Raw genomic sequence first — 54,039 nt, forward strand, 5'->3', positions numbered from 1 at the left:
TTCCATTGACCGAAGGTCTAGTCCTTGGGCCGTTTCGTTCCAAGTCAGCGCCGGGCTATACCCGCGGGCGTCGGCATCCTATGATCGGCTTCTTGGCCGGGCGCTGCCTGCCTGGCCGCGGAACAAGCGAGTGTCCACGTTGCAAAAGCTCTCCAAGTTTCGGGCCCTGGGCCCACGTCGCCTGCTGGCCGCCTGCCTGGTGGCGGCGACCCTGTCCGGCTGCGCCGGCACGCCACCGGCCGCGCTCAAGGGCCTGCCGCAGCGGGTCGAGATCAGCAGCGTGCCGTTCTATCGCGGCAACGCCAACCACAGCGGCTCGATGGCCCTGGCCGCGGTGCTGTCGCAACAGGGCGCGCCGATCACCCCGGGCCTGCTCGACAAGGCGCTGGGCCTGCCCAAGGCCGCCGAATCGCTGGACACCGGCATTCCCCGGGTAGCCCGCGAGTACGGGCGGGTGGTCTACCCGCTGGACAAGCACCTGGACGCGCTGCTCGCGCAAGTGGCCGCCGGCTATCCGGTGCTGCTGCGTTATCAGGAAGGTTCGGCCTGGTGGAGCGAGCCGCGTTACGCGGTGCTGATCGGCTACGACCGCTACAAGCAGCGGGTGCTGCTGCGCTCAGGGATGCATCGACGCCAGTTGATGGCCTTCGATGATTTCGAGTCGGCGTGGGCCAAGGAGGGCAATTGGGCGGTGCTGCTGCAGTCGCCACGGCAACTGCCGGCCCAGGTGGATCGCCAGCGCTGGTTGCAGGCGGCGGACGAGCTGGCCCGTGCGGGGCAGGAGATCGCGGCGAAGCAGGCGGTCACCAGCCTCGGGCATTGAGGCCGAAATGATCGCGGGGCAAGCCCGCTCCCACAATCAGCGTGGGAGCGAGCTTGCCCCGCGATGGCGTCACATCAGAAGCCCAGACGATCGCGCAGGCTGTAATACCAGGCACCAATGGCGCTGAACGGCACGCGCAGCATCTGCCCACCCGGGAACGGGTAGTGCGGCAGGCCGGCGAACGCATCGAAACGCTCGGCCTGGCCGCGCAGGGCCTCGGCCAGCACCTTGCCCGCCAGGTGGGTGTAGGTCACGCCGTGACCCGAGCAGCCCTGGGAGTAATAGATGTTGTCACCGATACGACCGACCTGCGGCAGACGCGACAGGGTCAGCAGGAAGTTGCCGGTCCAGGCGTAGTCGATCTTGACGTTCTTCAGCTGCGGGAAGGCCTTGAGCATCTTCGGACGGATGATCGCCTCGATGTTCGCCGGGTCGCGCGCGCCGTACACCACGCCACCGCCGAAGATCAGGCGCTTGTCGCTGGTCAGGCGGTAGTAGTCGAGCAGGTAGTTGCAGTCCTCGACGCAGTAGTCCTGCGGCAGCAGGGTGCGCGCCAGTTCCTCGCCCAGCGGCTCGGTGGTGATCACCTGGGTGCCGCATGGCATCGACTTGGCCGCCAGTTCCGGCACCAGGTTGCCCAGGTAGGCGTTGCCGGCGACGATGATGAACTTGGCGCGGACCTTGCCCTGTGGCGTGTGCACGACAGGGTTGGCGCCGCGCTCGATGCGCACGGCCGGGGTCTGCTCATAGATGATGCCGCCCAGCGACTCGACCGCGGCGGCTTCGCCCAGGGCCAGGTTCAGCGGGTGGATGTGGCCGCCGCTCATGTCGAGCATGCCGCCCAGGTAATTGTCGCAGGCCACCACTTCACGGATGCGCTTCTGGTCCATCAGCTCCAGCTGGGTGTGGCCGAAGCGTTCCCACAGGCGCTTTTGCGATTCCAGGTGGCCCATCTGCTTGCTGGTCAGCGCGGCGAACACGCCGCCGTCCTTCAGGTCGCACTGGATGTCGTACTTGGCCACGCGCTCACGGATGATGCGCCCGCCTTCGAAGGCCATCTGGCCCAGCAGTTGAGCCTGCTTGGGGCCGACGGTGCGTTCGATGACGTCGATGTCGCGGCTGTAGCTGTTGACGATCTGGCCGCCGTTGCGGCCCGAAGCACCGAAGCCGACCTTGGCGGCCTCGACGATGCTCACCTTGAAGCCGTTCTCCAGCAGGAACAGGGCGCTGGACAGGCCGGTGTAGCCGGCGCCGATGATGCACACATCGGTTTCCACCTCACCCTGCAGCGCCGGACGTGGCGGCACCGGGTTGGCCGAGGCGGCGTAGTAGGACTGGGGGTAGGGGGTGTTAGCCATGCTCGAGGAACCTCGTGTTTTATATTTTTAACGAATGTACCGATGCTATCAATAATAATAAACACCCGCTAGTCGTCCGGTGAAAATCCTTTACGCCCCCCTGAAACCTGGCCTTTCTATAAATAGTTTAAGTTTCAGTAGCTTAGCGTGAAAAAAAGTGTTGACAGGGTATCTGGATCGCGTAGAATGCGCCCCACACGACAGGCACATAGCTCAGTTGGTTAGAGCACCACCTTGACATGGTGGGGGTCGTTGGTTCGAGTCCAATTGTGCCTACCAAATCAGAAGAGGGCGATCCGCAAGGATCGCCCTTTTTGCTTTCCGCTGTTCGGTGTCCGCCGACACACGCTGCAACCTTCCACCTTCGCCTCATCCCTGCGGCTGTGCTATCCGCTCATGCTAGAATCCGCCCCTTCGAATCTGGAGGTACAGGCGTGCGCAAACTGGCGGTGGTAATGGCGGTGTTGGCCCTGGCGGGCTGTAACAACGAGGTCGAAGGCGTGCACAAGCAGGTGGCCGAACACCTGAACAACCCCAAGACGGCCAAGTTCGCCAACGTGCGCTTCGACACCCAGGGCTCCATCTGCGGCCAGGTGCGCGGCAAGGACGACGCCGGGCAGTACGAGGCCTATCGCAGCTACGTGGCGATCAAGCATGACGGCCAGTACGAAATCCTCATCGACGAAACCGGCAACAACCTGCGCATCCGCGAAGTCTGCGGTGGTGCCGACCTGCAGCGCCGCGCCGAGGCGCTGGCCGAGCAGCCGGCGCCGGAGGGTTGGGACGTCGAGGTGATCCAGGGGCCGAACATGGGCGCCCTGACCGACATGACCGCCCGCCTGATCGAGAAGGGCATTCCGTCCTGGGTCGAGTACCGCGACGGCAAACCGGTGGTGCTGATGGGCCCGTTCCCGGCCAAGGCCGAGGCCGATGCGCGCAAGGCCGAAGTGATGGCCAAGCTGGGCACCGACTCGATCGTCATCCAGCACGGCGTCAAGCGCTGATCGCGACGGCCACATAAATCCCTGTAGGAGCGGGCTTGTCCCGCGATGGCGTCAGAACAGGCTGCGGTGCTTCCCGGTCAGCCCGTGCAGCAGCAGCTATGCTGTCTACTGCGGGGGTTGAGTGGGGGAGGCGGCTCATGGCGACGCTGGAGCGGGCCATTGCGATGGCCATCAAGGCGCATGAAGGGCAGTTCGACAAAGGCGGTGCGGCGTACATCCTCCACCCGTTGCGGGTGATGGAGCGGGTGATTACCCCGGAGCAGCGCATCGTCGCGGTACTGCACGACGTGCTGGAAGACACCCCGCTCACCCTGTCCGACCTCGCCCGCGAAGGTTTCCCGCTGAAGATCCTCGCCGCGCTGCTGGCGCTGAGCCGTCGTGAAGGCGAGAGCTACGAGGCCTTCGTCATCCGCCTGGGCGTCGACCCCCTGGCGCGCCAGGTCAAGCTCGCTGACCTGGCCGACAACAGCGATCTCTCACGCATCCCTTGCCCGGGCCCTGCCGACCTGGCCCGGCTGTGCCGTTACCAGCAGGCCAGCGCCTACCTGCAGGCGCTGGTCTGACCCTGCTCAGCCGCAGGCCTTGAGGTTGACCGGCCCGACGAACTCGTTGCCGCGCCCCATCACGCACGCCACCTGCTGGTTGCGCTGCAGCTCCCAGGCCTGCGGCGGGTAGGTCTTGTTCCAGGCCTCGAACAGCTGGCGGTCCTGCCTGGACAGCCTCAGGTCATACTGCTTGCTCATATAGAAGTAGGTGCGCGCGATCATCCCGCGGATCGACGGGCGCGGCATGACCTTCTTGGCCTTGAAGTCGACCTGGGTCAGGCAGCTGCCGTACTGGCCGTGCTGCTCGGGCAGCCAGCCGAAGCTGAAGTTGCTGCGGTCGCCGTTGACCTCGCCGATGCTCGGCACCAGGTTGTGCAGGTCGGCCTCGGCGCGCTGGTAGACCTTGTCGTGGCGCGTGCAGTTCTTGCGCCCGCCGTCTTGCCAGCACTGGCGCTGGTGGCCGATCTGCCAGGCCGGGACGATGTGCTCCCATTCGATGCGCGAGGCGCGGTTGAGGTTCTTGCGCGGCGCGTAGCCGCAGGAGGCCAGGTCGACCTTGTTGCCCTTGTACTTGCAGCCGCAATAAAACTCCGTGGACTGCGGCGCGTACAGCTTCCAGGCGACCTTCTTGGCCTCCTGGAAGGTGCGCGGTGCGTCGGCGTGGGCGAGGGGGGCAAGCAGCAGCAGGCAGGCGGCGAAAAGCGAAACTCTCATGCGCGGTCAGTCTTCCTTCGGCACGGTCCAGAAAATCTGCACGCCGCCATCGTCGCGGTGGGCGAGGGTGACGTTGTCGTTCTCGGCGATTTCCTCGAGCAGGGTTGCCCAGTCGTCGGGCGACTCGTGCTCCAGGCGGAAGATCAAGGCGGCGCGGCTGCGCTGGGCGGTGGGGCTGTTGATGATCTTCTGGATGCGCTGACCCAGTAGTTCATAAGGGCTTGGCGACGCGGAGGCGGGTTTGGCCACGGGGCTTTTCCTTGTTTTGCTGTATGCGCATACAGTATTTCACTGTAAGCCGTTTCGCAACAGCAGGTAGGATGAAAGCCGTATAAGACCGTGGTAGAGGGATTGGTTCCATCGAAAGCATCGCGGGGCAAGCCCGCTCCCACAAAGGTCATGTGTGCCTCGTGGGAGCGGGCTTGCCCCGCGATAGGGCCGGTATGTTCAACACCCCAACCCGAGGTGCATGCCGATCAATATTCCCAGAAGATCCGCTGCAGCTCCTTGCTGTCCTGGGTCTTGGTCATCGCGACCATGGCCAGGATCCGCGCCTTCTGCGGATTCAGGTCGTGGGCCACGACCCAGTCGTTCTTGTCGTCAGGCTGTTCGGCGTTGCGCAGCACGAAGCCGCCCTGGTTGACGTGGGACGAACGGATGATCTGCACGCCGTCCTTGCGCAGCTCCTGCAGCGCCGGCACCACCCGCGACGATACCGAGCCGTTGCCGGTGCCGGCGTGGATGATCGCCTTGGCGCCACCCTGGGCCAGCGCCTTGTAGGCGGTGTCGGTCACGTTGCCGTAGCCGTAGGCGATGTCCACGGCCGGCAGCTTGCTGATGGTCTTGATGTCGAACTCGGAGTTGACGGTGTGACGCTTGGCCGGCAGGCGGAAGAAGTACGACTTGCCTTCCACGACCATACCCAGCGGGCCCCACTGGCTCTTGAAGGCTTCGGTCTTGATGTTGACCGCCTTGCTCACGTCGCGACCGGACTGGATCTCGTCGTTCATGGTCACCAGCACGCCCTTGCCGCGGGCGTCCTTGCTGCTGGCCACGGCCACGGCGTTGTACAGGTTGAGCATGCCGTCGGCGGACATCGCGGTGCCCGGACGCATCGAACCGACCACGATGATCGGCTTGTCGGTCTTCTCCACCAGGTTGAGGAAGTAGGCGGTTTCTTCCAGGGTGTCGGTGCCGTGGGTGATGACGATGCCATCGACGTCCTTGCTGTCGGCCAGTTCGGCGACGCGCTTGCCCAGCTTGAGCAGGTCGTCGTTGCCGATGCTTTCCGAGGCGACCTGCATCACCTGCTCGCCGCGCACGTTGGCCAGGTCCTTCAGCTCCGGCACGCCGGCGATCAGCTTGTCGATGCCTACCTTGGCCGCCTGGTAGGTGGCGCTGTTGGCGGCACTGGCGCCGGCGCCGGCGATGGTGCCGCCGGTGGCGAGGATCACCACGTTGGCGAGTTTCTGTTGTTGCGCGGCTTCCTTGGCGGAAACGGTGGTTGGCAGTACCAGCAGCAGCGCCAGGGCGCTCGGTGCGAAGGTCTTGATAGCGGTTTTCATCATTTCTGCTTCTCTCTTCCTGGAGGAGATGTGCGTTATGTCGCACTGGGGTAAAGGCAGATTTCGTACCAGCAACTACCGTTCGTCGTATTTCATCTTGAAACCCCTGTTTTGACTGGGGGTACTCGAAGCGACCAGAAGGTCAGAGGTGGGTGCGCGTGTTCGGCTGACCGAATTTTTGCTGGAAAGGTGTTCGGTTTTTCGGACGAATTGCGGATAATCCGACGCGCGTAGTCCTAGCTCCCTACGCAATGGATTTGACAAAACCGGCGGCTGTTTCCATAGTTGGTTACCGCAAACGTTTGCGATCCGATAAAAACCACAAGATTCGGAGTCATTTCCATGAAACTGCCGTTCCCCGGCCGTCCGCTGGCCCTCGCCGTTTTCTCGTCGCTGCTGTTCTCCCTGTCCACCGCCCACGCCGAGGAAGCGCCCAAGGTCGCCCTGGTGATGAAGTCCCTCGCCAACGAGTTCTTCCGCACGATGGAAGACGGCGCCAAGGCCTACCAGAAAGACCACCCCGACGATTTCACCCTGGTGGCCAACGGCATCAAGGACGAGACCGACACCGGCAACCAGATCCGCATCGTCGAGCAGATGATCGCCACCGGCGCCAAGGCCCTGGTCATCGCCCCGGCTGACTCCAAGGCGCTGGTGCCGGTGATCAAGAAGGCCATGGACGCCGGCATCACCGTGATCAACATCGATAACCGCCTCGACCCCGCCGTGCTCAAGAGCAAGGGCATCAGCGTGCCGTTCGTGGGCCCGGACAACCGCAAGGGCGCGCGCCTGGTCGGCGACTACCTGGCCCAGCAGAAGCTCAAGGCTGGTGATCAGGTCGGCATCATCGAAGGCGTGCCGACCACCACCAACGCCCAGCAGCGCACCGCTGGCTTCAAGGACGCCATGGAAGCCGCGCAGATGAAGATCGTTTCGGTGCAGTCGGGTAACTGGGAGATCGACAAGGGCAACGCCGTGGCCGCCTCGATGCTCAACGAATACCCCGACCTGAAGGCGCTGCTGGCCGGCAACGACAGCATGGCCCTGGGCGCCGTCTCGGCCGTGCGCGCCGCCGGCAAGACCGGCCAGGTGCAGGTGGTCGGCTACGACAACATCAATGCCATCAAGCCGATGCTCAAGGATGGCCGCGTGCTCGCCACCCTCGACCAGGCAGCCAGCCAGCAGGCGGTGTTCGGTATCCAGGCGGCTCTGAAGATGCTCAAGGGCGAGAAGCCAGGCGTGGATGCCGACAATGTCATCCAGACGCCGGTCGAGCTGATTACCCAGTGAAGTGATATCGCGGGGGCGTGGGAGCGGGCTTGCCCCGCGATGGTGTCGGAAGATGCAACAAGGGTATCTGCCCTGACGCTATCGCGGGGCAAGCCCGCTCCCACGAAAGCCCGCCTTATAAACGCGTCATGCTTCGTCCTAGGAGAGAATGGCCATGTCAGTACCGGCCAATGAAACCGTGCTAGCCGTCAGCGGCCTGGGCAAGACCTACGCCCAGCCCGTGCTCGGCGACGTCACCCTCGAGCTGCGCGGCGGCGAGGTGCTGGCCCTGACCGGCGAGAACGGCGCGGGCAAGTCGACCCTGTCCAAGCTGATCAGCGGCCTGGAGATCCCCACCACCGGGCAGATGCGCTATCGCGGCCAACCCTACAGCCCCGGCAACCGCGCCGAGGCCGAGCGCCTCGGCGTGCGCATGGTGATGCAGGAGCTCAACCTGCTGCCCACCCTGACCGTGGCCGAGAACCTGTTCCTCGACAACCTGCCCAGCCGCCTCGGCTGGGTCAACCAGAAGCGCCTGCGCCAGCTGGCCAGCGCGGCCATGGCCCAGGTCGGCCTGGACGCCATCGACCCGGACACTCCCGTGGGTGAGCTGGGCATCGGCCACCAGCAGATGGTCGAGATCGCCCGCAACCTGATCGGCGACTGCCATGTGCTGATCTTCGACGAACCCACGGCCATGCTCACCGCCCGCGAGGTGGAGCTGCTGTTCACCCAGATCGAGCGCCTGCGCCAGCGCGGCGTGGCCATCGTCTACATTTCCCACCGCCTCGAAGAGCTGCAGCGCGTGGCCCAGCGCATTGCCGTGCTGCGCGACGGCAAGCTGGTGTGCGCCGAGCCGATCCAGCGCTACAACAGCGAGCAACTGGTCAACCTGATGGTTGGTCGCGAGCTGGGCGAGCACATCGACCTCGGCCAGCGCAGCATCGGCGCGCCGCTGCTCAGGGTCGACAAGCTCAGCCGTGGCGACAAGGTGCGCGAAGTGTCATTCGAGGTCAGGGCAGGGGAGATCTTCGGCATCTCCGGCCTGATCGGCGCCGGGCGTACCGAACTGCTGCGCCTGATCTACGGTGCCGACCGCGCCGACAGCGGCCAGGTCGCCCTTGGCCAGCCGCCGCTGCCGGTGACCATCGATTCGCCCAAGGCCGCGGTCAAGGCCGGCATCGCCCTGATCACCGAGGACCGCAAGGGCGAAGGCCTGCTGCTGAGCCAGTCGATCAGTGCCAACATCGCCCTGGGCAATCTCGGTGCAGTGTCCCGCGCCGGCGTGCTCGACCGCGACGCCGAACGTGAACTGGCCGAGCGCCAGATCGGCGCCATGCGCATCCGCAGCGCCAGCCCCGCCCAGGCCGTGGGCGAGCTGTCCGGCGGCAACCAGCAGAAGGTGGTGATCGGCCGCTGGCTGGAGCGCGACTGCCAGGTGCTGCTGTTCGACGAGCCCACCCGTGGCATCGACGTCGGCGCCAAGTTCGACATCTATGGCCTGCTCGCCGAACTCGCCCGCCAGGGCAAGGCCATCGTCGTGGTGTCCAGCGACCTGCGCGAGCTGATGCTGATCTGCGACCGCATCGCCGTGCTCAGCGCCGGGCGCCTGATCGACACCTTCGACCGCGATCATTGGACCCAGGACCAACTGCTTGCCGCCGCCTTCGCCGGCTACCAGAAACGTGATGCCCTGCTGCACGACGCAGCCCCCAGGATGGACGCATGAAAACCACAACAAACACCTCGGGCGCCGCGCCCGTGCGCCGCAGCGGCACCTATTTCGGCCTGGGCACCTACCTGGGCCTGGCCGGCGCCTTGCTGGCGATGATCGTGCTGTTCTCGATGCTGAGCAGCCACTTCCTGTCCTATGCCACCTTCAGCACCCTGGCCAACCAGATCCCCGACCTGATGGTGCTGGCGGTGGGCATGACCTTCATCCTGATCATCGGCGGCATCGACCTGTCGGTGGGCTCGGTGCTGGCCCTGGCCGCTTCGACGGTTAGCGTGGCGATTCTCGGCTGGGGCTGGAGCGTCCTGCCCGCCGCGCTGCTGGGCATGGCCGTGGCGGCACTGGCCGGCACCGTCACCGGCAGCATCACCGTGGCCTGGCGCATCCCTTCGTTCATCGTCTCGCTGGGCGTGCTGGAAATGGCCAGGGGCCTGGCCTACCAGTTCACCGACTCGCGCACCGCCTACATCGGCGACGCCTTCGCCTGGTTCTCCAACCCCGTGGCCTTCGGCATCTCGCCGGCGTTCATCATCGCCTTGCTGGTGATCGTCGCTGCCCAGCTGGTGCTGACCCGCACCGTGTTCGGCCGCTACCTGATCGGCATCGGCACCAACGAAGAGGCCGTGCGCCTGGCCGGCATCGACCCGCGCCCCTACAAGATCCTGGTGTTCGCCCTGATGGGCGTGCTCGCCGGCCTCGCCGCGCTGTTCCAGATTTCGCGCCTGGAGGCCGCCGACCCCAACGCCGGCTCCGGCCTCGAGCTGCAGGTGATCGCCGCCGTGGTGATCGGCGGCACCAGCCTGATGGGCGGGCGCGGCTCGGTCATAAGCACCTTCTTCGGCGTGCTGATCATTTCGGTATTGGCCGCCGGCCTGGCCCAGATCGGCGCCTCCGAGCCGACCAAACGCATCATCACCGGGGCGGTCATCGTCATCGCCGTGGTACTCGACACTTACCGCAGCCGGCGCGCGAACCGGCGGAACTGAAACCATGGCAACCATCAAAGATGTCGCGGCACTGGCGGGGATTTCCTACACCACCGTGTCCCATGTACTGAACAAGACCCGCCCGGTCAGCGAGCACGTGCGCCTGAAGGTCGAGGCGGCGATTGCCGAGCTCGACTACGTGCCCAGCGCCGTGGCGCGCTCGCTCAAGGCGCGCAGCACCGCCACCATCGGCCTGCTGGTGCCCAACAGCGTCAACCCGTACTTCGCCGAGCTGGCCCGGGGCATCGAGGACGCCTGCGAGCGCAACGGCTACTGCGTGATCCTGTGCAATTCCGACGACAACCCGCAGAAGCAGCGCAGCTACCTGCGCGTGCTCCTGGAAAAACGCATCGATGGGCTGATCGTCGCCTCGGTGGGCGAGGACCAGGACCTGCTCGACAGCCTCAGCGGCGTGCGCACGCCGATGGTCATCGTCGACCGCGCCCTGGACGGCGTCGAGGCCGACCTGGTGCGCATCGACCACGAGCAGGGCGCCTACCTGGCCACCCGTCACCTGCTGGAGCTGGGCCACCGCGAGATCGCCACCATCGGCGGTCCGGTGGACACCGGTGTCAGCCAGCTGCGCCTGGCCGGTTTCCGCCGGGCGATGGCCGAGGCCGGCGTGCGCATCGCCCCCGGCCATGTACTGCACAGCGACTTCACCAGCCCCGGCGGGCATGCCGCCGCGGCGCGCCTGCTCGACGGCGAGCGGCCCACGGCGATCTTCGCCGGCAACGACATGATTGGTTTTGGCGTGTTGCGCGCCGCCGCCGAGCGCAACATCGACGTGCCCGGCGAGCTGTCGGTGATCGGTTTCGACGATATCGAGCTGAGCCGCTACGTGTACCCGGCGCTGACCACGGTCGGCCAGTCGATCCGCGAACTGGGCGAGAGTGCCGCCGGCCTGTTGCTGTCGCGCATCGTCACGCCGCGGCGCGACGGCGCCGCCGAGCAGCGCATCGTCGCCCCGCGCATCGTCTTGCGTGAATCCACCGGGCCGCGCCCGGACCTGTTCAACGATTACCGTTAAGGAATACCCATGGATGCCAAGGTGGTGGTGGTCGGCAGCCTCAACATGGACCTGGTGGCCCGCGCCCAGCGCCTGCCCCGGGGCGGCGAGACGCTGACCGGCGACAGTTTCTTCACCGCGCCCGGCGGCAAGGGCGCCAACCAGGCCGTGGCCGTGGCCCGGCTGGGCGCCAGCGTGGCGATGGTCGGCAACGTCGGTGACGATGCCTATGGCCAGCAGCTGCGTCAGGCGCTGAAGCGCGAGGGCGTCGATTGCCAGGGTGTGAGCCTGTGCGAGGGCGTGTCCAGCGGCGTGGCGCTGATCGTGGTGGATGCCGCCAGCCAGAACGCCATCGTCGTCATTCCCGGTGGCAACGGCCTGCTCGGGCCCGAGTCGGTGAGCCGCTTCGACCACCTGCTGCAGGAGGCCGAGGTGATCATCTGCCAGCTTGAGGTGCCCACGGCCACGGTGGCCTGGACCCTGGCCCGTGGCCGCGAGCTGGGCAAGACCGTGATCCTCAACCCGGCGCCGGCCAGCGGACCGTTGCCGGCGGAGTGGTACGCCTATATCGACTACCTGATCCCCAACGAGAGCGAGGCCGAGGCCCTGGCCGGGGTGCAGGTCGACGACCAGGACAGCGCCCGTCGGGCGGCCGAACGCCTGCGTCAGCTCGGCGCGGGCAAGGTGATCGTCACCCTGGGCGGTGATGGCGCGTTGCTGGTCGATGCCGCCGGTAGCCGGCATTTCCCGGCGCCCCAAGTGCAAGCGGTGGACACCACGGCGGCCGGCGACACCTTCGTCGGTGGCTTCGCCGCCGGCCTGGCACGCGGCCTGCCCGAGGACGAGGCGATCGGCTTCGGCCAGCGCGCCGCCGCGTTGTCGGTGACCCGAGTCGGCGCGCAGCCGTCGATCCCTTACCTGAAGGAGCTGGCGCCATGAAGAAGACGCCGCTGTTGAACATCGCCCTGTCGCGGACCATCGCCGGGCTGGGTCATGGCGACATCCTGGTGATCGGTGATGCCGGCCTGCCGGTGCCGCCGGGCGTGGAGCTGATCGACCTGGCGCTGACGCCGGGCATCCCGGATTTCGCCAGCGTGCTGCGCGTGGTGCTGAGCGAGATGCAGGTCGAGCGCCATGTGCTGGCCGAGGAGGTGTTCCAGGCTTTGCCGCCAGGGTTGGCCGAGGTCGAGCGGCTGCATGCCGGCGGCGAACTGGGCCAGCGCCAGGTGCTGAGCCATGTCGATTTCAAGACCCTGTGTCGCCAGGCCCGGGCCGTGGTGCGTACGGGGGAGTGCAAGCCCTACAGCAATATTGCCCTGGTGGCTGGCGTTACCTTTTAGACCGAATGCGAGGGCTTTGCCCTCGATCGCGGGTCAAGCCCGCTCCCACGCCAGAACACTTATGCGGTGCTGGCGTGGGAGCAGGCTTGCCCCGCGATAGGCCGCAGAGCGGTCACCCTTGAATCCATCCCCTAGCAACAAGGAGTGCTGAATGTCCCTCAAATCCCTGCTCCAAGGAGCCGTCCTCATGTCCGCGCTAGCCGCCACCGCCGTCATGGCCGCGCCCCGCGACCTGATCATCGACACCGACCCCGGCGCCGACGACGTGGTAGCCCTGCTGCTGGCCATGGCCTCGCCCGAGGAACTTAAAATCCGCGCCATCACCACCGTGGCCGGCAACGTGCGCCTGGAAAAGACCTCGCGCAACGCCCGCCTGGCCCGTGAATGGGCAGGCCGCGAAGAAATCCCGGTATATGCCGGGGCAGGGCGGCCGATGGTGCGCACGCCGATCTACGCCGCCAACGTCCACGGCGAGGAAGGCCTGACCGGCGTCAAGGTCCACGAGCCGAAAAAGCCCCTGGCCAACGGCAATGCCGTGCAGTACCTGATCGACACCCTGGGCGCCGCCGAGCCCCACAGCATCACCGTGGCCATGCTCGGCCCACAGACCAACCTGGCCCTGGCGCTGATCCAGAAGCCCGAGATCGTCAACGGCATCAAGGAAGTGGTGGTGATGGGCGGCGCCCACTTCAACGGCGGCAACATCACCCCGGCCGCTGAGTTCAACCTGTTCGCCGACCCGCACGCCGCCGAAGTGGTGCTGGCCAGCGGCGTCAAGCTGACCTACCTGCCGCTGGACGTCACCCACAAGGTGCTCACCAGCGACGCCCGCCTCAAGCAACTGGCGGCGGTGAACAACAATGCCAGCAAGCTGGTGGTGGACATCCTCAACGCCTACATCAAGTTCGACATGGACAACTACGGCATGCCCGGCGGCCCGGTGCACGACGCCAGCGTCATCGCCTACCTGCTCAAGCCCGAGCTGTTCAAGGGCCGCCAGGTACACATGGTGGTCGACAGCCGTGAAGGCCCGACCTTCGGCCAGACCATCGCCGACTGGTACGGCGTGCTCAAGCAGCCGGCCAACGTGATGTGGATCGAGGAGGGCGATGCCCAGGGCTTCTTCGACCTGCTCAGCGCCCGCCTGGCGCGATTGAAATAGCCTCGTGCGGCGCGTGGCGCTCGAGCACCTGCTCGATGAAGCTGCGCGCCGCGTCACCACCGCGGTCGCGCACCAGCAGGTCGACGGCGATCAGCATCAGTTCTTCGGGCGTGCTCGGACTGTAGGCGCTCTGGCCCTCGTCCCACTTGACCTTGATATCGGCGTCGATGCTGTGGCTGCTCATGGGGCGGTTCTCGCTGGGGCCTGGGTGAAAGGTCGAATACCGCGTCCTGGCGTTCGAAGGGGAGGCATTTTGCACTCCGCTTCTTGCAGTAAATCATGCCTTTGCGTGACGGGACCTGCGACTTAAGCATAAGGGGCGCGGTTGGCCGAACCGACGGTTCGGTGCAAAATCCGGTCACGATTGCCTTTCGCGTCAAGTGGCCGAGTCAGGCAGAATCGTGCGGTTGTGCAACAAATGCCTGGAGGAATTGTCGCATCAGGCAGTTCCCGGATTTATTTAGGAGGATTCATGTTCCGTACCCGCGCTTCCCTGGCGACCTTGCTGGTGGCTTCCGTTCTGGCAGGTTGCAGCACCGGTGGCTCCTCGGGCGGCAGCAGTGCCCAGGCCACCCCGGCCGGCAATGACGGCCGCTGCGAAGCCAGTGGCGCCGACTTCACCATCGGCAAGCTGGCCTCGCCAGAGCTGCTGGAGCAGGCGCGCAAGGCCAGTGGCTCGCAGATGGCGCGCATCCTCAAGCCTCACGACATGATCACCCTGGAATACCGTTCCGAGCGGCTGAACCTGAATGTCGACGACAAGGGTGTGGTTACCCGCGTCAACTGCGGCTGACCTCCCGGCGCTGTCCGCTCTAATTGGCTCACCAGAACGTTTCGGCTTAACGGGGCAGCGTGGGAGCGGGCTTGCCCCGCGATCACCGGCGAGCCGGTGCCATACACCGGATCGCGGGGCAAGCCCGCTCCCACGCTGGTGATGTTACGAAGCAGCTCCTGGCATACGTGCTCGCAGGGTGACTTCCTGCGTCATCCTGATAGCCCAAGGCGCACTGCAGCGCAGCCAATAAAAAACCCGCCACAAGTGGCGGGTTTTTTTGCAGCTATCCGAAAATTACTCCGGACGAACCTGCGCAGCCTGCATGCCCTTCTGGCCTTTTTCGGCTACGAAGGAAACAGTTTGGCCTTCTTTCAGGCTTTTGAAACCGTCGGTTTCGATAGCCTTGAAGTGTACGAACAGGTCGTCGCCGCCGCCTTGAGGAGTGATGAAGCCGAAGCCTTTCTCATCGTTGAACCACTTGACGGTGCCGGTTTGGCGATTGGACATGGGGTGAATCTCCAGAAACATGATTTTTTATCGGGGTGCAATGTCGCCGTGGCTTCAGTAGCACCGACGACACTATAGTCCATTTCTGCGTATCTAGCGCCTTTTACCTTCGCAGGATGTTGATCCAGCGCAAAAGATGCGTGCAATGGCCAGTCAACCCTGCCTATTTTGCGGTGCAGGTGGCCCGTACTGCCTGCTGGGCCTTCTGCATCAGATTGGCGTCAACGCCATCCTCCGCGGTGGTGAGGTCATTGATTTCCTTGTCGGTGAATTTCTCCTTGATCACTTTGGCGCCACATTCGCAGTGCTTCTTCGCCGTCGCCGCGTCCACGCCCTGGCCGCTTGCCACCTGTTGGCACTGAGCCATGTAGGGCGCCTCCTTGCCGGCGGGGAAATTGCCTGCGTTGGCAGCCAGCGGCAGCAGCAGGGCGCTTGCAGCGCAGGCAGCCAGAAGGGACTGAAGTCGCATAACCGAACACTCCTTGGGTAAAGGTCTCATCAAGAGTAGGTTGCTTCAGAAGGTCTGATAGGAAATTTTCCGCACAAGTTCACCCCGGCGGCGTAATTTCCAAATATTTCTGCGACCCGGTGCAACCCGCGTGCTAGCATGCTCGGCTTGCGGCTCGCCACTGGCGGCCTGCAACTTTTACCTTCCAGTCACTCTGGTTCGACCCTGGCAGGCCGAAAGGTCTCTGCCACTGTGAGGCAGGCTTTCCCACGGGAAAGGCAGGGCGGATCTTGTACTGGCTCATCCCAACCCACGTGACCTTTGGTAGGGGTCACCACTAGGAGAGGAGGCGCCATGCCCGTTATTACTCTTCCCGATGGCAGTCAACGCACGTTCGACCAGCCGGTATCCGTAGCCGAAGTCGCCGCATCCATTGGTGCGGGCCTGGCCAAGGCCACCCTGGCCGGCAAGGTCGACGGCAAGCTCGTCGATGCCTGCGACAAGATCGACCACGACGCCACCCTGCAGATCATCACCCCTAAAGATGAAGAGGGACTGGAGATCATCCGTCACTCGTGCGCCCACCTGATCGGCCACGCGGTGAAGCAGCTGTACCCGACCGCTCGCATGGTGATCGGCCCGGTGATCGACGAAGGCTTCTATTACGACATCGCCTACGAGCGTCCCTTCACCCCGGACGACCTCGCCGCCATCGAAAAGCGCATGCAGCAGCTGATCGACACGGACTACGACGTCGTCAAGAAGATGACCCCGCGCGCCGAAGTCATCGACGTGTTCACCCAGCGTGGCGAAGACTACAAGCTGCGCCTGGTCGAGGACATGCCGGATGAACAGGCCATGGGCCTGTACTACCACGAAGAATACGTCGACATGTGCCGCGGTCCGCACGTGCCGAACACCCGCTTCCTCAAAGCGTTCAAGCTGACCAAGCTGAGCGGCGCCTACTGGCGCGGCGATGCCAAGAACGAGCAGCTGCAACGCGTGTACGGCACCGCCTGGGCCGACAAGAAGCAGCTGGCCGCCTACATCCAGCGCATCGAAGAAGCCGAGAAGCGCGACCACCGCAAGATCGGCAAGCAGCTCGACCTGTTCCACCTGCAGGAAGAAGCGCCGGGCATGGTGTTCTGGCACGCCAACGGCTGGACCGTGTACCAGGTGCTCGAGCAATACATGCGTCAGGTCCAGCGTGAAAACGGCTACCAGGAGATCAAGACCCCGCAGGTCGTCGATCGCATCCTCTGGGAGCGTTCCGGCCACTGGTCCAACTACGCCGAGAACATGTTCACCACTTCGTCGGAAAACCGCGACTACGCGGTAAAACCGATGAACTGCCCGTGCCACGTGCAGGTGTTCAACCAGGGCCTCAAATCCTACCGCGACCTGCCACTGCGCCTGGCCGAGTTCGGTGCCTGCCACCGTAACGAGCCGTCCGGCGCCCTGCACGGCATCATGCGCGTGCGTGGCTTTGTACAAGACGACGCGCACATCTTCTGCACCGAAGATCAGGTGAAGAAAGAAGCCGCCGACTTCATCAAGCTCACCCTGGACGTGTACAAGGACTTCGGTTTCACCGACGTCGCCATGAAGCTCTCGACCCGTCCCGCCAAGCGCGTGGGCTCCGAAGAGCTGTGGGACCGCGCCGAAGGCGCGCTGGCCGACGCCCTCAACGAGTCGGGCCTGGAGTGGGAATACCAGCCGGGCGAGGGCGCGTTCTACGGTCCGAAGATCGAGTTCACCCTGCGCGACTGCCTCGGCCGTAACTGGCAGTGCGGCACCCTGCAGTACGACCCGAACCTGCCCGAGCGCCTGGACGCCAGCTACATCGCCGAAGACAACAGCCGCGTGCGCCCGGTGATGCTGCACCGCGCCATCCTCGGCTCGTTCGAGCGCTTCATCGGCATGCTCATCGAGCACTACGCCGGCGTGTTCCCGGCCTGGCTCGCGCCGACCCAAGCCGTGATCATGAACATCACCGACAAGCAGGCCGACTTTGCCCTCGAGGTGGAAAAAGCCCTGAACGGTAGCGGATTCCGTGCCAAGTCGGACTTGAGAAATGAGAAGATCGGCTTTAAAATCCGCGAGCATACGTTGCTGCGGGTCCCTTATCTTTTGGTTATAGGGGATCGCGAAGTCGAAACGCAAACCGTCGCTGTGCGCACCCGCGAAGGCGCTGACCTGGGCTCGATGCCCGTCGCGCAGTTCGCTGAGCTGCTGTCGCAAGCGGTTTCCCGGCGTGGTCGCCAAGAATCGGAGTAATGACTATTAAGCGTGAAATGAGAAACGATAAACGAACTGCACCGAAAGCCCCGATCAACGAGAATATCTCGGCACGCGAGGTTCGGTTAATTGGTGCTGACGGCGAGCAGATTGGCATCGTCTCGATTGATGAAGCGCTGCGTATCGCTGATGAAGCGAAGCTGGATCTGGTGGAAATCTCTGCAGACGCGGTACCGCCCGTCTGCAAGGTGATGGACTACGGCAAGCACCTCTTCGAGAAGAAGAAGCAGGCCAACGAAGCCAAGAAGAACCAGAAGCAGATCCAGATCAAAGAAATCAAGTTTCGTCCAGGGACGGAAGAAGGGGATTACCAGGTAAAACTACGCAACCTGGTACGTTTCCTTAGCGATGGGGACAAGGCCAAGATCTCTCTGAGATTCCGCGGCCGTGAGATGGCCCACCAGGAGCTGGGCATGGAGCTGTTGAAGCGGGTCGAAACCGACCTCGCCGAATACGGCACCGTTGAGCAGCATCCGAAGATGGAAGGACGCCAGCTTATGATGGTCATCGCCCCCAAAAAGAAGAAGTAATCTCCCGGGCACGGCAGGCCTGATGATTATTGTGTAATTTTTATTCGAATGCGGAGTTCCAACATGCCAAAGATGAAAACCAAGAGCGGTGCTGCGAAGCGCTTCCTGAAGACGGCTTCCGGCTTCAAGCACAAGCACGCTTTCAAGAGCCACATCCTGACCAAAATGTCGACCAAGCGTAAGCGTCAACTGCGCGGTGCCAGCCTGCTGCACCCGTCTGACGTGGCAAAAGTCGAGCGCATGCTGCGCGTTCGTTAATTCTGGTTAAGATAGAGGAAGTTACTCATGGCTCGTGTTAAGCGCGGCGTTATCGCTCGTAAGCGTCACAAAAAAATTCTGAAACTGGCTAAAGGTTACTACGGTGCACGTTCGCGCGTATTCCGTGTAGCCAAGCAAGCGGTCATCAAGGCAGGCCAATACGCCTACCGCGACCGTCGCCAGAAGAAGCGTCAGTTCCGCGCACTGTGGATCGCTCGTATCAACGCCGGTGCCCGCACCAACGGTCTGTCGTACAGCCGTCTGATTGCTGGCCTGAAAAAGGCGTCGATCGAAATCGACCGTAAGGTTCTGGCCGATCTGGCAGTGAACGAAAAAGCGGCGTTTGCTGCGATTGTCGAGAAGGCTAAAGCCGTACTGGCTTAAGTACCCACGACAATCATCCGGCGGCGCCTGCGCCGTCGGGTGTAAAACGTCATCGGATAGGGGAAGAGCCTTCAAAAGCTCTTCCCCTATTTTCGTATCTGGAGTCTGTACATGGAAAACCTGGACGCGCTGGTCGCCCAAGCCCTCGAGGCCGTGGAACGCGCTGAAGACATCACTACCCTGGAACAGATCCGGGTTCAATTCCTCGGCAAGAAAGGCGAGCTGACCCAGGTGATGAAGACCCTGGGCAACCTGCCAGCCGAAGAGCGCCCCAAGGTTGGCGCGCTGATCAACGACGCCAAGGAACGCGTCACTGACGTGCTCAACGCACGCAAGGCCGGTTTTGAAGAGGCTGAGCTCAACGCTCGCCTGGCCGCCGAATGCATCGACGTGACCCTGCCAGGCCGTGGCCAGACCACCGGCGGGCTGCACCCGATCACCCGTACCCTCGAGCGCATCGAGCAGTTCTTCACCCACATCGGCTACGGCATCGCCGAAGGCCCCGAGGTCGAAGACGACTACCACAACTTCGAAGCGCTCAACATCCCCGGCCACCACCCGGCGCGGGCGATGCACGACACCTTCTATTTCAACGCCAACATGCTGCTGCGCACCCACACCTCGCCGGTACAGGTCCGCACCATGGAAAGCACCCAGCCGCCGATCCGCATCGTCTGCCCAGGCCGTGTGTACCGTTGCGACTCGGATATCACCCACTCGCCGATGTTCCACCAGGTCGAAGGCCTGCTGATCGACCGTGGCATCAACTTCGCCGACCTCAAGGGCACCATCGAAGAGTTCCTGCGGGTGTTCTTCGAGAAAGAACTGGCCGTGCGCTTCCGCCCGTCGTTCTTCCCCTTCACCGAGCCGTCCGCCGAAGTCGACATCCAGTGCGTGATGTGTTCCGGCAACGGCTGCCGCGTGTGCAAGCAGACCGGCTGGCTGGAAGTGATGGGCTGCGGCATGGTCCACCCGAACGTGCTGCGCATGTCCGGCATCGACCCGGAAGAGTTCCAGGGCTTCGCCTTCGGCATGGGCGCCGAGCGCCTGGCCATGCTGCGCTATGGCGTCAACGATTTGCGTCTGTTCTTCGACAACGACCTGCGGTTCTTGGCTCAATTCCGCTAGGCCCAATCGACGCAACTTTCAGGAGAACAGCATGAAATTCAGTGAACAGTGGCTGCGCGGTTGGGTAAACCCGCAAGTCTCCCGTGACGAACTGGTCGCCCGCCTGTCCATGGCCGGCCTCGAAGTCGACAGCGTGACCCCCGCTGCCGGCCAGTTCAGCGGCATCGTGGTGGGCGAGATCCTCACCACCGAACAACACCCGGACGCCGACAAACTGCGCGTGTGCCAGGTGAGCAACGGCGCAGAGACCTTCCAGGTGGTCTGCGGCGCCCCGAATGCCCGCCCAGGCATCAAGATCCCGTTCGCCATGATCGGCGCCGAACTGCCGGGCGACTTCAAGATCAAGAAGGCCAAGCTGCGCGGCGTCGAGTCGTTCGGCATGCTTTGCTCGGCTTCCGAGCTGCAGATCAGCGAAGAGAACGACGGCCTGCTGGAACTGGCGGCTGACGCCCCGGTTGGCGAAGACATTCGCAAGTACCTGAACCTCGACGACGCCAGCATCGAGATCGGCCTGACCCCGAACCGCGGCGACTGCCTGTCCCTGGCCGGCCTGGCCCGTGACGTCAGCGCCCTGTACGACGTGCCGGTCTCCCGCCCGGTGGTGCCGGCCGTACCGGCCGCCCACGACGAAGTGCGCCCGGTCGAAGTCAGCGCCCCGGCCGCTTGCCCACGCTACCTGGGCCGCGTCATCCGCAACGTCGACCTGAGCAAGCCGACCCCGCTGTGGATGGTCGAGCGCCTGCGCCGCAGCGACGTGCGCAGCATCGACGCCGCCGTCGACATCACCAACTACGTGATGCTCGAACTCGGCCAGCCGATGCACGCCTTCGACCTCGCCGAAATCAACGGCGGCATCCGCGTACGCATGGCCGAGGAGGGCGAGAAGCTCGTCCTGCTGGATGGCCAGGAAGTCGCCCTGCGCGCCGACACCCTGGTGATCGCCGACCACACCCGCGCCCTGGCCATTGCCGGCGTGATGGGTGGCGAGCACAGCGGCGTCAACACCGAGAAGACCCGCGACCTGTTCCTCGAGAGCGCCTTCTTCGAGCCGATCTCCGTCGCCGGCAAGGCCCGTTCCTACGGCCTGCACACCGACGCCTCGCACCGCTACGAGCGCGGCGTGGATTCGCAACTGGCCCGTGAAGCCATGGAGCGCGCCACCGCCCTGATCCTCGAGATCGTCGGCGGCGAAGCAGGCCCCGTAGTCGAGACCGTGAGCGAGCAGCACCTGCCGAACATCGCGCCGATCACCCTGCGCGCCGAACGCATCACTCAGATGCTCGGCATGCAGATGGACGCCGCCCAGGTCGAGCAGCTGCTCAACGCCCTGGAGCTGAAAACCAGCGCAAACGGGGCAGGGGAGTGGACGGTCACCGTTCCAAGCCACCGCTTCGACGTCAGCCTGGAAGTCGACCTGATCGAAGAGCTGGCCCGCCTGTACGGCTACAACAACCTGCCGGTGCGCTACCCGCAGGCCCGCCTGGCCCCGCAAGCCCGCCCGGAAACCCGCGGCGAGCTGCCGAACCTGCGCCGCCTGCTGGTTGCCCGTGGCTACCAGGAAGCCATCACCTACAGCTTCATCGACCCGAAACTGTTCGAGCTGTTCACCCCAGGCGTCGAGCCGCTGCTGCTGGCCAACCCCATCTCCAGCGACATGGCCGCCATGCGCGCCTCGCTGTGGCCGGGCCTGGTCAAGGCGATGCAGCACAACCTCAACCGCCAGCAAGACCGCGTGCGCCTGTTCGAAAGCGGCCTGCGCTTCGTCGGCCAGCTCGGTGACCTCAAGCAGCAGCCAATGATCGCCGGCGTCGTCACCGGCAGCCGCCAGCCAGAAGGCTGGGCGAACGGTCGCGACGGCATCGACTTCTTCGACGTCAAGGCCGATGTGGAAGCCCTGCTGGGATACTCGGGCGCCCTGAGCGACTTCAGCTTCGTCGCCGGCAAGCACCCAGCCCTGCACCCAGGCCAGACCGCCCGCATCGAGCGCGACGGCAAGGAAGTCGGCTACCTCGGCGCCATCCACCCGGAGCTGGCCAAGACCCTCGGCCTCGACCGTCCGGTGTTCGTCTTCGAGCTGGTGCTCGGCGATGTAGTCGAAGGTCGCCTGCCGAAGTTCAGCGAGCTGTCCAAGTTCCCGGAAACCCGTCGTGACCTGGCCTTGATCGCAGGTCGTGATGTCGCTTCTAGCTCGGTGCTTGAAGTAATTCGTGACAATGCAGGCGAATGGCTCACAGACCTCAGGCTGTTTGACGTCTACCAGGGTAAAGGCATTGATCCTGATAGAAAAAGCCTGGCCGTCGGCTTGACCTGGCAACATCCATCGCGCACTCTTAACGACGATGAGGTGAATGAAACCCTGCAAACCATCCTCACCTCGCTTGAACAAAGGTTGAACACCACGTTAAGGAAATAACGGCATGGGTGCTCTGACGAAAGCTGAGATGGCCGAAAGGCTGTACGAGGAGCTGGGGCTTAACAAGCGTGAGGCCAAGGAGCTGGTCGAGCTGTTTTTCGAAGAAATTCGGCACGCGCTTGAAGACAACGAGCAGGTCAAGTTGTCCGGTTTCGGCAACTTCGACCTTCGCGACAAACGCCAGCGGCCGGGCCGCAACCCTAAAACAGGGGAAGAGATCCCGATCACCGCGCGCCGCGTCGTCACCTTTCGTCCAGGGCAGAAGCTGAAAGCCCGGGTAGAGGCCTATGCTGGAACCAAGCCATAACGACGAGCTGCCCCCCATCCCGGGCAAACGCTACTTCACCATCGGTGAAGTCAGCGAGCTCTGTGCGGTAAAACCGCACGTGCTGCGCTACTGGGAGCAGGAATTTCCGCAGCTCAACCCGGTGAAGCGCCGTGGCAACCGGCGGTATTATCAGCGCCAGGATGTGCTGATGATCCGCCAGATCCGCGCTTTGCTGTATGACCAGGGCTTTACCATTGGCGGGGCGCGGTTACGGCTCTCCAGTGATGAGGTCAAGGATGAGTCCAGCCAGTACAAGCAGCTGATTCGGCAGATGATTGCGGAGTTGGAGGATGTGTTGGTGGTGTTGAAGAAGTGATCTGGTTGGCGACGAGTGGAAATTTTTGAAAAAAAGCTTCCATTATTCAAAAGGTTAGGTTAAATTCTTCAACGTTCTCAGCGGTATCGAGAATGATGTCGGGGCGTAGCGCAGCCCGGTAGCGCACTTGCATGGGGTGCAAGGGGTCGAGTGTTCGAATCACTCCGTCCCGACCAAAATACTCCAAAGAATCCAGTCACTTAGCGGTGACTGGATTTTTTTATGTCTTCGAATTTTGCCGCTGATAGAAATTTACACCACTTTTTGCGCTACCGAGATTTGATTAGATTTCGCGGGCGGCTTAGCACATCGAAATCCATGACTAAGGGTTGTTCAGAGCCGTTTACGTCTGTGGATTGATGGGCAGATGCTCGTACCCAACTGAGTTGCAAATGGTAAATCTCGGATGGCCGCTTTCGACCCAAAGCTGCCAGTGGCGCTGATAATTGCGGACGAAAAGCTCCTATGCCTGAGCGGCCTGCGCCGTTTTTAAGCGGCATAGTAGCTCTACATCCTCACGATTCCAGTTCCTGGCGTGCGCAAGGCCATGAGCCATTTGGAGACCGCATTGCGTTCGACCGCCCGGATCGGATAGCCCCGGGCTTCGATCGTAGTTTTTGCCCCGGGGCTGAGCGTCGAGGAGGTGACGATCACTCCGTATTCGGCTTTTTCCCATTGAACATCGGAAAGCAGGCCCTTGATCACGACCTTCTCGACCTTCGCCTTCTGGCGCTTGCACTGTACTAGGCAGAGCGGGTTCGCGCCGGGCTCCGAGTCTGGTTTCCATACACGTACATCCACACCGTCATCACCCGAGCCAGGCCCGAGGTCGACTCTGAAGCCTTGTCGCTGAAAAAACTCAGCAGTCAGTTCTTCAAACCGACGCCAGTGCATATCGCCAATCCGGTCCTTGTTGACAGACAAGTAGTCGATAAACCGCTGATCAATGAAGGCCCCGCCCTTGCTGCTATGCTCGGCTTTGCCGAAAAGCTGATCTAGCGAGACTCGGTCATTCCAGATTGCAGGTTGCTGGTTCGAGAGGAGACTCATCCGCATGGCCAAGTCGAATACGTGGATTTGCTCCAACGCCATGTCCCAACCGGCATGACCGAATTCCCTCTTGCAACGCGCGAGATATGGAGAGGGATTAAGCCCTCTGCCTGACTTCGAAGCCGCCTCGATCATCGAGGGCATCATTTGATTCCAGGTTCTCACGACGGCGAAGTGCAAATCCTCTTGCCCGCTGCGCCGATACTTATGAAAGAGCTTTGCTCCGGTGTGATCCCCGTCGTACTCCTCCTCGGTGTACCCGACTCGAAACAGCAGGCGATAAGCAATGGCCTCCAAATCAGTGGAGTGCAGCCGAGTTCCGTTCTGCTCAGATTCTCGCGCGCGATCTGCGTATCCTTCTTCACCACTAAGATGGTCGTAGAGCTCCTCCAAGGTTAAGGCCAATCCAACTTTGTAGCCTGTGAGGTCTGCAAGGTATTCGTTAAGGTCGCCAGCTCTGAAGCTCATGTGCATAAAAGGGGGCCTTGGCGTGGAAGTAATATGCGAGCAGTGTTGATTTACTCAACACATCCCAAGAAAGGGGCCTTGGGGCATCGGGATGAAGAGCACACCTGTACACGCTGGGCCCAAATATCACGAATCTACGACCAGAGCTTGATCTTCGTACCTACATCTACAAGAAGCTGGGCGATCACAGGGAGCTCTTGACATCCTAGAAAAAAGCAGCTCTCAAGAGCTGCTTTTTCTTCCCTATTCGCCCTTTTTGTGCTTATGGGGTTTCAGGTCCGGGTGCTCCTTCTGCTTTTCAGGAGTGACTCGCTGCCTTTTGTCCGGAGTGCCATCTTCGTTGGTGCGTTTAGGACCGGGCTTGATGCTCATGCAAAATTTCCTTTTCTGCTTGGGTTGTTGAGTACTGTTATGTTGTTAGTCCAATCTCTTGCAGCTGTCAAAGCAGGCCGGCGCATAAAAGCTTGGCAGCCTAATGATTGTATCCCGCATTCAACACTAGAGGCCTGAGTATGAGCCTACGGCCAAAGGCTTGCACCAACGCAGTGCGATACGAGGGCCGACTTTCCACCGACGGCATTGGCAGGTCTACCAAACTCAGCCATTAGCGAGAAAAGCTAAACGCCGTACCGTTTGTTTCCCCCAGATGTGATGCAATAGCGACCGCCTCTTGGGCCGATGCAGATACGACCCGAAGAGCAGGGGCATGATGAACCATATTCTGACGTTGTGCTGCGAGCTGGTTGTGGAGTGAGTCGCTCTCTTTTGGGCTGTAAGCTAATAAAGCAATTTGCGCCACTACAGAGATTTTTATAGGAGATCCACCGCTGCGGCTGTCCATCAAGGCTGATGCGGGCCCATTCATTCTGCTGCTCATAGACCTGCACCTTCTCGCCGCGTTTGAGTTGGGAAATCACTTTTCCGCCTGGCTGAGCGCGCAGGTTCAGCTTGTCCGCGTTGACGAAGTGCTCTGTTGTGGATTTTTGTGTTGTCTGTGGCGCCAGTGATGAGACCGTTGTCAAGGACCTCACTGGCGCCTGGCTAAGAGGCGCCTCTATTCTAGGCGAGTCCTTTTTGCCGACTGCCCAGATCACTACAAAGAATACAAGCAGTAATAGCCAAGATTGACCTTTTTTGCGCATATCCCTTGCACCTCGAATAGAGAACTGTCCCAGCGACGGAACCTCATGAAACGCTTCACCTTTTGGCCATCAAGGCAGGTTGTACAGCGAAAAGTTCCGGTGGGTATGTATGTCTAAGCTTTTCAGCTTAGCCGAGTAGCGCAGTTAGCACGGAGGATTGCAACCAGGCTGTGCGTCCGCTTGGGGTCGTAAGCGGACGGTCGTGAACTACGGGGGCTACACGGGCCCCCCACACCGCTGCAGCGGCAAGCACACCAGGTAGTAGATGAGCCAGCACGCATAGATGCTGGCATGCAGGTAACAGGCGCGCGCGACCTGTTCCTGACGTAACTTCTACGTAACGAAATATTTCCTTGTCTCATTGCTCCCTTGGGTGGTGGCCATTGGCCAAGTGCAAAGGCTACTATGGTGCGTTGTTGCCATTGCTTCACGCTGACAACTTTCACTCGGAAAGCTTTCACGTTGAAGACGTCCAGGGAGGGTTTCCATGTGGGTAGATAACGAGACGGAAACAGACTTCCTAAACTTTTCTGGGGTCGCTGACACGGTCGCCGAGATCGTCTACCAAGCTGATGGCCGCCCGATTTCCATCGGTGTGTCTGGTGCGTGGGGCGCGGGCAAGTCGTCCATGATCAAGTTGATCCAGGCATCCCTCAAAGCTCCGCCCCAGGCCGAGGAGAAGCCTGCGAAGGACTTTATATTCGTCGAATTCAACGCTTGGCTGTACCAAGGCTACGATGACGCCCGCGCCGCCCTGATGGACGTGATCGCCACGCGTCTGGAAGCCGAGGCCAAGAAGCGCGCGAAAGGTCTAGATAAAGCTACTGAGCTGCTTTCACGGGTGAATTGGCTCCGGACTGCGAAGCTCGCCGGCAGCACCGCCTTGTCCTTTGCTACGGGAGTACCCGCGCCGGGCCTGCTAGGCGAGATCATTAGCCTTGTTGACCGAGTTCGATCTGGGCAGGTCGATCAGGATGCCATCGAGGCATTGCACGACACCGCCGAAAAAGCCAAGGATGAGGCCGGTAAGCTATGGAGTAGCGCACCTGCCAAAAAGTCTCCGCCTAAGGAAATCCAGGCACTCAGGGATAACTTCGAGACCATCCTGGAAGAGCTGGGGGTCACCCTCGTCGTGTTGATCGACGACCTGGATCGCTGCCTGCCCGAGACCACTATCTCTACGCTGGAAGCCATTCGACTCTTCCTGTTCCTGCGCAATACAGCGTTCGTTATCGCTGCGGACAACGAGATGATAAAGCACGCGGTGCGCAAGCACTTTAGCGGCGTGCCCGATGATGTCTTGGTGACCAGCTATTTCGACAAACTGATTCAGGTGCCGATTCGTGTTCCTCCCCTGGGTACCCAGGAAGTCAGGGCGTATATGATGATGCTGTTCCTAGAGAACAGTAAGCTGCCCAAAGAGGTCGTCGAAGAAATTCGAGTTCAGGTGCGCGGACAGCTTCGGACAACCTGGCAGGGCAACCGGGTGGATCGCGCGTTCATGCAGAGCTTGTATAGCGACTACCCCACAGACCTGATCGGCAAGTTCGACACCGCTGAACGCCTGGCTGCGGTCATGACGTCTGCCTCGGGTATCCAGGGAAACCCTCGACTAATCAAGCGCTTCCTGAACGCCCTGTCTATCCGAATGAGCATATCTCGTGCTCAAGGGGTAGGTGTCGACGAAGCGGTGCTGGTCAAGCTGATGCTTTTCGAGCGTAGCGGTAACCCAAAGGCGTACGAAGAACTGATGAAGGCGGTGGCATCCCACAAGGACGGCAAGCCCGTGCTGCTTGGCGAGTGGGAAGCTGATATGAAGTTGGGCAAAGCCCTAGCGCTCCAGCAGCCCTGGGATCTTCCTTTCGTCAAAGAGTGGCTCGCCCTGCCTCCAGCGTTGGCAGACAAAGATCTGCGGGGAGCAATCTACGTCAGTCGTGAGCATGCTCCGATCATCACAGACGAAGACCGACTGTCTTCGGAAGCTGCCGAGCTGCTTACCGCACTGCTCGCTACCCCTGACATGGCTGAGCAGCTCAAGGATAGGTTGGCACTCATAGCGCCTGTCGATATCAACGTGGTGATGGATCGTTTGCTAGACAAAGCAGGTGCTGAGCAAGAGTGGGGAGTACCTGACATCCTGGAGGCCTTGCTCGTAGTCGGACGACTTGATGCTCAGCAGGGGCTTCGATTGGCTGCGTTTCTGAAAGCTCGTCCGCCGGCACAAATCCAGGCGGGCATTGTGCCGAAGCTTACAGACGAGGTTTGGGCGAAGTCAGTGTACGAATTTTGGAAGACGGCTGAAGTCAGTCCGCCGGTGAAGGCTGCAATAAGGAAGTTTGATGGGAACCTCACAAAATAACGATCCGCCTGGCAAGGGTCTACCGTACGTACCACCTTGGACTCCTCCGCTGCCCCCTGTGCCGCCAAAGCCGCCCGAGCCACCGGATGCAGATCCACAAGATGACGGGCCATACGAGCCAGACAAGGACGAGACCGAGGATGGTAGTGACCAAGCCGATGACCCAAGACAGGTACCCCAGGCACCTTCACCCTTAGCACCTCCTGCACGATTCAAGGGGGCGCGGCGGGGGCTCGGTGACTTCGCAAGCAGCGGTAATCGCAATAGCTTGCGCAAGAGCCTGCGGGAATATGTGCGCCATGGATATGGTGGATCAAAAACCACCACGGCTCGCTTTGGAGGCACCGCGTCGATCGCCGGGGTCTTCGGCAGTGCGCTTGAGTCGGTCGCTGATGGCAGCCAGCAAGCCGGCCCCGGTGTACTTGACCGAGTCCTTCTGCAAGGTCGCTCTGCCTCCGAAGTGATGGATGCACTGGTTGAAGCCGTGCGCCCAGTAGACGGTACTCAGGATGCGGAGGCTGAGCGTGCCTCGATCCGTGGCTCGCTATCCGATGTTCTTGTGCGTTACCCAGACGCTGACCTACTCAACCTGTCAGCCGAGCAGCGGACGTTTGCGATTGAGCGTTTCACAGCGATGGACGTCTTCCATCGGTACGAGCTCGATATGTGCAAGACGATCCAGGAAAAAGCGCCTTCAGCATCCGTCGCAATGCGTCGCTTGAAGGAGATCAAGGACTACATCAAAGAATGCGTGAGCGCGTCGTTCCGCAAGATCGCAAACGCCAGAACGCCCTTGACTACTGGGAGGATTTCTCAGGTTGTTACCCAGGCGCTGCAGGACACCTTTGAAGTCTTTGAGGGGTACGTAGAATGAGGTTTGTGTGCGGTCCAGCTGGATTCACGGTGCCGGGTATGGACGGCGCCATGCAAGTGGTGATCTACGGTAAAGCGGAGGATGGGCAGGTCAGCGTTGGTGGCTATGCTCGGGAACTGCTGGATAGGGCCCATTTGGAAATCAGCCCTCAAGCCTGGGACTTTCTGAGTATCGCGCTTTCAGTGGTGGCTGCTGACTTCACTGATCTGAGAGCAAAAAGTGCTGATGCCTGGACTCGCCAGATCAGTCTTGAAATTGCTGTGCTGGATCCGGTGTTTTGGAATGCGCAGGCTCGTGCCTTGGAGGCGGCGTTGCGGTTCCTCACAACGGATCAGTGGACACTGGCTTTTCATCCTGGTGGTTTTGGGCCGCCGGCACAGATGCAGGTACTGCATCCTGTTGAAGATTCGGTGGTGCTGCTCTCTGGTGGTCTAGACAGCTTGATTGGTGCAATTGACCTGGTCGAACAGGGGGTGAAACCCTACGCAGTGAGCCAGATTGTTCGAGGCGATGGTGAGAAGCAGGATCTGTTCGCACAGAGTCTTGGTTTGAACCGGATCGGTCTCAACCACGTGGCCAGGTCGCCCGGGCAGCAAGAGCCGTCCCAGCGCGCGCGCTCGATCGTATTTTTGGCATTTGGCCTAGCCGTAGCGACTTCGCTCGATCGCTACCATCGTGGCGAGACCGTTCCGCTGTATATCTGCGAGAACGGGTTCATCGCCATCAATCCACCGCTGACTATGTCCCGGGTCGGTAGCCTGAGCACTCGCACTGCGCATCCCGAATACTTGGGGCGGCTCCAACAGATTTTTGATGCTGCTGGCATCAATGTTCAGATTCGCAATCCCTATGCCTTGGTCACGAAAGGCGAAATGATGGTGGGCTGCAAAAATCAGGATTTGCTCAAGCAGCATGCTGTGGCATCCACCAGTTGTGGGCGCTTCCAGCGGTTCGGCTATAAACATTGTGGTCGTTGCGTTCCGTGCCAAGTGAGGCGAGCATCGTTCAAGCGCTGGTCAGAGCTCGATGACGATACTTGGTACGTCTACGACAACCTCAATCAAGATGACCTGCAGCACGGGAGATTCGAAGACGTGCGCTCGGTGGGCATGGCGTTGGCAAACGTGGCTCAAAATGGCTTCGAAGAATGGCTTGGCCACAGCCTCTTTTCTCCCTTTATCCATAATCGTCAGGGGTACAGTCAGATGCTCGCGCGAGGGCTGGATGAGCTTGGCGTTTTGCACCGTGATTATCGGCTGATCTAGCCGAGTGACGCGTGCCTCTAGGTACTGGCAGCGTTGTCAATCAACTTAGCCTTCAATTGCATTAAGTCGCTGCTTCAACTGCTCATTAAGTGACACACCATGTACACCTGAGTGAATTTCGCGATGGCAAGATGGGCAGACAGCACCTACGTACCGAGGGTGGTCGAGTCCTCCGTCGGAGAGCCGATTTACATGATGCGGCTCCAGGTATGGGGTTCCATCTTTCTTAAAAAATGGAGCTGGCTTGTCACAGCTTTCACATAAGCCTTTGGCACGCATGAGGACGTAGTGAGAGACCTTCCGGCTGCGCTGGTAAATTTTGCGATGTGCTGATTGGTCTACTGCATTCGTCACCGGCTTACAGGCAGCCAGGGCAGCTATCCGAGCGGCAGCCAATGAATCTGCGAGTTCAACTCCTGTCTCCAATTCAGTTTCGATATTCAGCTCTGGACTGCCCACAGGTACCAATCTGAATACAAGAGCAGTGCGGTCCTCGCCATCAACATCCGGCTGGGTTCGTTCAAAGACGTCGGCGCAGCAGAACTCACCTATGTAGCGATTACCTTTTCCTTTGCCGAGCGACTTGAACAGATGAAGCGCACGACCTGTCTCAGCATGCTCAGCGACAGCTCTGTTGCCACGGTTCAACGTCATAGGCCCACGCTGTCCTTCACCGGTGTAGAGAAACGCACCATTGTCCCAGCGGTCGGCATAGCCGTATTGCTCGCCACTATCGCCTGTAAACAAGAAAATCGCCGGGTGGGTAGCGGATGCCGCTATGCCGCTCTGCCGGCTACCCCCGAATGGTCCGTTGATTTCAGTCACGCGATCGTAAATGGCCCCAGGCTCGAACTGCAGGACTGGTTCTAGACCAGTGCTTTGCAGCTCGATAATGCTAAACCCACGCTTTTCTAAATAGCGGTTTGTGAGGTGTCCGCCAGGGAATTGGCCCACTGCGATACCGGTAGCCAAGGAGACTATTTTCTTTGCTGGGTACGATGTACCCCCTACAGCAATCGCGTAGCGGTGGGCAGGGTTCGTCTCCCAACCATGCCACTCTCGTCTTCCTCTAAAGTCGCGGTCAAATTCCAGCAAAGCCTCGTCAATACGTTCCTTCGATACAGCTTTGATCGCCACGTGCGCTGCCCTTTGTCGCCGATGTTTGTAGGAAATTTCACCATCGTCGCCAAAGTGATCAAACGGTTCAAGAAAAACTGGCAAAGCGCCACTGCGATCGTAGCGTCAGCGCGAGAGTTCGTATGCGTTTCAGGTCCATATTCGTTGTGGCAGCAGGCGTGCCCAGGGTCTACGGAATCGGATTTTCCCTCTTCTCTGTAGTCCGTTTCCGAAACATACTTCTACCCCCTTACAGCCCGTTGCAGCCGCTGCATCACCCATCTAGTCTCGCCAAGTCGCTGCCAATTCAGCGACCGGTTTTGACAGACCGGGAAGATAGTAACGCGCGTGCATGGCCGTCTATGGTGGCTGTACGTGGGGCACTTCGGTGCGCCGGTTTCCTATTTTCCCGGTCTGTCAACCCGCGTACAGCTGCCACCTTTCTGTTTGACAGCAGAGAACGGTAGCTCCATTTGAAAATAGGAGCTCTACCATGCTGAAAATAGTCCCCGATCCACCCTTACACGACAAATACACCACCCACACCCTCGAAGACCTCCTGGTCCAGATCTCCGAATACCTCGTCTGCGCCCTGACCGTCAGCCAGCAGACCGTCCTGCTCCACGCCAAACCCCCAGGCCAGGTTCTGACCCTCGCCGCCATGCACGAAATCGACAGCGCCCGCACCTTGGTGGAAGTGGCGCTGAGCCGCGTGCAATCCCGGCATTGATCTGGCGAGCCTGGGCTCGCACTTGATGTTCACCGATCAGGCCCCGCGCCGTTCGCGGGGCCGCAGGAGGAATGGTATGGATAAGGAATTGCAAATCCCGCGGATCAAGAAGCTCGCCACCACCGGCGTTGGGCATTTCGGCGAAGGCGCGGAGGTGGGTGTGCAAGATCCGCTGTTCCGCGTGGTGGCGGGGCATCCGCTGGACCATGCGGTGGAGCAGGCGACCGTGCTGATGTGTGCGGTGCACAAGATCAGTGATCTGGCGATGGTGGAGACGGATCATCTGCCTACGTTGCTGACGGCGGTGCATTACCTCAGTGGCATGGCCAAGGCGTTGGCCCAGGATGTGAATCATGGGTTGATGGCTGGGCGGGGGGGTGAGTAGGGGGAGGGTATCTGGCTGGGGGCTGGTTGCCTGGGTGGACGCTATCGCGGGGCAAGCCCGCTCCCACGATCCCGCTCCAACAAGTTCACTGCCGCGTTTCGGCTAGCCGCTATGGCGCCAGGTTCACGCCGTTACAGCGGCCCTTGGTGGAGAAATCATTGATCTGCCGCGCCTTGTTCACCGACATCAGAATCGTGCAGCCGCCAGGATGGGCCACGTCGTCCCAGTAGTTGGTATGGACCATCACGTTGCCTTGCATCTCGGCGGTGCTGCCGACCACCTCCTTTTGCACGTAGGTGGTATCGCGGTACCAGCCCAACTGCACCCCAGCGCCACCGGGCAACGGCTCCATGCGCATGGGCGGGCCGAAGAAGTCGATGGCCTGCTTGGCGTCGCGCCCTTGCCATTGGTTGCCCGCCATCAGCTCCGGCAGGGTCGGGATGCAGCCGGCCAGCGCAGGCAGCAACAGGCCAAGGACCAGCAGAGGGCGTGTGCTCATCGTGGGGTGTTCGCCAGCATGTCGTCCAACTCCTGCACCGCTTGGCTGTTGGCCTGGACGCCGATCAACTGGATGAACATGGCCTGGATGGTGGCGACCATCTGCGCCGCCGGCATCTTGCCGATCGACAGCATCTGGTTGCGCGCGCGGTTGTCGGGGGCGCAGACGAAGGCGAAGGTGCGCTGCAGCCAGTAGTCCTTTGGTGCGGCCCAGTCTTTTGCGTTGGTTTTCACATCGCGCACGGCGCCGTCGAAGCGACGTATCGCCCGGGCGCTGTCCAGGCGGATCTGGCGCTGTTTGCATTTGACCTGCACCTCGTAGGCGGCGAGGGTCGGGAAGGCCGGGTCTTCGAACAGCTGCATGACCTGGGCCGATTGCACGCCACCGGGCTTTTGCAGGATGCCGGCGGCATCGGCGACGTAGACCTCGTTGTGCAGGCGTTCGCCTTTGCCGTAGATGATCCAGTAGTCGCCGGAGGCGGGTGCGGCCAGGGCCGGGGTGCTGCAGGTGAGGGCTAGGATGGCCAGCCATTGGCAGAGGGGTGGGAGTTTGTGGCCCATGGAGTCCTTTCCTGGTTTTTGTGATTCAGAAAGGACTATACGAGTGCTGGGTGAGCAGGGTCGATTAGGGCGGTTGTGCTAATGGCTAAAGGCCTGCGGCTTTCAGGTACGGTAAACAGAGCGTCCGTGAATAGGTAGAGCAAGCGCCTGTGCCGATCGAACGGCAATGGGTATGTAGTCCCGTTCTGAAACATGTAACGGTGGGCTTTTCCCTGACTTCCCTCATGCAAATCTGCTGTACCATTCCCTTGGTCAGACCGCACATGCGGCAGCTGTCGCATGGTCCGGATGAAGGAGCAAAACATGTCCAAATCAAGGGTGAAAGTGGCCTTTCTAGCCGCCGAGCGCGAAGCGCAGGAGGCTAAAAAAGCCTTTCTCGAGCTTGTGCACGCTGACATTACCGAGCACCCGGAACGTATCGAGCCCATCCCGGCATCGTTGCTGAATCGCATGGCTCATCTTCGGGCCCGGGCGCAAGTGAATCGCGAGCGTGACGAGCTGCTAGAGGGTTGAGACATGCCGTCAGGGACGATGACGATAGTCAACGACTGGGCGCTGTTTGGCCATCCGCTGTTTCTCGGGCGCTTCGAAGCGTTGATTGCCGAAGCTGAGGTCCTGGCTGCAAAAGACCCGGACGGATTTCATCACCATCCCCATTTCAAGCTTCTGGAAAAGGTCGATACCTCCATCATGAAGCGCGTTCCGGAAGACCCTGGTGCCAGGATCTACCTTCAAGGCAATACGCTTGGCAAGAATTGTCGGCACTGGCGCAGGGTGAAAGCCGGGCTTCCCAATCGCTATCGCCTTTTCTTCCAGTACCGTTGCGACGCACCTAAAAGCATTATCTATGCATGGCTGAACGACGAGGCGACCCTTCGCAAAGATGGCTCTCGAACCGATGTCTATGCGGTTTTCAGGGGTATGCTCAAACATGGTGTGATGCCGGGCACCTTCACCAACCTTCTCGAGGCATCCCGCCCAGTGCCTGAGCATGGCTGAGCAAATCTGTGTCAGGGTTCAGTAATGCGATAGCCGGTAGATAACCCATACGCGGTTGCGATCATTGGCGCTGCCCGTGCGATCCTGCGTGCTGTTTCCATCATCGCGGGTTCTAGCCCGATCTAAGCGTTGCTCCTGCACGGCGAACTAACGCAGTCGCTTCACCGCCGCCGCCACGGCTGCCTTTACGGACGGTATGGTTACCACCACCCGATCCTTCGCCTCCGCACCTGTTATGTCATTGCTGTGCTGCATTCGTGAGCAGCTGCCGCTGAATCATCCAGATCTGGGATTGCTGCTCTATCATTTGCAGCCGATGCTTGCGGCCATAGCCAAGCATGGAAAAAATGCCAACCGGGTTGCTGAATTCCTCGACGAGCTCAAGGGGCAGGGTGCTGCCCCTCTTCGATGAAACCAATCGGCCTCTCAGCTAAAGGGTGCAAGCTCGCGTTCGAACGGTAATACCGGCCCCGATCGTGAACAGGTAATCGCTGCGGCACGGATTGCGTAGCTCAGTACCGCATCGATCATTTCGCGATCGAGCGTTGCCAACGCTGTTGGGTTGTCTTTGCCCAGCCGCGACAGGCAGGCAAGCACCGCCGCCTGGAAAGTATCACCAGCACCCACTGTGTCGCTTACTGGCAACGAGGTATCTGCTGGGCGCTGCCATGAGCCGTGCGCGCAATGCACGCTGGCTCCGTCTGCCCCATGAGTAATGAAAACCAGTCGGCAGCGTTCGTTCAGCCAGCCACGGGCCACGTCACGCGTCTCCCGGCCGGGATAGAGCAGGGCGATATCTTCCTCACTGGCCTTGATCACATGCGCGTGCCCGGCAAACGCTTCCACCTGCCGCCGCCACAACGCCACACCCGGCTGCGGATTGAGCCGCACATTCGGATCAAGGCTGATCAGCCGCCGGTCCCGCTCGCGCTCCACCAGCGCCATCAGTGTATCGGCCACGGGCTGCACCACCAGGGTGTATGAACCCACATGGATGCCCCGCACATGCTCATCCAGCTCCGGCAGATGCGCCAGCGTCACCTGCCGATCCGCACACCCTTCACCGCGAAACTGATACTGCGCCGAGCCATTGGCATCCAGCCCGACCATCGCCAAGGTGGTCGGCGCCTCGCTGGTCACCACATAGCGGCAGTCCACCCGTTCCTCATCCAGCACCCGGCGTAGCCGGGCACCGAGGTAGTCGCTGGACAACCCGCCGAACAACGCCGATTCCACGCCCAGTCGGCGCAGGCCGACGGCCACGTTGAACGGCGACCCGCCGGCAATCGCGGTAAACCCCAGCTCGCTGTTGCGGTTGCTGTTTTCCAGGCTGAAGACATCGAACAGGGCCTCGCCACACACCAGGTACATGCAGTTCTCCAGAACAAAAGACAAGGGAAGGATACCCGCACTCAGCGCGCAGGCAGTTGCTCCCGATAGCGTTGATAGGCGACCTGGTACTCGGCCTGTTGCGCCGGGCGGGGCAGGGTTCGGGTGCTTTCGTCGAGGGCGACGCAGCGTTGGCACAGGGTTTCGAGGCTGTCGTCCTGGCCCAGTTGGCGACCGAGGCTCCAGGCGGCCTGGATCGCAGCGCCCAGGGCGGCGGCTTCGGTTTGTTGGGGGCACACTACCGGCAGGCCGAGCAGGTCGGCCAGTGTCTGGCGCCACAGCGGGCTTTTCGCCGCGCCGCCGACCAGGCGGATTTCGCTGCCTTGCAGGCCGCTGGTACGTAGCAGGTCGAGGCCGTAGCGCAGGCTGAAGCAGGTGCCTTCGAGCACGGCGCGGCAGAGGTTGGCGCGGGTCAGGTTGGCGCTGGTCATGCCGCGCAGGCTGGCCGTGGCTTCGGGCAGCGCGGGCACGCGTTCGCCGTCGAAGAATGGCAGCATCAACAGGCCATCGGCGCCGATCGGGGCTTGGGCGGCGAGGGCAGTGAAACGGTCGAGGTCGAGCTCCAGCAGGTCGCGCACCAGGGCGCAGGCGCTGGTGAGGTTCATGGTGCAGATCAAGGGCAGCCAGCCGCCGCTGGAGGCGCAGAAGGTCGCCACTTCGCCCTGGGCGCTGACGTGGGGCTGGTCGGCGTGGGCGGCCAGGGTGCCGGAGGTGCCGAGGCTCAGGGTGATCATGCCGGGGGCGATATTGCCGGTGCCGATGGCGCCGAGCATGTTGTCGCCGCCGCCCGTGGCCACCCAGGTCTGCGGGCTCAGGCCGAGGGCAGTGGCGGTCTGTTCGCGCAGGGTGCCGGTGCAATCGCCGGATTCGACCAGCTCAGGTAGTGCAGCCAAAAGACGCTCGCCCGGCTCGATGTGCTGAAGGACATCGGGCGCCCAGGTTCGTCGGCGCACGTCGTAGTAGCCGGTGCCGGAGGCGTCGCCGGGCTCCGTGCAGACGCGACCGGTCAGCCAGTAATTCAGGTAATCGTGGGGCAGCAGGATATGGGCGAGGCGGGTGAACAGCTCGGGATGATGGCGCTTGGTCCATAGCAGCTTGGACAGGGTATAGCCCGGCGCGATCACCAGCCCGAGGCGTTCGAGCGAGCCTCGGGCGCCGCCGAGGGCATCGAGCAGTGCCTGGTTCTCGGGCGCGCTCTCGGTGTCGCACCAGAGCTTGGCCGGGCGCAGCACCTGGCCCTGGGCGTCGAGCATCACCAGGCCGTGTTGCTGGCCGGACACTGCCAGTGCGCGGATCGCGTGGCCATCCACACCGGCTTCACGCAAGGCAGCGGCCACCGCCGCACGCAGGGCGTCCAACCAGTCGGCGGGGGCCTGCTCGCGCCGGCCGTCACGGCCTTGGGGCGGCGCGTGGGCGGCGCTGCCCAGGCCGAGCACCTGGCCGCTGCCGGCGTCCAGCACCAGGGCCTTGGTGCCCTGGGTGCCGCAGTCGATGCCGAGGAACAATCCGTCCATTTCGAAACACTCCGTGTCAGTCGCCGAGGACCTGGCGCAGGGTTTCACTCACGCCGACTTCGCGCAAGCTGTCGTACAGGCGCTCGAAGGCGCTGACGAACGCCTTGGACGCGGGGATGGCGCTGCCGAAGATCGCCTCGTCGCCCAGCACCCGGGCGGCCAGGCCGTCGCGCTGCACCACCCGGGCTTGGCAATCGGCGGCGCGGGGGTCGGGGATGCTGTAGCGGTTGCCGTGCTCGTCTTCGCCGCGCAGGTACAGGGCCCAGGCGGCGACCACCAGGGCCACGCGCTCCAGCGGCTTGCCGTCGGCGATCAGGCGGTTGGCGGTGGGCACGATGAACTTGGGAAACTTCGACGAGCCGTCGGAGCACACGCGCTCCAGCTGGTCGGCGATGGCGCGGTTGGCGAAGCGTTCGCTGAGGCTTTGCTTGTAGCGCTCAAGATCAATGCCGGGTACTGGGGCCAGTTGCGGGGTCACGTCCTGGTCCATGAAGGTGTGCATGTAGCGGCGCAGCAGCGGGTCGGCGAGGGTTTCGTGGACGAAGCGGTAGCCTTGCAGAAAGCCCAGGTAGGTAAGGGCCAGGTGGCTGCCGTTGAGCAGTTTGATCTTCATTTCTTCATAGGGGGTGACGTCGCGGGTGAACTGCACCCCGACCTTTTCCCAGGCCGGGCGCCCGGCGACGAAGGTGTCTTCCACCACCCATTGCAAAAACGGCTCGCACACCACCGGCCAGGCATCGTCGACGCCGTGGCGCTCGCGCAGTTGCTGGCGGTGGGCGGGGCTGGTCATTGGGGTGATGCGGTCGACCATGGCGTTGGGGAAGCTGACGTGGCTGGCGATCCAGTCGGCCAGGTCGGGGTCGAGGCGCTGGGCGAAGGCCAGCAGGGCTTTGCGGGCGACGTCGCCGTTGTGCGGGAGGTTGTCGCAGGACATCACGGTGAACGGACCGGTGCCGGCAGCGCGGCGGCGGCGCAGGGCTTCGCAGAGGTAGCCGAACACGCTTTGCGGGGATTGCGGGTTGGCCAAGTCGTGCTGGATTTGTGGCAGATCGGCGCGGAACTCGCCGGTGCTGTCGTCAATGCAGTAGCCGCCTTCGGTGATGGTCAGCGAGACGATGCGGATATTGGGTTCGGCCAGTTTGGTCAGCAGCGGTTCGGCGCCGTCCTCGGCCAGCAGCATGCCGTTGATGGCGGCGATCACGCGTACCTTGGTGTCGGGCTGGTCGCCCAGTTCGAACAGGGTGTAGAGGTGGTCCTGGCCGGCCAGGGCGTCGCGCATGGCGCGGTCTTCGCTGCGCAAGCCGACGCCGCAGATGGCCCAGTCGAGGCCTTCGCCGCAGTTCATCAAGGCGTCGGTGTAGGCGGCCTGGTGGGCGCGGTGGAAGCCGCCGACGCCGATGTGGACGATGCCCTGGCGTAGCTGGGCGCGGTCGTAGCTGGGGCGGGCGACGGTGGGCGGCAGTTGGCCGAGGTTGTGCTGGTTCAGTTTCATCCTGGAGTCCTTAGGCCGCTTGTTGCAGGCGTTTGTCGAGGGCCTGGCCGTTGCTGTCGAACAGGTGGCAATGGGCGGGATCGAAGGTCAGTTCCAGCGCCTCGCCAAAGGCTGGTGCGAAGTCCCCGCGCACTCGCACGGTGAGCATTTCCCCGGAGGCGGCGCGCATATGGCAGTAACTGTCGCTGCCCAGTCGCTCGCTGACATCGGCAGTCACCTGCAGCGAGCCCTGGGTACCTTGCCCGGCGCGGTCGATGTTCAGGTGCTCAGGACGAATCCCCAGCGTCACCTGGCTACCGGTATGCAGTTCCCCCGCGCACAACGGCAGGGCGATACGGGCGCCGCACTCCAGCGCCACTTCGCACTGGTTGCCCTGGTTGCGGCTCAGGTGACCACGCAGGAAGCCCATCTTCGGCGTCCCCAGAAACCCCGCGACAAACAGGTTGGCCGGATGGTGATACAGCTCCAGCGGCGAACCGACCTGCTCGATGCGCCCGCCGTTGAGCACCACCACCTTGTCGGCCAGGGTCATTGCCTCGACCTGGTCGTGGGTCACGTAGATCATGGTCGCGGCCAGTTCCTGGTGCAGCCGCGCCAGTTCCAGGCGCATCTGCACGCGCAGGGCGGCGTCGAGGTTGGACAGTGGCTCGTCGAACAGGAAGATCTTCGGATTGCGCACGATCGCCCGGCCGATCGCCACCCGCTGGCGCTGGCCGCCGGAGAGCTGGCGCGGCTTGCGTTCGAGCAGTGGTTGCAGCTCGAGGATGCGCGCGGCGTTGTCGACCTTGGCGCTGACTTCCTGCTTGCCGACGCCGGCCAGGTCCAGGGCGAAGGACAGGTTCTTGCGCACGGTCATGTGCGGGTACAGGGCGTAGGTCTGGAACACCATGGCCAGGTCGCGCTTGGCCGGGGCGGTGTCGGTGATGTCCGCGCCGTCGAGGGTGATGCTGCCGCTGCTGACCTCCTCAAGGCCGGCGATCAGGCGCAGCAGGGTGGACTTGCCGCAGCCGGAGGGGCCGACGAACACCACGAACTCGCGGTCGCGCACGTCCAGGTCGATGCCCTTGATGATGGCGTGGCCATCGAAGCCTTTGTGCAGGTTGCGGATTTTCAGGTCAGCCATGGGGGTGTCCTTCAGGGGAATGGGGTAAGGCCTTTGGGCATGTGTGAAGGCTGCTGATGCCGGGACCGCTTCGCGGTCCTTTCGCGGCGCAAGGCCGCTCCTACAGGAGATCGCGCGCCCCTGTTGTAGGAGCGGCCTTGTGCCGCGAAAGGGCTGCAAAGCAGCCCCAGATAGCGGGATCATTTGACTGCCCCAAACGAAAGCCCACGCACCAGCTGCTTCTGGCTGATCCAGCCAAAGATCAGGATCGGCGCGCAGGCCAAGGTCGAGACGGCCGAGAGCTTGGCCCAGAACAGCCCTTCAGGGCTCGAATAGGAAGCCACCAACGCGGTCAGCGGCGCGGCGGCGGACGAGGTCAGGTTCAGCGACCAGAACGCCTCGTTCCAGCACAGGATCAGCGACAGCAGCAAGGTCGAGGCCAGCCCGCCACGGGCGATCGGCAGCAGCACGCGGACGATCTCCTGCCAGGTGCCGGCGCCGTCCAGTCGCGCGGCTTCGAGGATGTCCACGGGGATGTCCTTGAAGTAGGTGTACACCATCCACACCACGATCGGCAGGTTGATCAGGGTGTAGACGATGATCAGCGCCAGGCGCGAATCCAGCAGGCCGAACTGCTTGGCCAGCAGGTAGATCGGCATCAAGACGCCCACCGGCGGCAACATCTTGGTCGACAGCATCCACAGCAGCGTGCGCTTGGTGTGACGGGTCTCGAAGAAGGCCATCGAATACGCCGCTGGTACCGCGATCAGCATGCACAGCAGGGTCGCCGAGAACGAAATCAGCACCGAGTTCCAGGCGTAGGCGAAGTAGTCGCTGCGCTCGTTGATGTGCAGGTAGTTCTCCAGCGTCGGCGCGAAGATGAACTGCGGCGGCGTGGCGAAGGCGTCCAGCTCGGTCTTGAAGCTGGTCAGCAGCATCCAGAAAATCGGGAAGAAGATCACCAGGGCGATGGCCCAGCACAGCAGGCCGAGCAGCGCGTTCTTCAGGGTGCGGGTTTGCTTGAGTGTCAGCATGGCGGGCTCCTCAGCTGCGCGCGGTGAGGTTCTTGCCGATCATGCGGACCAGCACGACGGCGGCGATATTGGCGATCAGCACGGCGATCAGGCCACCGGCCGAGGCCATGCCGACGTCGAACTGCAGCAGCGCCTGGTTGTAGATCAGGTAGGCGAGGTTGGTGGACTCGTAACCCGGACCGCCGCTGGTGGTGGTGAAGATCTCGGCGAACACCGACAGCAAAAAGATCGTCTCGATCATCACCACCACGGCGATTGGCCGGGCCAGGTGCGGCAGGGTCAGGTGCCAGAAGATCGCCAAGGGGCCTGCGCCATCCAGGCGGGCGGCTTCCTTCTGTTCCTGGTCCAGCGACTGCATGGCGGTCATCAAGATCAGGATGGCGAACGGCAGCCACTGCCACGACACGATCAGGATGATCGACAGCAGCGGGTAGTGCGCCAGCCAGTCCACGGGTTGTGCGCCGAACAGGCGCCACACGGCGGCGAGGATGCCCGACACCGGGTGGAAGATCAGGTTCTTCCACAGCAGCGCGCTGACCGTGGGCATGATGAAGAACGGCGAGATCAGCAGCACCCGCACCACGCCGCGGCCCCAGAACTCGCCGGCCTCCAGCAGCGCGGCGATCAGCACGCCGAGCACCACGCTGATCGCCAGCACGCTGCCGACCAGGGTCAGGGTATTGAGGGCGCCGGGCATGAAGCCGGCGTCGGTGACGAAGAAGGCGAAGTTCTCAAGGCCCACGAACTGGTTTTCACCGGGGTACAGCAGGTTGTAGCGGATCAGCGAGAAATACAGGGTCATGCCCAGGGGCACGATCATCCACAACAGCAGCAGCGCCACCGAAGGGCTGACCAGGAACCAGCCGGGGCCGACGCGGCGTTTGCCGGGGCGCGCGGTGGCGAGGCTCGGGGTGTCGAGGGCCGATGTGTTCATGGCGACTCCGTGTGCATCGGAAAGGGGCGGTCACCGCGCCGCAGGACGGCGCGGTCTACGGCGGTGCGAGCTACTTGGGGTAGCCGGCGCGCTTCATCTCGCGTTCGGTGGACTGCTGGGCCGAGGCCAGCACCTGGTCCACGTTCATCTGCCCGGTCAGCGCGGCGGAAAACAGCTTGCCGACCTGGGTGCCGATGGCCTGGAACTCGGGGATGGTCACCAGCTGGATGCCCACGTAAGGCACGGGCTTGAGGGTGGGGTGGTTGGGGTCGACGCGCTTGAGCGATTCCAGCGTGACCTTGGCGAACGGTGCGGCGGCCAGGTACGCGTCGCTGTAGGTCGAGGCACGGGTACCCGGTGGCACGTTGGCCACGCCTTCCTGCTCGGCCACCAGCTTGCCGTAGGCCTCGGAGGTGGCCCAGGTGCTGAAGGTCCTGGCGGCGTCCTTGGCCTTGGAACTGGTGGGGATCGCCAGTGCCCATGAGTACAGCCAGGTGGCGCCCCTGTCGGTGACTTCCTTGGGCGCGAAGGTGAAGCCAACCTGGTCGGCGACCTTGCTCTGGCTCTTGTCGGTGACGAACGAGCCGGCGACGCTGGCATCGACCCACATCGCGCACTTGCCGCTGTTGAACAGCGCGAGATTTTCGTTGAAGCCGTTGCTGGAGGCGCCGGGCGGGCCGTATTGCTTGAGGGTGGTCACATAGAAATTCAGCGCGTTCTTCCACTCGCTGCCACTGAATTCGGGTTTCCATTGCTCATCGAACCAGCGCGCGCCGAAGGCGTTGGCCACGGTGCCGATCAGCGCCATGTTCTCGCCCCAGCCGGCCTTGCCGCGCAGGCAGATGCCGTACTGGCCCTGGTCGGGGTGGTTGAGTTTGGCGGCGAACTCGCCGAGCTGGGTCCAGGTCGGTTGCTCGGGCATGCTCAGCCCGGCTTTTTCGAACAGGTCCTTGCGGTAGTAGGTGATCGAGGCTTCGGCGTAGAAGGGCAGGGCGTACAGCGTGCCGTTGGCCGACAGGCCGTTGCGCACCGAGGGGAACACGTCGTCGAGGTTGTAGTCGGCGGGCAGGTCGGTCATCGGTGCCAGCCAGCCCTTGGCGCCCCACAGCGCGGCTTCGTACATGCCGATGGTCAGCACGTCGAACTGCCCGCCCTGGGTGGCGATGTCGGTGGTCAGGCGCTGGCGCAGCACGTTCTCTTCGAGCACCACCCACTTGAGCTGGATGTCCGGGTGCTGCTGCTCGAACACCTTGGCCAGGCGCTGCATGCGGATCATGTCGTTGTTGTTGACCGTGGCGATGGTCAGGGTCTCGGCGGCCTGGACGTGCAGCGGCAGGCTGAGGCAGGCGGCGGCCAGGCAGGCCTTGATCGAGTCGTTCATCGGTGAACTCCCTCGGGGATGACGTTATTGTTTTTGTGTCGCTCGCTGCCGATTACACCCGTGCTCGGCGATGGCGACAAAGCCTGGCCTGCACCTGGACTGATACTTTTTTGCTGTGCCGGGATTAGGTATTTCCCTGTGGGAGCGGCCTTGTGTCGCGAAAGGCCGCTCCCACAGGGATTGCTCGGCACATCGCCCCGATTCAGCCCCGGTTCTGCTCGGTCAGCCGCTGGGTCACCAGGCTGCGGTAGTCGGAGGGCGTCATGCCCTTGAGCTGCAAGAAGCGCCGGTTGAAGTTCGACAGGTTGCTGAAGCCCGACTCGAAGCACACCTCGGTCACCGGCAGCTCGCCCTTGGCCAGCAGCTCGCACGACTTGCTCACCCGCAGCCGGTTGACGAACTCGACAAAGCCGCGCCCGGCGGCCTGCTTGAAGAACCGCGAGAAGTAGGTCGGCGTCATCCCCAGGTGCTCGGCCACCTCGTTCTGGCTCAGGTCCTGGGCGTAGTGTTGGAAGATGTAGTCCACCGCCCGGTTGATGCGCTCGACGTTGTGCTCGTCGGCCAGCTGCGAGGAGGTGACGGTGGACAGCAGCTGGTAGTCGTCACAGGCGGCCAGCTGCTCCATGAGGATAAAAAAGTATCCCAGGCGGGTCATGCCGCGGCTGTCGGCGATGCGTTGCAATAGATGGCGGCTCTCACGGATCAGCGCCGGGTCGCGGAACTCGATGCCATAGCGCGCCCGGGCCAGCAGCGGGGCAAGCTGGGTGAGCTCGGAGAACACCTGGCCGCCGTCCTCGAGCACCTCGTCGGTGAAGTTGACCAGCATGTCGCGCTTGCCCACCACCTCGTCGGGTCCGACCTGGCTGATCCAGTTGTGCGGCAGGTTGGGGCCGGTGAGGAACAGCGTGTCGGGGGCGAAGTTGCCGATGTAGTCGCCGATGAACACCTTGCCGGCGCTGGCGACGATCAGGTGCAGCTCGTATTCCTTGTGGAAATGCCAGCGCACCAGCGGGCTGGGGAAACCGTGCTGGCGGTAGATCAGCGAGGCGCCTTCGTGGTCGTCCATCAGCTCGTAGGACGGATCGGTGACTTTGCTCGGTCTGGGCATGGCGGTGGCTGGGCCTGGAGGGCGAGGTGTCATCGTAGCCTGAAGTGCTGGAGCAGGGCAGATGCTTGAAGCAGGTTCCACTCGATGCCGGCCAACGTGGCCCTTGTGGGGGCGGCGATGCGTCGATGCGACTTGCCCCGCGATGGGCTTTAGCCGACAGCATCTGCAGAGAATATTGCAGGTCCTACAGCTTTTCTTCCGTTGTTTATGTAGTCCTTTTCCTAAAGGCGCCTTTTCCCTCGGTAGCCCGTTGTAGTGGATTGGCGCTCGCTTTAGTCTCGGCCTGCTCGTCGCGCTTCACCCTCCGGGGTTGACCGGGCCACTGGGCAGCTTACCGCGCAGGGATCGCGCGGTTTGGTCTGGCGGCTCCGAGGAATGAACCGCGACGGGCTCTTTCTTTTTCCAGGGGGGCAAGGTCATGGACAAGGACGAACACGCAAAGGGCACCGCAGGTCTGAAGATCGTCAGCCTGGCAGGCCGTATCAAGCGCTACTCGGTGCGTGATTGGGTACAGGCGATCCCGGGGTTGCCGACCGAGGACGTGCTGCAGGAGACAACGATCATCCTGGGCTGCATCACCGGGCTGACCTACCAGGCGTTGAGCCAGCCGAAAGATGCACAGACGCTGATGCGGGCGACGTACTACCTCAGCGGCATGGCCAAGGCGATGATCGATGGGCAGTTGCCGGTGAAGCGGGAGCAAGGCGACAGCTGAACTGTCGGCACCAAGGTAAGGGCCGCTTTCGAGCAATCGAGAGCGGCTTTTTGTCGTCAGGCGCATGGCTGCGGAGGACAGGAAAGCAAGTCGCATTCGGTTACTTATAAGGCCGGAAGTTTCGGACGCGTCCGACATACAAGCCCATTATGTGCAGCGTAGGTTGCGGACTTTGCTGACAAGGAGTTCGCAAGATGGCACATCACGGTTACATGACGATCAAGGGGACGCGGCAAGGGTTGATATCGGCGGGGTGTTGCGCCCAGGATTCGATAGGTGGGAGGAGCCAGATCGACCACCTGGATGAGATCATGATGCTCTCGTTCCAGCACGATGTCTCCAATCCGGACAACACCCGCCCACCGGTGCATCGGCCGGTGATCATCACCAAGCACATCGACAAAGCCACCCCTTTGCTGGCCGGGGCGCTGGATTACCGCGAGACACTCGAGTGCAAGATCCTGTTCTTCCGCACAAGCGCCGCCGGTAAGCACGAGCCCTATTTCCGTATCCTTCTCCATGGCGCAATGGTCATCGAGCAACGTCTCGACATGCCGGACTCGTTGTTGATGAACGATCAACAGCCTCTGGAGTACCTGGCAATCCGTTACCGGGATATCGCTTGGCAGCACCTGTCAGCCAACACCAGCGCTTATGCGATCTGGGGGCAGGTGGAATGATGGAGAAACGAAGCCGCTCCGACAAGTTATCGAGTAGTGAGTTCTGGGAAGTAAGCCATGCGGCGGCGCGATTAACCGAGTATGCATGTGCAGTCAGTGCTCGGCATTTGAAGGATAGCTGGACGCGGATGCAGTTCAATCGGGAGTTGGCGTATTACGCAAAGCGGGTGGTGGAGGATGTCTACGAGAAACAGCTGACGCCACAAGAAGGTCTGCATAAGCTAGCGCGTGAACGTGCAAATCTCGAAACTGAAAACTCTCGCATATTGGTACAGACCTTGGGCACTTTTGGTGGCGCTGGTCAAGTGCTGGCGGGGGCCGGGATCTGCTACGGATCTGCAGGGTTGCTATGTGCTTTTGCTGGGGCACCGTTACTTGCTCATGGCGCGAACAATGTCTATGAGAATGCTAGAGGTCTCTATGAAGGCCGTGGAGATGTTCAAGGCCCCGTCAGGAAGGTTTATCACCGTGCCTCCAAAGTAGTTGGGTTTGACCAGCGGGAGGGCAACATGGCTTATTTGGCCAGCGACCTGATGCTGTCAATTGGCGTTCTGTTCAGGCCTGTTTTGCGGGCTGATGCCTGGAGGCTGTTCAATTATCTACGAGCGGACAAGGAGGCTGCCGTCAGGCAGATGGGTGCTGGCGCGATCATTATGGAGGGAGCAGCCGATAGCAACACTGGCTACCAACTCTATAAGGAATATCGAGAATGACCTGGGCTACATTCTTGATATTTCTCCTGGCCGACGCAGGGATTTCACGCATCATGTGGCGACGCGCACAGGGTAGTCGGATTTTGAGTGGGCTCTCTAATCTGTACGGTATGCTCTTGGGGGGGATTTATATTGGTGTCGTCAATGGCGAAGGGCCGGTCGTATTTTCGTACGATTATGATGAACGCTTTGAGCCGCAGTTCTACATGGTCATGGCGGTGTGTGTGGCAATGATTGTTTTTCATGTATGGCATGCTCGATAGCCGGGCCGCGCGGATATCGAAGGGGATGTCCCATGGCCGGCTTTTTGTCACTGGTGCTGCCCGGTTGGATGGCCGAGGATGGCAGCACAGCAAGCCGCATACAGTTGCTCTGGGGAACCAGAGTATCTGGGGGCACCATAGCAGCGTTATTGGTGATCACAGGGCAAACCCGCTCGCACGTTGCGGGAGCGGGTTTGCTCCGGCGTCAGATGTAGATGAACACCAGCACCAGCGCCGCGACCACTGCCCACTTCTCCAGGTAGTAGCGGGTGCGGTTGCGTTTCTTCATCGCCTTGCCGCGCTCGCGGATCTTGTAGATGCGGGTGAACAGGCGGTTGATGCCGCCGGTCTTGTCGTTGGCATCGTTGGGCGCGGCGGCAGCGGCCATGACGTTGCGGCTGAACCAGCGGTTGAACGCCGAGGCCCAGCGGTACTTGAGCGGGCGCTCGACGTCGCAGAACAGGATGATGCGGTTGTGCTCGGTAGTGTTGGCGGCGTAGTGGATGTAGGTCTCGTCGAACACTACGCCCTCGCCGTCGCGCCAGGAGTACTTCTCGCCGTCCACATCGATATAGCAGCCATCGTCGTTGGGCGTGTCCAGGCCCAGGTGGTAGCGGTAGGAGCCGGCGTACGGGTCGCGGTGGCGCACCAGCTTGGCGCCTGGCGGCAGGGTGGCGAACATCGCCGCCTTGACCGTGCCGATGCCGGCGAGCAGTTCGGTGGTGCGCGGGCACAGGGTCATCGCCGAAGGGTGGCTCTCGCCGTACCACTTCAGGTAGAAGCGCTTCCAGCCGGTCTTGAAGAACGAATTGAAACCGACGTCGTCGTAGTTGTCGGATTTCTTGATTTCGCCGGCCTGCAACAGCTGCTGGCCTTCCTCGCGGATTTCCTGCCAGTGGTCCTGCAGCACCTGCAGCTCGGGGAAGGCGCTGACCGGCAGGTACGGCTTGGCCGGATGCTTGGAGAACAGGTACAGGAAGGCGTTGACCGGGGCCAGGAAGCTGGAGTGATCGCCCAGCTGGCGGGTCAGCTTGTGACGAACCCGACCGCGCAGGTGAACATAGGCGATCGAGAGGACAAAGATCAGTACGAGTGCAATTTTCATGGACGTTTACTTGTCGAAAAATGGCCATGCGCCATGGCGTAAGCCCGCCAGCATAAACAATCGTGGCGCGGGTTTGTACTTATTGTTACGTCTTGTCTGACCGACTTAGGTGCAATGGCTGACAGGTTGCGCAAACGATTCAACAGCTTATGTCGCTGTTTCGCATGGGCAGGGCGCTACACTCGATGGCGCGAACCGTTACCAGGGAGACTCGCATGGTCCAGGATCCGCGCCCCAGTGGCGCGCCGTTCAAACGGCTGTTCTTCGCCTTGCCGGTCAGCGACCAACAATGCCGTGCCCTGGCGCAGTGGCGTCGAGGGCTGAACCTGCGCAGCGGCAAGCCGGTGCCGGCGGAGAATTTCCACGTCACCTTGCTGTTTCTCGGTGACGTGGACGCCGAGCAGGTGCCGGCGATCTGCGCGGCGGTCGATCGGCTCAGACTGCCCGATGCACCGTTGCGCCTGGTGCTGAACCGTTTGCTGGCATGGTCGCGCGCGGCGGTGCTGGTGCTTGAGCCCGAGCAACCACCCGCCGGGCTGCGGCAGTTGGTGTACGCGTTGCAGCAGGCTGTCCTGCCGCTGGGGCTGGAGGGGAAACCAAGGGAGCATCGCCCGCACCTGACGCTGTCCCGCGATTATCGGGCGCAGGTGCCCGAAGCGCGCCAGGCACCGGAGTTCTTCCTCGCTCCCCGTCATTTTGTGCTCTACGAATCGCGAAAGGAGCGCTATTGGCCGCTGGCGCAGTGGGCGCTGGATCAATAGGAGCGAGGCCAGGCCGCTCCTGTAGCGAAGGCTAGACAACCGGCACTGCTTGCCTTTCGCTGACGAACAGGCGTTCCCCCAGTGCGCGCGCGCTGCGCAGATGCCGCGTGGGATCCTGTCCCTCACTGTCCTCCAGCAGCGTCGAGCTCAGGACCCGGGCACCGCAGTAGTCGAAGATACCGTGCTCGATCTGCACGCGCATGGCTTCGCCATAGCCATGGCGCTCGAAGGTGCCGGCATCGGCGCCGGCCACGCCGACCAGGTGCGCGGTCATCCCGTGCAGCAGCTTGGTGGTGCTGCCGTCGGCGGCCTGGTCGAAGGCCCAGCCGTTGCTGAACACCCGCTCGACCCAGCCCTTGAGCAGGGCCGGCAGCGACCACCAGTAGATGGGGTAGACCATGACCACGGTGTCGGCCCGCTCGATGCGCGCCTGTTCGGCCAGTACATCGGCCGGTGGCTTGCCAAGGCGACGGTGCACGGCGTGGTCGGCCAGGCCGAAGCGTGGGTCGAAGCCTTCGCTGGCCAGGTCGGCGAACTCGCTGGTATGGCCGGCGGCGCGCAGGCCCTCGGCGATCTGCTGGGCGAGGGCGTGGGTAAGGGAGTCGGGGTCGTGGTGACCGATGACGATCAGGGCATGCATGGTGGAATCTCCAGAATCAGGATGCAGGGACACCGGGAGCGTTATATACTCGAGGTAAGTTACGCTTAGTAAGTTACTTTTGGTAGGTAAGCGATGTCAAGCGAGGAAAAGACCGCGCCGCGCAAACGCCTGTCCCGCGAGGAGCGCCGGCGCCAGTTGCTCGATGTGGCCTGGCGGCTGGTACGCGAGGAGGGCACCGATGCCCTGAGCCTGGGGCGCCTGGCCGAGCAGGCCGGGGTGACCAAGCCGGTGGTGTACGACCATTTCGAGACCCGCAACGGCTTGTTGCTGGCGCTTTACCAGGAATACGACGCCCGCCAGACGGCCATGCTCGACAAGGCCCTGGCCGGCTGCCCGGTCGGCCTGGCGGAGCGCGCCTGGGTGATTGCCGAGGCCTATGTGGACTGTGTGGCGACCCAGGGCCGGGAGATCCCTGGGGTCAGCGCCGCGCTGGCCGGCTCGCCGGAGCTGGAGGCGCTCAAGCGCGGCTATGACGGGCCGTTCATGGACAAGTGCCGCGAAGCGCTGTTGCCGTTCGCGCCGGGTGGCGATATCGGCGTGGCCGGGCTGTGGGTGCTGGTGGGGGCGGCGGATGCGCTGTCCCTGGCGGCCGCCGCTGAAGAGCTGACGGCTGAAGCGGCCAAGCGCGAGCTGCAGGCGACCATTGTGGCGATGGTTTTGCGCCAGTAGGTGATCATCCTGCAAGTGATTTTTGTAGCGGATCGCGTGACCTGTGTGGGAGCGGGCTTGCCCCGCGATGGGGGGCATGGCACCGGCTGCGCCGGTGATCGCGGGGCAAGCCCGCTCCCACGCATCCTGCTCTTGCAGTCTGTTACGGCGGCCCCAGTCAGGCCGGCAGGCTCTGGTACGGCTGCTCTTCCCCCGGGCTGCGGGCGAACTGGCGCTTGTACTCGCGGCTGAACTGCGAGGTGCTCTGATAACCCACCCGGTGCGCCACCTGCGCAACGCCCAGCCCCTCGCCGATCAGCATCTGCTGCGCCTTGAGCAGGCGCAGGCGCTTGAGGTACTGCATCGGCGCCAGGTCGGTGCAGCGCTTGAAGTGCTCGTGGAAGGTCGACACGCTCATGTTCGCCCGGCTGGCCAGCTCATCCACCCCCAACGGCTCGGCGTAGTGCTCGCGCAAGTAAGTCAGGGCCGAGCCGATCCGGGCGAAATGCCCCTGTTGCTCGACCAACGCCCGCAGCACCCCGGCCTGTGGCCCGCGCAAGGCGGTGTAGAGCACCTCGCGCACCCGCGCCGGCCCCAGCACCTTGGCGTCCAGCGGGTCCTGCAGGCACAGCAGCAGGCGTTCGACGCTGTCGCGCATGGCCGTGTCCAACACTGCCGAAGTCATCGACTGTGGCGTCTGTGCCTGCACCGCGGCATCCGGCCCCAGGTCCATGCTTTGCACCAACTCGCCGATCAGGGTGCGGTCGATATCCACCGCCACGCCAAGCAGCGGCGCCTGGGGCGTGGCGAAGGTCTCGCACATGAACGGCACCGACAGCGCCTGCACCAGGTAGTGCCCGGCGCCGTACTCCAGGGTACGCGGGCCCAGGCGCGCCAGCTTGCTGCCCTGGGCGAGGATGATCAGGCTGGGTTCGTAGATCTGCGGGCTGCTGGCCACGTAGTGGTCCCAGGTCAGCACCTGAACCTGGGGCAGGACGGTGGGCACGAACCCGGGGCCTGTGGCGAGGGTGCGGATCAGTGAGCAGAGCGTGGCATTGGCATCCACATGGCGAGTCAGGTGCATGATGAACCCGGGCAGAGAATCGGACACTGGCATCTTCGCAGATTCGCGGGTTCATGCCAGAGGCCGGCGGCAAGGTCCGGAGAATCAGGCATGCATGCCGGAGAATCGGCGGTGGGCGAGGCGGGTAGCGGCGCGCAGAATGCGTCGCCTGAATCGTTTCACTTGCACGAGGTTCCCCATGTACACCGCCATCGGTTACGCCGCCCAATCGCCCACCAGCCCCCTGGCCCCCATGACCTTCCAGCGCCGCAGCCCGCGGCCGGACGATGTGGTCATCGAGATCCTCTACTGTGGCGTGTGCCATTCCGATATCCACCAGGCCCGCAACGAATGGGGCATCGCCGTGTACCCGCTGATGCCGGGCCACGAGATCGTCGGTCGGGTCAGCGCGGTGGGCGCGCAGGTCAGCCGTTACCAGGTCGGCGATCTGGTCGGCGTCGGCTGCATGGTCGATTCCTGCCGTCACTGCGAGGCCTGTCGCCAGGACGTCGAGCAGTACTGCCTGGAAGGCCCGACCATGACCTACGCCACCCCCGACCGGGTCGACGGCAGCAACACGATGGGTGGCTACTCCAGCAGCATCGTGGTCAGCGAGCATTTCGTCCTGCGCATTCCCGAGGGCATGGACCTGGCCAGCGCGGCGCCGATCCTGTGCGCCGGCATCACCACCTATTCGCCCCTCAAGCACCACGGCGTGGGCCCCGGGCACAAGGTGGGCGTGCTGGGCATGGGTGGCCTGGGCCATATGGGCATCAAGCTGGCCAAGGCCCTGGGCGCGGAAGTGACCCTGTTCACCCGCTCCGCGGCCAAGGCCGAGGAAGCCCGTCGCCAGGGCGCCGACCATGTGATCGTCTCCACCGATGCCGAACAGATGCGCAGTGCCGCGGGCCGCTTTGATTTCCTGCTCGACACCATTCCGGTGCAGCACGACCTCAACCCCTACCTGCAAACCCTGAAGTTCGGTGGCGTGCATATCCTCGTCGGGTTGATCGAGCCGGTCGACCCGCCGGTGCATGCGGCCAACCTGGTGATGCAGCGCCGGGTGCTGGCAGGTTCCTTGATCGGCGGTATCGCCGAAACCCAGGAGGTGCTCGATTTCTGCGCCGAGCACGGGATCAGCTGTGATATCGAGAAGCTCGACATCCGCAACATCAACCAGGCCTACGAGCGGATGATCGCCGGCGATGTGAAGTACCGCTTCGTCATCGACATGGCCACGCTCAAGGCCTGACCAAGCGAGCTGGGCTTGTCCTTTGAAGCGTCACGCTACCTGAGCGGCGCCGCGTAGCCCTGGCGCAGGTCCACGGCCCAGGCGTCGAGCACGGCCTTGACGTTGTCGGCGGTCATCACCTGGCGGTCGTTATCCAACGGCACGCCGGTACCCGCGAGCATCGCCTCGCCGACCACCTTGCCGCTTGCGCCCGCCTCGAACGACAGCTCGCTGGCGATCGCGCTGTCCCGGTCGCGAATGCCGGCGGCGCTGCTCACCCCGGCCGCGACCAGGGTGATCGGCAGCCACTCGTAGAAGCGCAGGCCCTGGGTGTCGGCGCTGATGCGGGTGATGGCCGGCCTGACCACCAGGGTGTTCGGGCCGGGCCTGTCGACCACCGTCATCACCTTGCCCAGTTCGTTGCGCAGTACCGCGTCGTAGTAGTGGGTGATGCTGGCGAGGGTGGCCTGGGGGATGCGCGTGCTCGGCTCGGGAGCCGGATAGAACCGGCTGGGTGCCAGGTAGACCTCGATGTAACGGCCCTTTGGCCATTTCGGGTCGGCCCAGCTGAGCACCGTTGCGCCCGAAGGCGCCTGGTGCGGGGTGAGTAATCCGTAGTCCTTGAGATAACCGGTCGGTGTCGGCTTGTTGCTGCTACATGCGGACAGGCCCAGGGTGGACGTCAGCACCAGTGCCAGGAGGTGACGCCGACTCATGGGTGGCGAACCTCGCGCCGGGTCGGGAGGGCCGCTTGCAGGTGGGGCACATCCTGCGATGTCTGGATGCGCAGCTTCCCGCGTGCCATCAGCCAGTGCACGAGGTCACGGACGGGAACGGTGTGGCTGTACTCGACCCATTCGCCAAAGGTCGGGTCGTAGTGTTCGAAATACCGGCGCAGGGTGACATAACCCTGTTCGTCTGCCAGCTCCAGGCTCTCCTGTTGCACGATCAGCGAACCCGATTGTCCGCGCTGGGTGTTGCGCTGGCTGAGGATCAGGGACGCGGAGCCCTCATGCCCATCGGTGCTGTTGCGGCTGTCGACTATCTTCATGGGGAGCCCTCGGTAATGGAAGGCCGCCAGGGTGAAGGGCCATCGTTGCCGGGTGATGTCCACTTTGTGTCGTGCGTGACGAAATGTTGCGTGATTGAAATAAATGACCCGCGTGGCGCAATGGTTTTAGATACGCCTTTTTCCCGGACCGGTATCACCGTGAGCAGACTGTTGATCGTCGATGACGACGTGGAAATCCTCGCCTTGCTGAAGCAGTTCTTCGTCCAGCACGGTTACGAGGTGGACCTGGCCGCCGAGGGGCAGGCGATGTGGGCCGCCATCGCCCGGCAGCACCCGGATGCGATCATCCTCGACCTGATGCTGCCCGGCGAAAGTGGCCTGGACCTGTGCCAGAAACTGCGCGCGCAGCTTGGCGTGCCGGTCATCATGCTGACTGCCATGGCCGAGCTGAGCGACCGTATCATCGGTCTGGAACTGGGCGCCGACGACTACCTGACCAAACCGTTCGATCCACGTGAACTGCTGGCCCGCCTGCGCGCCGTGCAACGCCGTGTCGGCGAGCAACTGCCGCGTGGCGAGGCGGCGCGGCCGGTGATCGGTTTCGCCGGTTGGCAGCTGGACATCACCTGCCGCGAACTGCGCTCGCCCGAGCGGGTGATGGTGCCGCTGTCCGGCGCCGAGTTCGATCTGCTGGTGGTGTTTCTCGAGCACCCGCAGCGCATTCTCACCCGCGAGCAATTGATCGACCTGACCCGTGGCCACGGCCATGACGCCTTCGATCGCAGCATCGATGTGCAGGTCAGCCGCCTGCGGCGCAAGATCGAGCCCGACAGCAAGCGCCCGGACCTGATCCGCACGGTGCGCAATGGCGGCTACCTGTTCAGCGCCAAGGTG

The 54,039-nt window shown here is 62.6% G+C and carries 61 protein-coding genes and 2 tRNA genes (1 of these 63 only partly in view); 37 read left to right on the plus strand and 26 right to left on the minus strand.

The window, feature by feature from the left end:
- The first annotated feature begins 130 nt into the window (after window positions 1–130).
- Window positions 131–823: a peptidase C39 family protein gene (locus HU751_RS04045; RefSeq protein ID WP_052896440.1), complete on the plus strand. Its 693-nt coding sequence runs from the start codon at window positions 131–133 to the stop codon at window positions 821–823.
- Between the two features lie 74 nt (window positions 824–897).
- On the opposite strand, the gene HU751_RS04050 is transcribed toward HU751_RS04045, so the two are convergent.
- The gene (locus tag HU751_RS04050; RefSeq protein ID WP_186732549.1) at window positions 898–2,181 is read right to left on the minus strand and encodes an NAD(P)/FAD-dependent oxidoreductase; all 1,284 of its coding nucleotides are present in this window, start codon (window positions 2,179–2,181) and stop codon (window positions 898–900) included.
- A gap of 202 nt (window positions 2,182–2,383) precedes the next feature.
- Between HU751_RS04050 and HU751_RS04055 the strand changes: the two genes are divergently transcribed.
- From HU751_RS04055 to HU751_RS04065, 3 genes are all read left to right on the plus strand, one after another.
- Window positions 2,384–2,460, plus strand: a tRNA-Val gene (locus HU751_RS04055).
- Between the two features lie 155 nt (window positions 2,461–2,615).
- On the plus strand, window positions 2,616–3,185 hold the full coding sequence (locus HU751_RS04060; protein ID WP_050705215.1) for an SPOR domain-containing protein: 570 nt from the start codon (window positions 2,616–2,618) through the stop codon (window positions 3,183–3,185).
- A 137-nt stretch (window positions 3,186–3,322) separates the two neighbouring features.
- Complete coding sequence (locus HU751_RS04065) at window positions 3,323–3,748, plus strand: bifunctional (p)ppGpp synthetase/guanosine-3',5'-bis(diphosphate) 3'-pyrophosphohydrolase (RefSeq protein WP_050705216.1); 426 nt, start codon at window positions 3,323–3,325, stop codon at window positions 3,746–3,748.
- Between the two features lie 6 nt (window positions 3,749–3,754).
- Here HU751_RS04065 and HU751_RS04070 read toward each other — a convergent pair whose 3' ends face one another.
- The 3 genes from HU751_RS04070 to HU751_RS04080 form a co-directional block, all read right to left on the minus strand.
- On the minus strand, window positions 3,755–4,444 hold the full coding sequence (locus HU751_RS04070) for an endonuclease (RefSeq protein WP_050705217.1): 690 nt from the start codon (window positions 4,442–4,444) through the stop codon (window positions 3,755–3,757).
- Between the two features lie 6 nt (window positions 4,445–4,450).
- On the minus strand, window positions 4,451–4,693 hold the full coding sequence (locus tag HU751_RS04075) for a DUF1654 domain-containing protein (protein ID WP_050705218.1): 243 nt from the start codon (window positions 4,691–4,693) through the stop codon (window positions 4,451–4,453).
- 227 nt (window positions 4,694–4,920) lie between these two features.
- A complete protein-coding gene (locus HU751_RS04080; RefSeq protein ID WP_186716449.1) occupies window positions 4,921–6,009 on the minus strand; it encodes an asparaginase in 1,089 nt (362 codons plus the stop codon).
- A gap of 342 nt (window positions 6,010–6,351) precedes the next feature.
- Between HU751_RS04080 and HU751_RS04085 the strand changes: the two genes are divergently transcribed.
- From HU751_RS04085 to HU751_RS04115, 7 genes are all read left to right on the plus strand, one after another.
- Complete coding sequence (locus HU751_RS04085) at window positions 6,352–7,299, plus strand: sugar ABC transporter substrate-binding protein (protein ID WP_186732548.1); 948 nt, start codon at window positions 6,352–6,354, stop codon at window positions 7,297–7,299.
- A gap of 154 nt (window positions 7,300–7,453) precedes the next feature.
- Complete coding sequence (locus HU751_RS04090) at window positions 7,454–9,007, plus strand: sugar ABC transporter ATP-binding protein (RefSeq protein ID WP_186732547.1); 1,554 nt, start codon at window positions 7,454–7,456, stop codon at window positions 9,005–9,007.
- On the plus strand, window positions 9,004–9,996 hold the full coding sequence (locus HU751_RS04095; RefSeq protein ID WP_186732546.1) for an ABC transporter permease: 993 nt from the start codon (window positions 9,004–9,006) through the stop codon (window positions 9,994–9,996). The genes HU751_RS04090 and HU751_RS04095 overlap by 4 nt, the downstream gene beginning before the upstream one ends.
- A 4-nt stretch (window positions 9,997–10,000) precedes the next feature.
- Window positions 10,001–11,026 carry a LacI family DNA-binding transcriptional regulator gene (locus HU751_RS04100; protein WP_186716439.1) on the plus strand — a complete coding sequence of 342 codons (1,026 nt, stop codon included), beginning with the start codon at window positions 10,001–10,003 and terminating at the stop codon, window positions 11,024–11,026.
- Window positions 11,027–11,035: 9 nt separating this feature from the next.
- On the plus strand, window positions 11,036–11,944 hold the full coding sequence (gene rbsK / locus HU751_RS04105) for a ribokinase (RefSeq protein ID WP_186732545.1): 909 nt from the start codon (window positions 11,036–11,038) through the stop codon (window positions 11,942–11,944).
- Window positions 11,941–12,345: a D-ribose pyranase gene (gene rbsD / locus HU751_RS04110; RefSeq protein WP_186732544.1), complete on the plus strand. Its 405-nt coding sequence runs from the start codon at window positions 11,941–11,943 to the stop codon at window positions 12,343–12,345. The genes rbsK and rbsD overlap by 4 nt, the downstream gene beginning before the upstream one ends.
- Window positions 12,346–12,496: 151 nt before the next feature.
- Window positions 12,497–13,507: a nucleoside hydrolase gene (locus HU751_RS04115; RefSeq protein WP_186732543.1), complete on the plus strand. Its 1,011-nt coding sequence runs from the start codon at window positions 12,497–12,499 to the stop codon at window positions 13,505–13,507.
- On the opposite strand, the gene HU751_RS04120 is transcribed toward HU751_RS04115, so the two are convergent.
- Window positions 13,479–13,691 carry a hypothetical protein gene (locus tag HU751_RS04120; protein WP_028691462.1) on the minus strand — a complete coding sequence of 71 codons (213 nt, stop codon included), beginning with the start codon at window positions 13,689–13,691 and terminating at the stop codon, window positions 13,479–13,481. The genes HU751_RS04115 and HU751_RS04120 overlap by 29 nt on opposite strands.
- Before the next feature lie 288 nt (window positions 13,692–13,979).
- Here HU751_RS04120 and HU751_RS04125 point away from each other — a divergent pair, with 288 nt between their 5' ends.
- Window positions 13,980–14,300 (plus strand): I78 family peptidase inhibitor, encoded by a 321-nt coding sequence (locus HU751_RS04125; RefSeq protein WP_186732542.1) that lies wholly within the window; start codon window positions 13,980–13,982, stop codon window positions 14,298–14,300.
- 276 nt (window positions 14,301–14,576) lie between these two features.
- Here HU751_RS04125 and HU751_RS04130 read toward each other — a convergent pair whose 3' ends face one another.
- Window positions 14,577–14,789, minus strand: coding sequence for a cold-shock protein (locus tag HU751_RS04130; protein ID WP_007956027.1), 213 nt, complete (start codon window positions 14,787–14,789; stop codon window positions 14,577–14,579).
- Window positions 14,790–14,952: 163 nt separating this feature from the next.
- Window positions 14,953–15,258, minus strand: a complete 306-nt coding sequence (locus HU751_RS04135; RefSeq protein ID WP_110738971.1) for a hypothetical protein — start codon at window positions 15,256–15,258, stop codon at window positions 14,953–14,955.
- Window positions 15,259–15,591: 333 nt separating this feature from the next.
- Between HU751_RS04135 and thrS the strand changes: the two genes are divergently transcribed.
- The 9 genes from thrS to HU751_RS04180 all read left to right on the plus strand — a co-directional run bounded on the left by thrS (window position 15,592) and on the right by HU751_RS04180 (window position 23,068).
- Window positions 15,592–17,514 (plus strand): threonine--tRNA ligase, encoded by a 1,923-nt coding sequence (gene thrS, locus HU751_RS04140; RefSeq protein WP_028691465.1) that lies wholly within the window; start codon window positions 15,592–15,594, stop codon window positions 17,512–17,514.
- Window positions 17,514–18,065, plus strand: coding sequence for a translation initiation factor IF-3 (gene infC / locus HU751_RS04145; protein ID WP_172402370.1), 552 nt, complete (start codon window positions 17,514–17,516; stop codon window positions 18,063–18,065). Before thrS ends, infC begins: the two co-directional genes overlap by 1 nt.
- A gap of 63 nt (window positions 18,066–18,128) precedes the next feature.
- Entirely contained in the window at window positions 18,129–18,323 is a 195-nt protein-coding gene (rpmI, locus tag HU751_RS04150; protein ID WP_003250667.1) for a 50S ribosomal protein L35, read from the plus strand.
- 27 nt (window positions 18,324–18,350) lie between these two features.
- Window positions 18,351–18,707, plus strand: coding sequence for a 50S ribosomal protein L20 (rplT, locus tag HU751_RS04155; protein ID WP_003250671.1), 357 nt, complete (start codon window positions 18,351–18,353; stop codon window positions 18,705–18,707).
- 111 nt (window positions 18,708–18,818) lie between these two features.
- On the plus strand, window positions 18,819–19,835 hold the full coding sequence (gene pheS, locus HU751_RS04160) for a phenylalanine--tRNA ligase subunit alpha (protein WP_186661675.1): 1,017 nt from the start codon (window positions 18,819–18,821) through the stop codon (window positions 19,833–19,835).
- A 31-nt stretch (window positions 19,836–19,866) separates the two neighbouring features.
- Window positions 19,867–22,248, plus strand: coding sequence for a phenylalanine--tRNA ligase subunit beta (gene pheT / locus HU751_RS04165; RefSeq protein WP_186732541.1), 2,382 nt, complete (start codon window positions 19,867–19,869; stop codon window positions 22,246–22,248).
- Window positions 22,249–22,252: 4 nt separating this feature from the next.
- Window positions 22,253–22,555 carry an integration host factor subunit alpha gene (gene ihfA, locus HU751_RS04170; protein WP_009394049.1) on the plus strand — a complete coding sequence of 101 codons (303 nt, stop codon included), beginning with the start codon at window positions 22,253–22,255 and terminating at the stop codon, window positions 22,553–22,555.
- Window positions 22,536–22,892 (plus strand): MerR family transcriptional regulator, encoded by a 357-nt coding sequence (locus HU751_RS04175; RefSeq protein ID WP_011533210.1) that lies wholly within the window; start codon window positions 22,536–22,538, stop codon window positions 22,890–22,892. The genes ihfA and HU751_RS04175 overlap by 20 nt, the downstream gene beginning before the upstream one ends.
- 99 nt (window positions 22,893–22,991) lie before the next feature.
- A tRNA-Pro gene (locus tag HU751_RS04180) sits at window positions 22,992–23,068 on the plus strand.
- 331 nt (window positions 23,069–23,399) lie between these two features.
- Here the strand turns inward: HU751_RS04180 and HU751_RS04185 are convergent.
- The 3 genes from HU751_RS04185 to HU751_RS04190 form a co-directional block, all read right to left on the minus strand.
- Entirely contained in the window at window positions 23,400–24,416 is a 1,017-nt protein-coding gene (locus HU751_RS04185; RefSeq protein ID WP_186732540.1) for a restriction endonuclease, read from the minus strand.
- A gap of 237 nt (window positions 24,417–24,653) precedes the next feature.
- Window positions 24,654–24,782 (minus strand): hypothetical protein, encoded by a 129-nt coding sequence (locus HU751_RS26995; RefSeq protein WP_023094431.1) that lies wholly within the window; start codon window positions 24,780–24,782, stop codon window positions 24,654–24,656.
- 245 nt (window positions 24,783–25,027) lie between these two features.
- Complete coding sequence (locus tag HU751_RS04190; protein ID WP_186732539.1) at window positions 25,028–25,552, minus strand: SH3 domain-containing protein; 525 nt, start codon at window positions 25,550–25,552, stop codon at window positions 25,028–25,030.
- A gap of 487 nt (window positions 25,553–26,039) precedes the next feature.
- On the opposite strand from HU751_RS04190, the gene HU751_RS04195 reads away from it, so the two are divergent.
- The 3 genes from HU751_RS04195 (at window position 26,040) to qatC (ending at window position 30,050) form a co-directional block, all read left to right on the plus strand.
- A complete protein-coding gene (locus HU751_RS04195) occupies window positions 26,040–27,911 on the plus strand; it encodes a KAP family P-loop NTPase fold protein (RefSeq protein WP_186732538.1) in 1,872 nt (623 codons plus the stop codon).
- A 268-nt stretch (window positions 27,912–28,179) separates the two neighbouring features.
- Window positions 28,180–28,785, plus strand: coding sequence for a Qat anti-phage system associated protein QatB (gene qatB, locus HU751_RS04200; RefSeq protein WP_225933217.1), 606 nt, complete (start codon window positions 28,180–28,182; stop codon window positions 28,783–28,785).
- On the plus strand, window positions 28,782–30,050 hold the full coding sequence (gene qatC / locus HU751_RS04205; RefSeq protein ID WP_186732536.1) for a Qat anti-phage system QueC-like protein QatC: 1,269 nt from the start codon (window positions 28,782–28,784) through the stop codon (window positions 30,048–30,050). Before qatB ends, qatC begins: the two co-directional genes overlap by 4 nt.
- A 45-nt stretch (window positions 30,051–30,095) precedes the next feature.
- Here the strand turns inward: qatC and HU751_RS04210 are convergent, their stop codons facing one another.
- Window positions 30,096–31,187 carry an HNH endonuclease gene (locus HU751_RS04210; RefSeq protein ID WP_186732535.1) on the minus strand — a complete coding sequence of 364 codons (1,092 nt, stop codon included), beginning with the start codon at window positions 31,185–31,187 and terminating at the stop codon, window positions 30,096–30,098.
- Window positions 31,188–31,659: 472 nt separating this feature from the next.
- On the opposite strand from HU751_RS04210, the gene HU751_RS04215 reads away from it, so the two are divergent.
- Window positions 31,660–31,896, plus strand: coding sequence for a hypothetical protein (locus HU751_RS04215; RefSeq protein ID WP_028688843.1), 237 nt, complete (start codon window positions 31,660–31,662; stop codon window positions 31,894–31,896).
- Between the two features lie 76 nt (window positions 31,897–31,972).
- Window positions 31,973–32,281, plus strand: a complete 309-nt coding sequence (locus HU751_RS04220) for a DUF3077 domain-containing protein (protein ID WP_186732534.1) — start codon at window positions 31,973–31,975, stop codon at window positions 32,279–32,281.
- A 109-nt stretch (window positions 32,282–32,390) separates the two neighbouring features.
- Here HU751_RS04220 and HU751_RS04225 read toward each other — a convergent pair whose 3' ends face one another.
- Together HU751_RS04225 and HU751_RS04230 are read right to left on the minus strand one after the other, a co-directional pair.
- Window positions 32,391–32,780, minus strand: a complete 390-nt coding sequence (locus tag HU751_RS04225; protein ID WP_023629525.1) for a hypothetical protein — start codon at window positions 32,778–32,780, stop codon at window positions 32,391–32,393.
- Window positions 32,777–33,340, minus strand: a complete 564-nt coding sequence (locus HU751_RS04230) for a hypothetical protein (RefSeq protein ID WP_050706185.1) — start codon at window positions 33,338–33,340, stop codon at window positions 32,777–32,779. The genes HU751_RS04225 and HU751_RS04230 overlap by 4 nt, the downstream gene beginning before the upstream one ends.
- A 303-nt stretch (window positions 33,341–33,643) precedes the next feature.
- Here HU751_RS04230 and HU751_RS04235 point away from each other — a divergent pair, with 303 nt between their 5' ends.
- The 3 genes from HU751_RS04235 to HU751_RS04245 all read left to right on the plus strand — a co-directional run bounded on the left by HU751_RS04235 (window position 33,644) and on the right by HU751_RS04245 (window position 34,751).
- Window positions 33,644–33,853, plus strand: coding sequence for an AbrB/MazE/SpoVT family DNA-binding domain-containing protein (locus tag HU751_RS04235; protein WP_062574407.1), 210 nt, complete (start codon window positions 33,644–33,646; stop codon window positions 33,851–33,853).
- 18 nt (window positions 33,854–33,871) lie between these two features.
- Window positions 33,872–34,339 (plus strand): type II toxin-antitoxin system YhaV family toxin, encoded by a 468-nt coding sequence (locus HU751_RS04240; protein WP_225933219.1) that lies wholly within the window; start codon window positions 33,872–33,874, stop codon window positions 34,337–34,339.
- 196 nt (window positions 34,340–34,535) lie between these two features.
- Entirely contained in the window at window positions 34,536–34,751 is a 216-nt protein-coding gene (locus tag HU751_RS04245; RefSeq protein ID WP_186732532.1) for a hypothetical protein, read from the plus strand.
- A gap of 14 nt (window positions 34,752–34,765) precedes the next feature.
- Here HU751_RS04245 and HU751_RS04250 read toward each other — a convergent pair whose 3' ends face one another.
- The 8 genes from HU751_RS04250 to HU751_RS04285 all read right to left on the minus strand — a co-directional run bounded on the left by HU751_RS04250 (window position 34,766) and on the right by HU751_RS04285 (window position 44,293).
- Entirely contained in the window at window positions 34,766–35,710 is a 945-nt protein-coding gene (locus HU751_RS04250) for a carbohydrate kinase family protein (protein ID WP_186732531.1), read from the minus strand.
- A 41-nt stretch (window positions 35,711–35,751) separates the two neighbouring features.
- Complete coding sequence (gene xylB, locus HU751_RS04255) at window positions 35,752–37,242, minus strand: xylulokinase (RefSeq protein ID WP_186732530.1); 1,491 nt, start codon at window positions 37,240–37,242, stop codon at window positions 35,752–35,754.
- A 16-nt stretch (window positions 37,243–37,258) separates the two neighbouring features.
- Window positions 37,259–38,734, minus strand: a complete 1,476-nt coding sequence (locus HU751_RS04260) for a mannitol dehydrogenase family protein (RefSeq protein WP_186732529.1) — start codon at window positions 38,732–38,734, stop codon at window positions 37,259–37,261.
- Between the two features lie 10 nt (window positions 38,735–38,744).
- Window positions 38,745–39,857 carry an ABC transporter ATP-binding protein gene (locus tag HU751_RS04265; RefSeq protein ID WP_186732528.1) on the minus strand — a complete coding sequence of 371 codons (1,113 nt, stop codon included), beginning with the start codon at window positions 39,855–39,857 and terminating at the stop codon, window positions 38,745–38,747.
- 179 nt (window positions 39,858–40,036) lie between these two features.
- Complete coding sequence (locus HU751_RS04270) at window positions 40,037–40,870, minus strand: carbohydrate ABC transporter permease (protein ID WP_011533227.1); 834 nt, start codon at window positions 40,868–40,870, stop codon at window positions 40,037–40,039.
- A gap of 10 nt (window positions 40,871–40,880) precedes the next feature.
- Window positions 40,881–41,804: a carbohydrate ABC transporter permease gene (locus HU751_RS04275; protein WP_186732527.1), complete on the minus strand. Its 924-nt coding sequence runs from the start codon at window positions 41,802–41,804 to the stop codon at window positions 40,881–40,883.
- A gap of 70 nt (window positions 41,805–41,874) precedes the next feature.
- Window positions 41,875–43,185, minus strand: a complete 1,311-nt coding sequence (locus tag HU751_RS04280) for an ABC transporter substrate-binding protein (protein WP_186732526.1) — start codon at window positions 43,183–43,185, stop codon at window positions 41,875–41,877.
- A gap of 202 nt (window positions 43,186–43,387) precedes the next feature.
- Window positions 43,388–44,293 (minus strand): AraC family transcriptional regulator, encoded by a 906-nt coding sequence (locus HU751_RS04285; protein WP_186732525.1) that lies wholly within the window; start codon window positions 44,291–44,293, stop codon window positions 43,388–43,390.
- Window positions 44,294–44,711: 418 nt separating this feature from the next.
- Here HU751_RS04285 and HU751_RS04290 point away from each other — a divergent pair, with 418 nt between their 5' ends.
- The 4 genes from HU751_RS04290 (at window position 44,712) to HU751_RS04305 (ending at window position 46,664) form a co-directional block, all read left to right on the plus strand.
- A complete protein-coding gene (locus HU751_RS04290) occupies window positions 44,712–45,008 on the plus strand; it encodes a DUF3077 domain-containing protein (RefSeq protein ID WP_186732524.1) in 297 nt (98 codons plus the stop codon).
- 194 nt (window positions 45,009–45,202) lie between these two features.
- Window positions 45,203–45,688 (plus strand): Hcp family type VI secretion system effector, encoded by a 486-nt coding sequence (locus HU751_RS04295; protein ID WP_186732523.1) that lies wholly within the window; start codon window positions 45,203–45,205, stop codon window positions 45,686–45,688.
- Complete coding sequence (locus HU751_RS04300) at window positions 45,688–46,401, plus strand: DUF4225 domain-containing protein (RefSeq protein WP_186732522.1); 714 nt, start codon at window positions 45,688–45,690, stop codon at window positions 46,399–46,401. The genes HU751_RS04295 and HU751_RS04300 overlap by 1 nt, the downstream gene beginning before the upstream one ends.
- Window positions 46,398–46,664, plus strand: coding sequence for a hypothetical protein (locus HU751_RS04305; protein ID WP_186732521.1), 267 nt, complete (start codon window positions 46,398–46,400; stop codon window positions 46,662–46,664). Before HU751_RS04300 ends, HU751_RS04305 begins: the two co-directional genes overlap by 4 nt.
- A gap of 205 nt (window positions 46,665–46,869) precedes the next feature.
- Here the strand turns inward: HU751_RS04305 and lpxO are convergent, their stop codons facing one another.
- Window positions 46,870–47,769 carry a lipid A hydroxylase LpxO gene (lpxO, locus tag HU751_RS04310; protein WP_186732520.1) on the minus strand — a complete coding sequence of 300 codons (900 nt, stop codon included), beginning with the start codon at window positions 47,767–47,769 and terminating at the stop codon, window positions 46,870–46,872.
- A 215-nt stretch (window positions 47,770–47,984) separates the two neighbouring features.
- Here lpxO and thpR point away from each other — a divergent pair, with 215 nt between their 5' ends.
- Window positions 47,985–48,530, plus strand: a complete 546-nt coding sequence (gene thpR / locus HU751_RS04315) for an RNA 2',3'-cyclic phosphodiesterase (RefSeq protein WP_186732519.1) — start codon at window positions 47,985–47,987, stop codon at window positions 48,528–48,530.
- A gap of 31 nt (window positions 48,531–48,561) precedes the next feature.
- On the opposite strand, the gene HU751_RS04320 is transcribed toward thpR, so the two are convergent.
- Window positions 48,562–49,170 (minus strand): NAD(P)H-dependent oxidoreductase, encoded by a 609-nt coding sequence (locus tag HU751_RS04320; RefSeq protein ID WP_050706167.1) that lies wholly within the window; start codon window positions 49,168–49,170, stop codon window positions 48,562–48,564.
- Between the two features lie 93 nt (window positions 49,171–49,263).
- Between HU751_RS04320 and HU751_RS04325 the strand changes: the two genes are divergently transcribed.
- Window positions 49,264–49,860 carry a TetR/AcrR family transcriptional regulator gene (locus tag HU751_RS04325; RefSeq protein WP_186732518.1) on the plus strand — a complete coding sequence of 199 codons (597 nt, stop codon included), beginning with the start codon at window positions 49,264–49,266 and terminating at the stop codon, window positions 49,858–49,860.
- A 157-nt stretch (window positions 49,861–50,017) separates the two neighbouring features.
- Here HU751_RS04325 and HU751_RS04330 read toward each other — a convergent pair whose 3' ends face one another.
- Window positions 50,018–50,923 carry an AraC family transcriptional regulator gene (locus tag HU751_RS04330; protein WP_186732642.1) on the minus strand — a complete coding sequence of 302 codons (906 nt, stop codon included), beginning with the start codon at window positions 50,921–50,923 and terminating at the stop codon, window positions 50,018–50,020.
- A gap of 178 nt (window positions 50,924–51,101) precedes the next feature.
- Here HU751_RS04330 and HU751_RS04335 point away from each other — a divergent pair, with 178 nt between their 5' ends.
- The gene (locus HU751_RS04335; protein ID WP_186732517.1) at window positions 51,102–52,154 is read left to right on the plus strand and encodes an NAD(P)-dependent alcohol dehydrogenase; all 1,053 of its coding nucleotides are present in this window, start codon (window positions 51,102–51,104) and stop codon (window positions 52,152–52,154) included.
- A gap of 35 nt (window positions 52,155–52,189) precedes the next feature.
- Here HU751_RS04335 and HU751_RS04340 read toward each other — a convergent pair whose 3' ends face one another.
- Window positions 52,190–52,849, minus strand: coding sequence for a DUF3313 domain-containing protein (locus HU751_RS04340; protein WP_186732516.1), 660 nt, complete (start codon window positions 52,847–52,849; stop codon window positions 52,190–52,192).
- Entirely contained in the window at window positions 52,846–53,184 is a 339-nt protein-coding gene (locus HU751_RS04345) for a hypothetical protein (RefSeq protein ID WP_186732515.1), read from the minus strand. The genes HU751_RS04340 and HU751_RS04345 overlap by 4 nt, the downstream gene beginning before the upstream one ends.
- Window positions 53,185–53,304: 120 nt before the next feature.
- Here HU751_RS04345 and HU751_RS04350 point away from each other — a divergent pair, with 120 nt between their 5' ends.
- Window positions 53,305–54,039, plus strand: partial view of a response regulator gene (locus tag HU751_RS04350; protein ID WP_186732514.1) — the 5' portion only. Its footprint extends 12 nt past the window's final position; 735 of the gene's 747 nt are visible here — the first part of the coding sequence; the start codon lies at window positions 53,305–53,307; its stop codon lies off the right edge, out of view.

This window comes from Pseudomonas peradeniyensis, assembly GCF_014268935.2.
In the GTDB taxonomy this organism is placed as follows: Bacteria; Pseudomonadota; Gammaproteobacteria; order Pseudomonadales; family Pseudomonadaceae; genus Aquipseudomonas; species Aquipseudomonas peradeniyensis.

Coding starts and splice junctions, on each gene's coding strand:
- HU751_RS04115 (WP_186732543.1), top strand. CDS start 12,497: ATGTCCCTCAAATCCCTGCTCCAAGGAGCCGTCCTCATGTCCGCGCTA.
- HU751_RS04230 (WP_050706185.1), bottom strand. CDS start 33,340: ATGGGCCACAAACTCCCACCCCTCTGCCAATGGCTGGCCATCCTAGCC.
- rplT (WP_003250671.1), top strand. CDS start 18,351: ATGGCTCGTGTTAAGCGCGGCGTTATCGCTCGTAAGCGTCACAAAAAA.
- HU751_RS04275 (WP_186732527.1), bottom strand. CDS start 41,804: ATGAACACATCGGCCCTCGACACCCCGAGCCTCGCCACCGCGCGCCCC.
- HU751_RS04100 (WP_186716439.1), top strand. CDS start 10,001: ATGGCAACCATCAAAGATGTCGCGGCACTGGCGGGGATTTCCTACACC.
- thpR (WP_186732519.1), top strand. CDS start 47,985: ATGGTCCAGGATCCGCGCCCCAGTGGCGCGCCGTTCAAACGGCTGTTC.
- qatC (WP_186732536.1), top strand. CDS start 28,782: ATGAGGTTTGTGTGCGGTCCAGCTGGATTCACGGTGCCGGGTATGGAC.
- HU751_RS04070 (WP_050705217.1), bottom strand. CDS start 4,444: ATGAGAGTTTCGCTTTTCGCCGCCTGCCTGCTGCTGCTTGCCCCCCTC.
- rbsK (WP_186732545.1), top strand. CDS start 11,036: ATGGATGCCAAGGTGGTGGTGGTCGGCAGCCTCAACATGGACCTGGTG.
- HU751_RS04235 (WP_062574407.1), top strand. CDS start 33,644: ATGTCCAAATCAAGGGTGAAAGTGGCCTTTCTAGCCGCCGAGCGCGAA.
- thrS (WP_028691465.1), top strand. CDS start 15,592: ATGCCCGTTATTACTCTTCCCGATGGCAGTCAACGCACGTTCGACCAG.
- HU751_RS04290 (WP_186732524.1), top strand. CDS start 44,712: ATGGACAAGGACGAACACGCAAAGGGCACCGCAGGTCTGAAGATCGTC.
- HU751_RS04320 (WP_050706167.1), bottom strand. CDS start 49,170: ATGCATGCCCTGATCGTCATCGGTCACCACGACCCCGACTCCCTTACC.
- HU751_RS04305 (WP_186732521.1), top strand. CDS start 46,398: ATGACCTGGGCTACATTCTTGATATTTCTCCTGGCCGACGCAGGGATT.
- HU751_RS04065 (WP_050705216.1), top strand. CDS start 3,323: ATGGCGACGCTGGAGCGGGCCATTGCGATGGCCATCAAGGCGCATGAA.
- HU751_RS04225 (WP_023629525.1), bottom strand. CDS start 32,780: ATGAGCACACGCCCTCTGCTGGTCCTTGGCCTGTTGCTGCCTGCGCTG.
- ihfA (WP_009394049.1), top strand. CDS start 22,253: ATGGGTGCTCTGACGAAAGCTGAGATGGCCGAAAGGCTGTACGAGGAG.
- HU751_RS04125 (WP_186732542.1), top strand. CDS start 13,980: ATGTTCCGTACCCGCGCTTCCCTGGCGACCTTGCTGGTGGCTTCCGTT.
- lpxO (WP_186732520.1), bottom strand. CDS start 47,769: ATGAAAATTGCACTCGTACTGATCTTTGTCCTCTCGATCGCCTATGTT.
- HU751_RS04240 (WP_225933219.1), top strand. CDS start 33,872: ATGACGATAGTCAACGACTGGGCGCTGTTTGGCCATCCGCTGTTTCTC.
- HU751_RS04300 (WP_186732522.1), top strand. CDS start 45,688: ATGGAGAAACGAAGCCGCTCCGACAAGTTATCGAGTAGTGAGTTCTGG.
- HU751_RS04325 (WP_186732518.1), top strand. CDS start 49,264: ATGTCAAGCGAGGAAAAGACCGCGCCGCGCAAACGCCTGTCCCGCGAG.
- HU751_RS04120 (WP_028691462.1), bottom strand. CDS start 13,691: ATGAGCAGCCACAGCATCGACGCCGATATCAAGGTCAAGTGGGACGAG.
- HU751_RS04185 (WP_186732540.1), bottom strand. CDS start 24,416: ATGCACATGAGCTTCAGAGCTGGCGACCTTAACGAATACCTTGCAGAC.
- pheS (WP_186661675.1), top strand. CDS start 18,819: ATGGAAAACCTGGACGCGCTGGTCGCCCAAGCCCTCGAGGCCGTGGAA.
- rpmI (WP_003250667.1), top strand. CDS start 18,129: ATGCCAAAGATGAAAACCAAGAGCGGTGCTGCGAAGCGCTTCCTGAAG.
- HU751_RS04265 (WP_186732528.1), bottom strand. CDS start 39,857: ATGGCTGACCTGAAAATCCGCAACCTGCACAAAGGCTTCGATGGCCAC.
- HU751_RS04190 (WP_186732539.1), bottom strand. CDS start 25,552: ATGCGCAAAAAAGGTCAATCTTGGCTATTACTGCTTGTATTCTTTGTA.
- HU751_RS04270 (WP_011533227.1), bottom strand. CDS start 40,870: ATGCTGACACTCAAGCAAACCCGCACCCTGAAGAACGCGCTGCTCGGC.
- HU751_RS04215 (WP_028688843.1), top strand. CDS start 31,660: ATGCTGAAAATAGTCCCCGATCCACCCTTACACGACAAATACACCACC.
- HU751_RS04080 (WP_186716449.1), bottom strand. CDS start 6,009: ATGAAAACCGCTATCAAGACCTTCGCACCGAGCGCCCTGGCGCTGCTG.
- HU751_RS04095 (WP_186732546.1), top strand. CDS start 9,004: ATGAAAACCACAACAAACACCTCGGGCGCCGCGCCCGTGCGCCGCAGC.
- HU751_RS04090 (WP_186732547.1), top strand. CDS start 7,454: ATGTCAGTACCGGCCAATGAAACCGTGCTAGCCGTCAGCGGCCTGGGC.
- HU751_RS04195 (WP_186732538.1), top strand. CDS start 26,040: ATGTGGGTAGATAACGAGACGGAAACAGACTTCCTAAACTTTTCTGGG.
- HU751_RS04130 (WP_007956027.1), bottom strand. CDS start 14,789: ATGTCCAATCGCCAAACCGGCACCGTCAAGTGGTTCAACGATGAGAAA.
- HU751_RS04050 (WP_186732549.1), bottom strand. CDS start 2,181: ATGGCTAACACCCCCTACCCCCAGTCCTACTACGCCGCCTCGGCCAAC.
- HU751_RS04335 (WP_186732517.1), top strand. CDS start 51,102: ATGTACACCGCCATCGGTTACGCCGCCCAATCGCCCACCAGCCCCCTG.
- HU751_RS04340 (WP_186732516.1), bottom strand. CDS start 52,849: ATGAGTCGGCGTCACCTCCTGGCACTGGTGCTGACGTCCACCCTGGGC.
- rbsD (WP_186732544.1), top strand. CDS start 11,941: ATGAAGAAGACGCCGCTGTTGAACATCGCCCTGTCGCGGACCATCGCC.
- HU751_RS04330 (WP_186732642.1), bottom strand. CDS start 50,923: ATGCACCTGACTCGCCATGTGGATGCCAATGCCACGCTCTGCTCACTG.
- HU751_RS04135 (WP_110738971.1), bottom strand. CDS start 15,258: ATGCGACTTCAGTCCCTTCTGGCTGCCTGCGCTGCAAGCGCCCTGCTG.
- HU751_RS04285 (WP_186732525.1), bottom strand. CDS start 44,293: ATGCCCAGACCGAGCAAAGTCACCGATCCGTCCTACGAGCTGATGGAC.
- HU751_RS04250 (WP_186732531.1), bottom strand. CDS start 35,710: ATGTACCTGGTGTGTGGCGAGGCCCTGTTCGATGTCTTCAGCCTGGAA.
- HU751_RS04085 (WP_186732548.1), top strand. CDS start 6,352: ATGAAACTGCCGTTCCCCGGCCGTCCGCTGGCCCTCGCCGTTTTCTCG.
- HU751_RS04245 (WP_186732532.1), top strand. CDS start 34,536: ATGGTTACCACCACCCGATCCTTCGCCTCCGCACCTGTTATGTCATTG.
- pheT (WP_186732541.1), top strand. CDS start 19,867: ATGAAATTCAGTGAACAGTGGCTGCGCGGTTGGGTAAACCCGCAAGTC.
- HU751_RS04220 (WP_186732534.1), top strand. CDS start 31,973: ATGGATAAGGAATTGCAAATCCCGCGGATCAAGAAGCTCGCCACCACC.
- xylB (WP_186732530.1), bottom strand. CDS start 37,242: ATGGACGGATTGTTCCTCGGCATCGACTGCGGCACCCAGGGCACCAAG.
- HU751_RS04260 (WP_186732529.1), bottom strand. CDS start 38,734: ATGAAACTGAACCAGCACAACCTCGGCCAACTGCCGCCCACCGTCGCC.
- HU751_RS04295 (WP_186732523.1), top strand. CDS start 45,203: ATGGCACATCACGGTTACATGACGATCAAGGGGACGCGGCAAGGGTTG.
- HU751_RS04345 (WP_186732515.1), bottom strand. CDS start 53,184: ATGAAGATAGTCGACAGCCGCAACAGCACCGATGGGCATGAGGGCTCC.
- HU751_RS04280 (WP_186732526.1), bottom strand. CDS start 43,185: ATGAACGACTCGATCAAGGCCTGCCTGGCCGCCGCCTGCCTCAGCCTG.
- infC (WP_172402370.1), top strand. CDS start 17,514: ATGACTATTAAGCGTGAAATGAGAAACGATAAACGAACTGCACCGAAA.
- HU751_RS26995 (WP_023094431.1), bottom strand. CDS start 24,782: ATGAGCATCAAGCCCGGTCCTAAACGCACCAACGAAGATGGCACTCCG.
- HU751_RS04175 (WP_011533210.1), top strand. CDS start 22,536: ATGCTGGAACCAAGCCATAACGACGAGCTGCCCCCCATCCCGGGCAAA.